This is a genomic window from Ideonella sp. (genome assembly GCF_036277275.1).
Classification (GTDB): Bacteria; Pseudomonadota; Gammaproteobacteria; order Burkholderiales; family Burkholderiaceae_C; genus Ideonella.
Window position 1 is genome coordinate 1 of the sequence record NZ_DASUNH010000053.1, and the last position, 47743, is coordinate 47743.

Below are 47743 nucleotides of genomic sequence, written 5' to 3' on the forward strand. Positions count from 1 at the left end.
CTCCGATGGGTTGATCAACCTTCCGCGGCCCGGCTCTACCGGTTGGCGGACTAGCGACCCGCCTTGCTGTTGAAGTCAACCAGCAAGGGGACACAGAAGGACCTAAATACTCACGGACGGCACTGTAACACCGGTGGTCCCGCGTCGTTGTACGTGGAATTGCAGTGGGCGATGGGCGTTACTTGCATGACAGCAAGCGTGCGATCGGCGCCACACTGGCGAAAGTGAGCAGCCCTTCTTCGCCGACTTCCCGGGTGATCCACCTGCATCTCGACGCCCCGCCGAAGCCGGCTGAAGGGGCGCCGTGCAATGGCTGCGGCCTGTGTTGTGCGGCCGAACCCTGCCCGGTCGGTGTGCTGGTCAGCCGAAAACGCGTAGGCGCTTGTGACGCGTTGCAATGGAGCGACAACGACGGCCGCTACCTCTGCAGCCTGGTCAGCGATCCGATCCGCGTGATGCCTTGGCTGCCGACACCGCTGGCCCCGCTGCTGAGCCGGCTGGCCCGGCGCTGGATCGCCTCGGCCACCGGCTGCGATGCCAGCCTCGTGACCGAATCTGGCTGAACGGCCTCAGGCCGCCACCCGGGCCAGCGCCGAGCGGTACTCGCGCGCCAGTCGCGCGACCAACTGGCCCGCCGGCTGCACCTCTTTGATCGCGCCGATGCCCTGACCGCAGCCCCAGATGTCCTTCCAGGCTTTCTTCGCATCGCCGCCGAAGTTCATCTTCGACGGGTCGCTCTGCGGCAGGTTGTCCGGGTCCAGGCCCGCGGACAGGATCGAGCGCTTCAGGTAGTTGCCGTGCACACCGGTGAACAGGTTCGAGTAGACGATGTCGTCGCTCGAACCTTCGACGATGGCCTGCTTGTAGCCATCGATCGCCCGGGCCTCGTCGGTCGCAATGAAAGCCGAGCCGATGTAGGCGAAGTCCGCCCCCATCGCCCGCGCAGCCAGCACGGCCCCGCCGGTCGACATGGCGCCCGACAAGGCGAGCGGGCCATCGAACCACTCGCGGATCTCCTGGATCAGCGCGAACGGGCTCTTGACGCCCGCGTGGCCGCCGGCACCGGCCGCCACGGCGATCAGGCCATCCGCACCCTTCTCGATCGCCTTCTTCGCGAAGGTGTTGTTGATCACGTCGTGCAGCACCACGCCGCCCCAGCTGTGCACCGCATCGTTGACGTCGGTGCGCGCGCCGAGCGACGTGATGATGATAGGCACCTTGTACTTGGCGCAGACCTGAAGGTCGTGCTCGAGGCGCTCGTTGCTCTTGTGCACGATCTGGTTGATTGCGAACGGTGCCGCCGGCTTGTCGGGGTTGGCCTTGTTGTACGCCGCGAGCGTCTCGGTGATCTCGGCGAGCCACTCGTCCAGTTGCTCGGCCGGGCGCGCGTTCAGCGCCGGCATCGAGCCGACGACACCCGCCTTGCACTGCTCGATCACCAGCTTGGGGTTCGAGATGATGAACAGCGGTGCGCCGATGATCGGCAGCGGCAGGTTCTTCAGGATCGCGGGCATGGACATCAGTAGGCCTCCAGAGCCATGTCGGTGATGCTCGCGGCGCCGTCGACGATGCTGTCGCGCATGCCGGTCGCCTTCGAAAGAATGTGGTCGCCGTAGAAGCGCGCGGTGGCGATCTTGGCCTTCATGAACTCGGTGTCTTCACCCGCCACCAGCTTGGCTTCTGCGGCCAGCAACGCACGGCCCATCTGCCAACCGGCGACCAGGTTGCCAGCCAGCAGCAGGTAGTTCACGCTGCCGGCGAAGACCGCGTTCGGATTGGTCTTGGACTGGGCGACCACGAAGTCGACCACGTCGAGGAAGGCCTGGCGCGCAACACCGAGGCGCTTGGCCATCGCCTGGGCTGCGGCACCGCCTTGCTTCATCAACGCAGCTTCGGTCGTCTCGATCTGGCCGGCAATCGCCTTCGCGACACGGCCGCCATCGCGCGACGTCTTGCGACCGACCAGGTCGTTGGCCTGGATCGCGGTCGTGCCTTCGTAGATCGTCAGGATCTTCGCGTCGCGCAGGTGCTGCGCCGCACCGGTCTCTTCGATGAAGCCCATGCCGCCGTGCACCTGCACGCCCAGCGACGTGACATCCAGGCTCATCTCGGTCGAGTAGCCCTTGATCAGCGGCACCAGGAATTCGTAGACCGCCTGGTTCTGCTGGCGCGTCGCCGCATCCGGGTGGTGGTGGGCGGCATCAAACGCCGCGGCACCGACCAGCGCCATCGCACGGCAGCCTTCGGTGTTGGCGCGCATCGTCATCAGCATGCGACGCACATCGGGGTGGTGGATGATCGGCGCGGCCGTGTTCATCGAGCCGTCGACCGGGCGCGATTGCACGCGTTCGCGGGCATAGGCCACCGCGCGCTGATAGGCACGATCGGCCACCGCCAGCCCTTGCACGCCAACGCCGAAGCGCGCCGCGTTCATCATCACGAACATGTACTCGAGGCCGCGGTTCTCTTCGCCGATCAGGTAGCCGATCGCGCCGCCGTGGTCGCCGTACTGCAGCACCGCGGTCGGGCTGGCCTTGATGCCCATCTTGTGCTCGATGCTGACGCAGTGCACGTCGTTGCGCGCACCGGGAGAGCCGTCGGCGTTCAGCATGAACTTGGGCACGATGAACAGCGAGATGCCCTTCACGCCCTCCGGCGCGCCAACCACGCGGGCCAGCACGAGGTGGACGATGTTCTCGGCCATGTCGTGCTCACCCCAGGTGATGAAGATCTTGGTGCCGAAGATCTTGTAGGTGCCGTCGGGCAGCGGCTCGGCCTTGGTGCGCACCATCGACAGGTCCGAGCCGGCCTGCGGCTCGGTCAGGTTCATGGTGCCGGTCCAGGTGCCGTCGATCAGCTTCGGGATGTAGGTCGCCTTCTGCTCGTCGGACCCTGCCGTCAGCAGCGCCTCGATCGCGCCGTCGGTCAGCAGCGGGCACAGCGCGAAGCTCAGGTTCGCGGCGTTGACCATTTCCTGGCACGCGGCGTGGATCAGCTTGGGCAGGCCTTGGCCGCCGAAGTCGGTCGGGTGGTGCAGGCCCTGCCAGCCACCCTGGCTGAACTGCTGGAACGCCTCCTTGAAGCCCGGGGTCGCGTGGACCACGCCCGCTTTGAACGCCGACGGGTTCACATCACCGTCGACGTTCAACGGCGCGACCACGTCCTCGTTCAGCTTGGCGCATTCTTCGAGCACAGCCTGGGCCGTGTCGAAACCGGCGTCTTCAAAACCCGGCAGCTGGGCCACGGCGTCGATGCCGGCCAGTTCCTTCATCACGAACAGCATGTCCTTGACGGGTGCGCGGTAGGTCACTGCAGTCTCCTGGGGATTCAAGAAAAAGGGCGCACAGCGGCGCCCTTTGAAAAGTCGTGGCACGCGGCCGTCAATGCCGCGCGCCTGTCAGCTTCAGAGGGCCTTGATCAGCTCGGGCACGGCGGTGAACAGATCCGCCTCCAGGCCATAGTCGGCGACGCTGAAGATCGGCGCTTCCGGGTCCTTGTTGATCGCGACGATCACCTTGGAGTCCTTCATGCCGGCCAGGTGCTGGATCGCGCCGGAGATGCCGGCAGCGATGTAAAGCTGTGGCGCCACGATCTTGCCGGTCTGGCCGACCTGCCAGTCGTTCGGGGCGTAGCCCGCGTCGACGGCAGCGCGGCTGGCGCCCAGCGCGGCGCCCAGCTTGTCGGCCAGCGGCGTCAGCACCTCATTGAACTTGTCCGAAGAGCCCAGCGCGCGACCACCGGAGACGATGATCTTGGCGGCGGTCAGCTCGGGGCGGTCGCTCTTCGTGACCTCGCGGCCGACGAAGCTGGACTTGCCGTTGCCGGCCACCGCAGCCACCGATTCCACGGCGGCCGAGCCACCGCTCGCCGCGGCGTCGAAGCCGGTCGTGCGCACGGTGATGATCTTCACCTTGTCGGCGCTTTGCACGGTGGCGATCGCGTTGCCGGCGTAGATCGGGCGCTCGAAGGTGTCGGCGCTGATGACCTTGGTGACGTCGCTGATCTGCGCCACGTCCAGCTTGGCAGCCACGCGCGGGGCCACGTTCTTGCCGTGGGCCGTGGCCGGGAACAGGATGTGGCTGTAGTTGCCGGCGATCGCCAGCACCTGCGCAGCCACGTCTTCGGCCAGTTGCTCGGCCAGGCGCGCGTCGTCGGCGTGCAGCACCTTGGCAACGCCGGCGATCTGCGCGGCAGCCTGGGCGGCACCGGAGGCGTTCGAGCCGGCGACCAGCACATGCACATCACCGCCGCACTGCGAAGCGGCGGTCACGGTGTTCAGCGTGGCGCCCTTCAAGGTGCCGTGTTCATGTTCAGCAATGACGAGGACAGCCATCTCAGATCACCTTCGCTTCGTTCTTCAGCTTTGCCACCAGCGTGGCCACGTCCGGCACCTTCACACCCGCACCGCGCTTGGGCGGCTCGGCGACCTTCAAGGTCTTCAGGCGCGGGGCCACATCGACGCCCAGGTCGGCCGGCTTCACCACTTCGAGCGGCTTCTTCTTGGCCTTCATGATGTTCGGCAGCGTCACGTAGCGCGGCTCGTTCAGGCGCAGGTCGGTGGTCACCACGGCCGGCGTGCTGAGCTTCAGCGTCTCGAGGCCGCCGTCGACTTCACGCGTGACGTTCACGCCGCCGTCGACGATCTCGACCTTCGAGGCGAAGGTGGCTTGCGGCAGGTCGGCCAGCGCGGCCAGCATCTGGCCGGTCTGGTTGCAGTCGTCGTCGATGGCCTGCTTGCCCAGGATCACCAGGCCCGGCTGTTCCTTGTCGACCAGTGCCTTCAGCAGCTTGGCCACGGCCAGCGGCTGCAGTTCGGCATCGGTCTCGACCAGGATGGCGCGGTCGGCGCCGATCGCCATCGCGGTGCGCAGGGTTTCCTGGCACTGGGTGACGCCGCAGGAGACGGCGATCACCTCGGTGACGGCGCCCTTCTCTTTCAGGCGCACAGCCTCTTCGACGGCAATTTCGTCGAAGGGGTTCATGCTCATCTTGACGTTGGCGATGTCCACCCCCGTGCCGTCGGACTTCACGCGAACTTTCACGTTGTAGTCGACGACGCGCTTGACGGCTACCAATACCTTCATGTCGCGTTGCTCCTGTCGGACCGATGGTCTGAATTGACGTTTACGTTAACTGCGGGATTCTAGTGGTTGCACCAATGCCCAAGCGGGGTGAAACCGGCGTGGTGCCCAACGTGCTTGCGTGTGTGACGCAGCACGAAGGATAAATCGAACGGTCGTGCTATTTTAGGTGCATGACCCCAGAAACACCAGTCGTCTGGGCGACAGTTGGCACATCTTGCGCCAACGCCAATGCAACCCGCGCGCGCCGCCGGCCGGGTAGACTGCCCGCCGCCATGACGTCGCCAACCCCCTTGCCCGCCACCCTCCGAGCAGCCAGGGCTGCACGCAACGCCAGCGCAAGCTCATCGCTCATCGGCGTCTTCGATTCGGGCGTCGGCGGCCTGTCGGTCCTGCGTGCGTTGCACCGCCAATTGCCGCAAGCGCCGCTGCTTTACGTGGCCGATGCGGGCCATGCGCCTTATGGCGACCGTGATCCAGCCCATGTGCAGCAACGCTCCGAACGCGTAGTCGATCACCTCGTCGATCAAGGGGCCCGCGTGGTCGTCATCGCCTGCAACACCGCCACGGCTTGGGCCGTGGATGGGGTGCGCACCCGCCATCCTGGCGTGGCCTTCGTTGGTGTCGAGCCGGGCGTCAAACCGGCCGCATTGGCCAGCGCCAGGCGCAGCATCGCGGTGATGGCGACGCCGTCGACGCTGGCCAGCGAACGCTATGCGGACCTCGTGAGGCGCCACGCGCCGGATTGCCAGGTGCATCCCGTGCCCTGCAATGGCTTGGCGGCTGCCATCGAACGCGGCGAAGCCGGCCTGGCCGAGGTCGATCGTCTGCTCGATCTGTATTGCGCTCCGCTGGCCTCGCTGGGCATCGACACCGTGGTGCTGGGCTGCACGCACTACCCCTTCGTGGCCGAACGCATTGCGGCACGCCTCGGGCCCGGCATCCGCCTGCTGGACACCGCAGATGCGGTGGCGCGGCGGGCCGTCGACCTGCTCGCACCGTCGGCTGAGCATGCCGACGCGGCGGCCACCGTCGAATTGCAGACCACCGGCGACCCAGACCTGCTGGCCCGCATGGCCCTCAGCGGGTTGGGTCGCACGTTGCCGGTACAGCGCATTCAGATCTGAAGACGCCGCAGCAACATCGTCGCCGTCACTGAACGTCAGCGTCAGGTGGTGCCCGGAACCGGGTTCGAACCGGTATGCCCCGATGAAAGGGCGGCGGATTTTAAGTCCGCTGCGTCTGCCTGTTTCGCCATCCGGGCGGGCACAAAGATGATACGAGCGATGCGCATCGCGACGCACCGCGTGGGAACCTAACCTGGGTCCTGAACGCATCCGGCGCGTGCGCCCCGGAAACGAAAAAGGGAAGCTGCGAACAGCTTCCCTTCAGGTGTTTGGAGCGGGAAACGAGGCTCGAACTCGCGACCTCAACCTTGGCAAGGTTGCGCTCTACCAACTGAGCTATTCCCGCATGGTGTCATCGGTGCTGGAGGCGCGGCCCGGAGTCGAACCGGGCTAGACGGATTTGCAATCCGTTGCATAACCGCTTTGCTACCGCGCCGCACTCAACCGATGCCGTGCCCTTCACTCGCCATGCCCAGCGTGCCTGATAAAAAAGGGAAGCTGATCAGCTTCCCTTCACGGCATTCTGGAGCGGGAAACGAGGCTCGAACTCGCGACCTCAACCTTGGCAAGGTTGCGCTCTACCAACTGAGCTATTCCCGCATGGCTCCTGACGGAACACTTTCCCTGCTGACGCGCTTGGTGTCGCTCGCTGTGATTCGCTGTCTTTCGACTGCGTCCCCAGCGCAACAGGGAAGCAAAGATTATAGGAGGATTTTTGGGCTTCCCGCAAGTCACTGTGCAGATTTTGCAGAGCGACTTGCGGGCCTGCCGCAACACCTCTCGAGAAACGGCGGGCCGCTCCCCGAGTTTCTTGATCCCCGTGGGGGCGGGCCGGGCACCGCCCGGCCCTGGGGGCCTCAATGAGGCAGGGTATCGGACGCCGCGACCGGTGCGCCGGTGCCCTTCTCCTGCTTTGCAGCAGAAGCGTCGGTCGAGGCGGGCTCGTCATCAGGCAACGGTGCCGGCATTGATTCCAGCGCCACTTCGAGCACCTTGTCGATCCAGCGCACCGGCACGATCTCGAGGTGGCTCTTCACGTTGTCCGGAATGTCCTGCAGGTCCTTCACGTTCTCTTCCGGAATCATCACGAGCTTGATGCCACCACGGTGCGCCGCCAGCAGCTTTTCCTTCAATCCGCCGATGGCCGTCACCTCGCCGCGCAACGTGATTTCACCGGTCATCGCCACATGCGCCTTGACCGGGATGCCGGTCAGTGCAGAGACGAAGGCAGTGGTCATCGCCGCGCCTGCGCTCGGGCCGTCCTTCGGCGTTGCGCCATCGGGCACGTGCACGTGCACGTCACGCTTCTCGAACAGCTCGTCCTTGATGCCCAGGCGGCGTGCGCGGCTGCGCACCACCGTGCGTGCGGCCTCGACCGATTCCTTCATCACGTCGCCCAGCGAACCGGTGCGGATGATGTTGCCCTTGCCCGGCATCGAGGTGGCTTCGATGGTCAGCAGATCACCACCCACCTCCGTCCACGCCAGGCCGACGACCTGGCCGACCTGGTTGGTTTTCTCGGCACGACCGAAGTCGTACTTGCGAACACCCAGGAACTCGTTCAGGTTCTCGTCGGTGACGACGACCTTGCCGTCGTAGGTCTTGAGCTGGATGCCCTTGACCACCTTGCGGCAGATCTTCGAGATCTCACGCTCGAGCGACCGCACACCGGCTTCGCGGGTGTAGTAGCGGATGATTCCGCGGATGGCCGCTTCGGTCACTTCCATCTCGTTGTCGAGCACGCCATTGTTCTTGGCTTGCTTGGGCAACAGGTAGCGCTGCGCGATGTTGAGCTTTTCGTCCTCGGTGTAGCCCGACAGGCGGATCACTTCCATCCGGTCCAGCAGGGCCGGCGGGATGTTCATCGAGTTCGAGGTCGCCACGAACATCACATCGCTCAGGTCGAAATCGACCTCGATGTAGTGGTCGCTGAAGGTGTGGTTCTGCTCGGGGTCGAGCACTTCCAGCAGCGCCGATGACGGATCGCCACGGAAGTCCATGCCCAGCTTGTCGATCTCGTCGAGCAGGAACAGCGGATTGCGCGTACCCACCTTCGACAGGCTCTGCAACACCTTGCCCGGCATCGAGCCGATGTAGGTACGGCGGTGGCCGCGGATCTCGGCCTCGTCACGCACGCCGCCCAGCGCCATGCGGACGAACTTGCGCCCGGTGGCACGCGCGACCGACTGACCGAGCGAGGTCTTGCCCACGCCCGGGGGGCCGACCAGGCACAGGATTGGCGCCTTGACCTTGTCGACGCGTTGCTGCACCGCAAGATACTCGAGGATGCGGTCCTTGACCTTGTCCAGACCGTAGTGGTCTTCGTTCAGCACCACCTCGGCATTGCCCAGGTCATGCTTGATCTTGGTCTTCTTCGACCAAGGCAGGTTGATCAGCGTGTCCAGGTAGTTGCGCACCACCGTGGCTTCGGCCGACATCGGCGACATCAGCTTGAGCTTCTTCAGCTCGCCATCGGCCTTCTTGCGCGCTTCCTTGGGCATGCGCGCGGCCTTGATCTTCTTCTCCAGGTCTTCCAGGTCGGCGCCTTCTTCGCCGTCGCCCAGTTCCTTCTGGATCGCCTTGACCTGCTCGTTCAGGTAGTACTCGCGCTGGCTCTTCTCCATCTGGCGCTTGACGCGGCCACGGATGCGCTTTTCGACCTGCAGGATGTCGACTTCGTGTTCGAGCTGCTCCAGCAGCTTCTCCAGCCGCTTCGCAACATCGAACAGATCCAGCACCGACTGCTTGGCTTCGAGCTTCAGCGGCAGGTGCGCAGCGATCGTGTCGGCCAGGCGGCCCGGATCATCGATGCCGGCGATGGAGGTCAGGATCTCGGGAGGGATCTTCTTGTTGAGCTTGACGTACTGGTCGAACTGCTGCGTCACGGCACGGCGCAGGGCTTCGACCTCGGGCGAGGCTTCGCCACCCGGTTCGATCGGCATCACTTCGGAGACGAAGTGCTCGCCGTTGTCGTTGATGCTCAGCGTCGATGCGCGCTGCACGCCTTCGACCAACACCTTCACGGTGCCATCGGGCAGTTTCAGCATCTGCAGGATGCTGGAAACACAACCGACTTCGAACATGTCGTCCGGGCGCGGCTCATCCTTGCCAGCGGCTTTTTGCGCCACCAACATGATCTGCCGGCCGGCTTCCATCGCGGCTTCAAGCGCTTTGATGGATTTGGGCCGCCCGACGAACAATGGAATCACCATGTGGGGGAAAACCACCACGTCGCGCAGCGGGAGCAGCGGCAGCGTGATCGGTTCGGCGGGGAGAATCGGGTGTCCTGACATGAGAGATGCCTCACTTTCTCGTGCCCACATGGGGCCCGAGCGGTGGATTGCAAGAAGCTGGGTAACTACAAGAAGCCTGGGTCAACAGTGCAGTGCACCCTCTAGCCTGTGGCCAGTCTCGCCAAGCGGTAACGAGAGCCCCTTCGGGCGGCCGTGCGGGGCTCAATCAGGTTAGCCGCCTCTGAGGGAATGAAAACCCGGAAAAGCGGGTCAGGCGCTTGCCTTGGCCTGTTCCCGATAGACCAGGAGGGGCTTGCCGCCCTCGTCGATGATGTGCTCGTCCACCACCACCTTGGCCACGCCATCGAGCGTGGGCAAGTCGAACATGGTGTCGATCAGCGACTGCTCCATGATCGAACGCAGGCCGCGGGCCCCCGTCTTGCGGGCCAGGGCCTTGCGGGCGATGGCCACCAGCGCTGAAGGGCGGATTTCCAGCTCCACGCCGTCCATCGAGAACAGCTTCTGGTACTGCTTGACCAGCGCGTTCTTCGGCTCGACAAGGATCTGGACCAGCGCCTCTTCGGTCAGCTCGCCCAGCGTGGCAACGACCGGCAGACGACCGACCAGCTCAGGAATCAGGCCGAAGCGGACCAGATCTTCCGGCTCGGCGTTGCGGAAGACCTCGGAAACGCGCTTTTCGGACTTGCTGTGCACCGTGGCACCGAAACCGATGCCCGACTTCTCGGTGCGGTTCTGGATGACCTTTTCAAGCCCGTCGAAGGCGCCGCCGCAGATGAACAGGATGTTGGTGGTGTCGATCTGCAGGAAGTCCTGGTTCGGGTGCTTGCGGCCGCCTTGCGGGGGCACCGAAGCCATCGTGCCCTCGACCAGCTTCAGCAGCGCCTGTTGCACGCCCTCGCCCGACACGTCGCGGGTGATGCTGGGGTTGTCTGCCTTGCGCGAGATCTTGTCGATCTCGTCGATGTAGACGATGCCGCGCTGCGCCCGCTCGACGTCGTAGTTGCAGTTCTGCAGCAGCTTCTGGATGATGTTTTCGACGTCTTCACCCACGTAGCCAGCTTCGGTCAGCGTGGTGGCGTCGGCAATCACGAAAGGCACGTTGAGCAGGCGGGCCAGCGTTTGCGCCAGCAGCGTCTTGCCCGAGCCGGTGGGGCCGATGAGCAGGATGTTGCTCTTGGCCAACTCCACTTCGTCTTTGCTGGCACCCAGGTGCTTCAGCCGCTTGTAGTGGTTGTAAACGGCCACCGCCAGCGTGCGCTTGGCCGGGTCCTGGCCGATCACGTACTGGTCGAGGCTGGCCTTGATTTCGCTGGGCACCGGCAAGTCGGACTTGGCCGCCTTGGCGGAGGCACCTTCGGCCGGCACTTCATCACGAATGATGTCGTTGCACAGCTCGATGCACTCGTCGCAAATGAACACGGACGGCCCGGCGATGAGCTTCTTGACCTCATGCTGGCTCTTCCCGCAGAAAGAGCAGTAGAGGACTTTTTCGCCAGAGGCGCCTTTCTTGTCGGGCATGGGAGTGCGGATTAGGGCCTGGGAAGCCTGGGTCAATGATAGAGCAAGCGCCGGCCATGCCGGCGATCAGGAAAACGTGAAGTCAAGCGCTCGGAATGCCGCGCTTTTCGATCACTTGGTCGATCAGGCCATAAGCCCGTGTTTCCTCGGCGCTCATGTAGTAGTCGCGCTCGGTGTCGGCCTGGATCTTTTCCAGTGGCTGGCCGGTGCGTTCTGCCAGGATGCGGTTCAACTGCTCGCGGGTCTTCAGGATCTCGCGGGCGTGGATCTCGATGTCCGTCGCCTGGCCCTGCGCGCCGCCCAGCGGTTGGTGGATCATGATCTTGCTGTTCGGCAACGCGATACGCTTGCCTTTGGCGCCCGCTGCCAGCAGGAAGGCGCCCATGCTGGCGGCCATGCCGATGCACAGCGTCGACACGTCCGGCTTGATGAACTGCATCGTGTCGTAGATCGACAGGCCGGCGCTGACGCTGCCGCCCGGCGAGTTGATGTAGAAGAAGATGTCCTTGTCCGGGTTTTCGCTTTCCAGGAACAGCAGCTGCGCCACCACCAGGTTGGCGCTCTGGTCATTGACGGGGCCAACCAGGAAAACGATGCGGTCTCGCAACAGGCGGGAGTAGATGTCGTACGCCCGCTCGCCGCGGCCCGACTGCTCGATCACCATCGGGACCATGCCCAGGGCTTGTGTGTCCAGTGCGCTCATGACAGATGCCTCGTGCAATTCATTTGTTGTGGGTGTTGGCCTCATTATGAAGCCGACGTCAAGCCGCCTGATCGGGCGAAAAAAAGCCCGGCCTGGGCCGGGCGATTTTCTGGGTGAACGCCAGGGAAGATCAGGCGGTCATCAGCTCATCGAACGGCAGGGCCTTGTCGGTGACCTTGGCCTTCTCCAGGACGAAGTTGGTGACGTTGTTTTCGATCACAACCGCCTCGACTTCGGCCATGCGCTGGCGGTCCGACAGATACCAGCGCACCACCTCGGCCGGCTTCTCGTAGCTCTGCGCCATCTCCTCGATGTGGGCCTGCAGCTGTTCGGGCTTGGCTTGCAGGTTGTTCTGACGCACCAGCTCCGACACCACGAGGCCCAGGCGCACACGGCGCTCGGCTTGCGGGGTGAAGATTTCGGCCGGAATCGGCGCCGTTTCGGCATCCTTCACGCCACGCTGCTTCAAGTCGGCACGGGCGCCTTCGGTCAGGCGGCCCACTTCGGCTTCGATCAGGGCCTTGGGCAGGTCCAGCTCGGCGGTCTTGACCAGCGCGTCCATCACGGCCGCCTTGTTGCGGGCCAGCACGCGGAACTTGACCTCGCGCTCCAGGTTCTTTTTCACGTCGGCGCGCAGCGCCTCGACCGTGCCGCCAGCGATACCCAGCGACTTGGCGAAGGCCTCGTCGACGGTGGGCAGATTTTGGGCCTCGATCTTCTTCATCGTGACCATGAAGTCGGCCTCCTTGCCGGCCACGTCCTGGCCGTGGTAATCGGCCGGGAACTGCAGCGGGAAGGTCTTTGATTCGCCGACCTTCATGCCGCGAACGGCCGAGTCGAACTGCTCGAGCATCTGGCCTTCGCCGATCAGGAACTGGAAGCCTTCGGCCTTGCCGCCAGCAAACGGCTCGCCGTCGATCTTGCCTTCGAAGTCGATCGTCACGCGGTCGCCGACCTCGGCGCCTTCGGCGGCCGGGCGCTGGGCAAAGGTACGGCGCTGCTTGCGCAGGATTTCGACCGTCTTGTCAATCGCCGCTTCGTCGACCTCGGCCGACACGCGCTCGACTTCAGCCGCGCTCAGGTCGCCCAGCTTCACCTCGGGATAAACCTCGAAGGTCGCGTCGAAGGCCATCACGCCTTCGGGCGCCTGGTCCTTCTGGGTGATGTTGGGCACACCGGCCACGCGCAGTTGCGCTTCGTTGGCGGCTTGCGTGAAGGCCTGGCCCAGCTTGTCGTTCATCACCTCGTACTGCACCGAGTAGCCGTAGCGCTGGGCCACGACCGACATCGGCACCTTGCCCGGACGGAAACCGTCGGCCTTGACGGTGCGGGCCAGCTTCTTCAGCCGAGACTCGACTTCCGAATTGATCTCGGTGGCCGCCAGCGTCAGGGTGATGCGGCGTTCGAGCTTCTCGAGGGTTTCAACGTTGACTGACATGGTGCGAACTCTGGTTGCGTTGCGTGTCTGGTGCGCGGGGCCGGACTCGAACCGGCACGCCCGTGAAGGCGTCAGGACCTAAACCTGGTGCGTCTACCAATTTCGCCACCCGCGCGGGAAAAGCCAGTGAGCCGACCGGCCGGCGCGCCCGCCAGCCGGCTTTGTCGACCCAGCCTTCTTGAAAAAGCTTCTGGCGCTCGCCGCCCGAAGCGCATTTGCGCCGCAGGCCGCTCGCGCCAGGCGAACCGGTAAACCGCGTATTCTACTGGGCTCCGGTACGGCTCTGAATCGCCGAACCGTACTGAGCTTTACCTATTTCCGCGGATCTACGTCGTCTCGCGCCGTACGCGGAACCAGGCCGCGTACATCGCCGGCAAGGCCAGCAGCGTCAGCACCGTGGCCACGATCAGGCCGCCCATGATGGCCACCGCCATCGGGCCCCAGAACACGCTGCGCGACAGCGGGATCATCGCCAGCACCGCCGCCGCGGCCGTCAGCACGATCGGCCGGAAGCGTCGCACCGCCGATTCGACGATCGCGGTCCAGGTCGGTACGCCACGCCCGCGGTCCTGCTCGATCTGGTCGATCAGGATCACCGAGTTGCGCATGATCATGCCGGCCAGCGCAATGAAGCCCAGCAGCGCGACGAAGCCGAACGGACGGTTCAGCAGCAGCAGTGCACCCGCCACGCCAGCAATGCCCAGCGGCGCGGTCAGCACCACCAGCACCGTGCGCGAGAAGCTGTGCAACTGCAGCATCAGCAGGGTGAACATGATGAAGATCATCAGCGGCACGCCGGCAGCGATCGAGCCCTGCCCCTTCGAGCTTTCGGCCACGGCGCCGGCGATCTCGATGTCCATGCCCTCGGGCATGCGCTCGCGCAGCTTGGCCATCTCTGGCCAGACTTCCTTCGTCACCGTGGCGCCCTGCACGCCGTCGACCACGTCGCCCTGCACCGTCGCCGCGTACTTGCGGCCTTCGCGCCACAGCACGCCGGGCTCCCAGCCGAAGCCGATCTGCGCGATCTGCGCCAGCGGGATGCTGCGGCCGGTGGTCGTCGGGATGTAGGCGTTGCCGATGTCGGTGATGGCATTGCGCTCGTCGGCCGGCTGGCGCAAGACGATGTCGATCAGCCGGTCGCCTTCGCGGAACTGGCCGATGGTGCTGCCCGACAGCATCACCCGCGATGCCTGGGCGATCGACTGGCTGGTCACGCCGAGGGCGCGGGCCTTGTCCTGGTCGATCTCGAGCCGCAGCGATTTGATGCGTTCGTTCCAGTTGTCGTTGACACCGCGCATGCTCGGGTTCTTGCGCAGTACCTCTTTGGCCTCGTCAGCCCACTGGCGCACTTTCTCCATGTCCGAGCCGACGACGCGGAACTGCACCGGGTAAGGCACCGGCGGGCCATTGGGCAGCAGCTTGCTGCGGCCGCGCACCTCGGGGAACTCGTTGGCCAGGATCTCGGGCAACTTCTTGCGCAGCACTTCGCGGTCTTCCAGCGTCTTGGGCAGCACGATGTACTGGCTGACGTTGGCCTGCGGGAAGATCTGGTCCAGCGGCAGGTAGAAGCGCGGCACGCCGCTGCCCACCCAGCCGGTCACGCTCTCGACGCCCGGCTCCTTGGCGATGCGCTTCTCGAAGCGGCGCGCGACCTCATCGGTGGCCTGGATCGTCGTGCCTTCGGGCAGCCACAGGTCGACCAGCAGCTCGGGTCGGCTCGAATCGGGGAAGAACTGCTGCTGCACCTTGCCCATGCCTGCGATGCCCAGCGCGAAGATGGCCAGGGTCACGCCTATCGTCGCCCAGCGGTGCTCGACGCACCAGTCCACCACCTTGCGAAAGCGGCTGTAGAACGGCGTGTCGAACAGCTCGTGCGCCTCGCCCTGGTGCGTCTTCTTGGTCTTCAGCAACCAGGCGCCCAGCAGCGGCACGAAGTACACCGACACCACCCACGAGATCACCAGCGCGGCGGAGGTGACGGCAAAGATCGCGAAGGTGTATTCGCCCACCGCCGACTTGGCCAGGCCGATCGGCAGGAAGCCGGCGGCGGTGATCAAGGTGCCGGTCAGCATCGGCATCGAGGTCGCGTCGTAGGCGAAGGTGGCCGCGGTGCGCTTGTCGTAGCCTTCCTCGAGCTTGCGCACCATCATCTCGACCGCGATGATCGCGTCGTCGACCAGCAGGCCGAGCGCGATGATCAGCGAGCCGAGCGAGATCTTGTGCAGGCCGACGCCCCAATAGAACATCGTCACGAAGGTGATCGCCAGCACCAGCGGAATCGTGATGCCCACCACCAGACCCGGCCACACGTCGACGCGCAACGGCCGCAGGTGCAGGCCCAGGCTCAGGAAGCTGACCGCCAGCACGATCACCACGGCTTCGATCAGCACCCCGACGAACTCGTTGACCGAGCGCGACACGGATTTCGGCTGATCCTGCACTTGCTGCAGCTCCACGCCCAGCGGCAGCTTGGCCTTGATCTCGGCGGTCTTGGCATTCAGCGCCTTGCCGAGCTCGATGATGTCACCGCCCTTGGCCATGGACACGCCCATGGCCAGCACCTGCTGGCCTTGATGGCGCACCATCACCGATGGCGGGTCGACGTACTCGCGGCGGATGTCGGCGATGTCGGCCAGACGCAGCGAGCTGGCCACCCCGGTGGACGCGTTCACCGCGCGGATGGGCAATTGGCGCAGGTCTTCCACCGAAGTGAAAGCACCCGCCACGCGCACCTGCAGGTTCTGGCTGGTGGCGTTCAGCGTGCCCGCGCCCTCGACCGCGTTTTGCGCGTTGAGCTGGGCGATCACCTGGTTCATGTCGAGGCCGAGCTGGGCCAGGCGTTTCTGCGAAATCTCGACGAACAGCTTCTCGGCCTGCACGCCGAAGAGTTCAACCTTGGCGACGTTTGGCACCCGCAGCAGCTGCGAGCGCACGTCCTCGGCGTAGCGGCGCAGTTCTTCGGTGCTGAACCCGTCGGCCGACAGCGCGTAGATCGAGCCGTACACATCGCCGAATTCGTCGTTGAAGAACGGGCCGATCACGCCGGACGGCAACGTGCCGCGCATGTCACCAACCTTCTTGCGCACCTGGTACCAGACGTCGGTCACCTCTTTCGGCGGCGACGAGTCCTTCAACTGCAGGATGGTCAGCGACTCACCCGGCTTGGTGTAGCTGCGGATGACGTCGGAGTGCGGCACCTCCTGCAGGGTGCGTTCGATCTTGTCGGTCACCTGCTCGGCCATCTGCTGGGCCGAGGCGCCGGGCCAGAAGACCTGCACGACCATCGCACGGAAGGTGAACGGCGGGTCTTCGTCCTGCCCGAGCTGGAAGTAGGCCGCCAGGCCCAGCACCATCAGCACCACCATCAGGTAGCGGGTCAGCGGCGCATGGTCCAGCGCCCAGCGCGAGATGTTGAATCGCGAACCTTGGGAATCGCTCATGCTCTTGTTCTCGTTGTTCGACGTGGGGCGGTTCGGGTTCAGTTCGAGGCAACCGGCGCCGGCATCGACGCCGAGGCCGGGATGACCTTGGGCGCGGCGGACGCCACTTCGACGAAGGGCTTGACCTTCAAACCGGCCGTCAGCATGTGGGTGCCGGCCACCACCACCTCGTCACCCGGCTTCACGCCTTGCCGGATCACCACGGTGTTGCCGTCGGCCCCGGCGACGACCACCGGCTGGCTGCGCACGGCCATCTGGCCGCGGTCCAGCAACCAGACCACCGTCTGGCCCTTGGCTTCGGCCACGGCTGTCAGCGGCAGGCGGATCACGCCCGCCACGGCCTGGCCTGCGACACGCACGCTGGCCGTCTGGCCCAGGCGCACGGCCGCCTTGCCCAGATCCGCCTTGACGAGGAAGGTGCGGGTCACCGGGTCGGCCGCAGCAGCGATCTCACGCACCGTGGCCTTGACGGAATCACCCGTACCCCAGGGCTGCAGCGTGATGGCATCGACCTTGCCGAGCAGTTGCCGCACCGCCCCGACACGGTCTTCCGGCACTGAGAACACCGCGTCGCGCGGGCCGTCGTGCGCCAGCCGAACCACCGGCGTGCCGGCGCCGACCACCTGGCCCGGCTCGGCTTCGACCGCGGTCACCACGCCGGCCGCGTCGGCCACCAGCGAGGCATAGCCAGCCTGGTTGCCTTGCACCGAGGCTTGCGCCTTGGCCTGGTCCAGCTGCGCGCGGGCCGTCTTCATGGCGGTTTCGCGGCGCTCCAGTTCGGCGGCGCCGATGAAGCCCTGGTCGCGCAGCTCCTTGAAGCGCTTGTAGTCAGCGCTGGCCTGATCGAGGTTGGTCTGGGCAGCGGCCAACGCAGCGCGCGCGGCGTCCTGGCCCAGGCGCAGGTCCTGCCCGTCCAGTTGCGCCAGCAACTGGCCGGCACGCACCGAATCGCCCAGGTTCACCGACCGGCTCTGCAGCTTGCCACCTACCCGGAAACCCAGACGGGACTCGGTGCGGGCGCGGATCTCGGCCGCATACTCGTGCGCGGCCACCGTTTCGCTGCCGCTGACAGTGATGGTGCGCACGGCGCGCACCGGCTCGGGCGGGGCTTCTTTTTTGGCACAACCCGCCAGGCCCAGCGCGGACAGACTGATGAGGGTGGCGACGAACAGCGGCTTGTTCATGGCAGGAACTCGGTGAAGACAGCGGCCGAGCACGGCGAGCTGATGTGGATGTAACGGTCACACTACTGACTGACCGGTCAGTAATATAGGGTCTGCACGGATCGCCGTCAACGCTTTCCCGCATCAAACCCGCCCCAAGCGTGCAAAGGCACAATCCGCGCCCTGTGAGCGTCGAGCACTACGAGAACTTCCCGGTCGCATCCTGGCTGTGCCCGCGGCCGCTGCGTGCCCCGATCACCGCGATCTACTGGTTCGCCCGCGTGGCCGACGACATGGCCGACGAGGGCGACGCACCCGTAGCCCAGCGCCAGGCCGACCTGGCCGCCTATCGGGCGGAGCTCGCCCGCGTGGCAAGCGGGCAGGTGCCCGCCCCCCGCTGGGCGGCCGTTTTCACACCGCTGTCGCAGGCCATTCGCGACCATGCGCTGCCACTCCACCTGCTCGACGACCTGCTGGACGCCTTCATTCAAGACACCGGCAACCCCCTTTACCCCGACCGCACCGCGCTGCTCGACTACTGCCGCCGCTCGGCCAACCCGATCGGCCGCTTGCTGCTGCACCTGTACGGTATCCGCGAAGAATCGGCGCTGGCCCGCAGCGACGCCGTCTGCAGCGCGTTGCAGCTGATCAACTTCTGGCAGGACCTGAGCGTGGACCTGCCACGCGGCCGCTGCTATTTGCCGCTGGCCGATGCCGCCCGCCACGGCCTTCGCGCCGACGCCGTCCAGGCCGGGCCTGCGGGCCAGGCCGAAAAAACCCTGGTCCGCGACTTGTGCGGTTGGGCCCAACAGTTGATGCTCGAAGGCGCACCGCTGACGCGACAGATTACGGGCCGCGCTGGCTGGGAACTTCGGCTCGTCGTGCAAGGCGGGCTGCGCATTCTTGAGAAAATCGCCGCCATGGATTTCGCCACCTTGTCGCAACGCCCGGCCTTGGGTCGCCGGGACGCGCCCCGCCTGCTCTGGCGCGCGATCGTGCACTCGCCTGGAGTCGCGCGTTGACCGTCCCCGCCGCTCACACGCCCGCGCAGTACGTCCAGGAGAAGGCCGCCGGCAGCGGCTCGTCCTTCTACTACGCGTTCATGTTCCTGCCGCCGCCGCGGCGGGCCGCGATCACCGCGTTCTACGCCTTCTGCCGCGAGGTCGACGACGTGGTCGACGAGGTGCACGACCCGCACGTCGCGCGGACCAAGCTGGCCTGGTGGCGCAATGAGGTGGCGCAAGCCTTTGCCGGCAAACCCACGCACCCGGTGATGCAGGCCCTGATGCCGCTGGCCGCCGACTACGCGATCGAGATGCGCCAACTCCACGCGGTCATCGAAGGCTGCGAGATGGACCTGACGCAGAACCGCTACCTCGACTTCCCGGCGCTGGCCACCTACTGCCACCTGGTGGCCGGCGTCGTCGGCGAAGTGGCCTGCAACATCTTCGGCCGCACGCAAGACTCGACCGTCGCTTATGCCCACAAGCTGGGCCTGGCGATGCAGCTGACCAACATCATCCGCGACGTCGGTGAAGACGCCCGCCGCGGGCGCATCTATCTGCCGATCAACGAACTGCAGCAGTTCGACGTGAAGGCGCACGAGCTGCTCAAGCGCGAAACGCCCTGGGGCTACAGCGACCGCTTCCAGGCGCTGATGCGCTTTCAGGCCGAGCGTGCCCATGGCCTGTACGACGAAGCCATGGCCTTGTTGTCCGACGCCGACCGCTCGACCCAGAAGCCGGGGCTGATGATGGCCAACATCTACCGCACGCTGCTGCGCGAAATCGAGAAGAGCCAGTTCCAGGTGCTGCACCAACGCACGTCGCTGACGCCGCTGCGCAAGCTCTGGATCGCGGCGCGCACGCATGTCCTGAGTCGGTGACTGCGCCCGCTGCTTCGCGTCGGGTTGCCGTCGTCGGCGGTGGTTGGGCCGGACTGGCCGCGGCGGTTCGCGCCTGCAGCCTCGGCCACCAGGTCAGCTTGTTCGAGATGGCACCGCAACTCGGCGGCCGCGCCCGTTCGGTGACCCGCGACGGGCTGACATTGGACAACGGCCAGCACATCCTGATCGGCGCTTACCGCGACACGCTGGCGCTGATGCGACAGGTCGGCGTGGACCCGGCCGCCGTGTTGCACCGCCAACCCCTGACGCTGCGTTACCCCGATGGCAGCGGCCTGCGCCTGCCCCCTGGCCCCGCCCTGCCCGCCTTCGCGCGTGGGGTGCTCGGATGGCGCGACCTGCCCTGGCGTGATCGGTTTGGCCTGCTGATACTGGCCGCACGCTGGCGCCTGCAAGGGTTTCGCTGCCCGCCGTCGATGACGGTGGCCGAACTGGCACGCCAGTGCCCGCCGCAGGCCTATCGCGAGCTGATCGAGCCGCTCTGTGTGGCGGCGCTGAACACGCCAGCCGAGCAGGCCAGCGCCCAGGTGCTGCTCACGGTCCTGCGCGATGCACTGTTCGGTGCTCCCGGCGCGGCGGATCTGCTGCTGCCGCGCGCGCCGCTCGATGCATTGCTGCCCACCGCAGCCTTGGAGTGGCTGCAAGCTCACGGCGCGCGGGTTGCCTTGAGCCGGCGTGTGATGTCGATCGCCGTCACCGATGAGGCGGTCACCATCGATGGCGAAGCCTTCGACCATGCGATCGTCGCCACACCGCCGGGTGAAGCTGCCCGCCTCCTGGCCAAGCTTGCGCCCGAATGGAGCCGGGGCGCCGCCGCTTTCAGCTACCAGCCCATCATCACGGCCTGGCTTCGCGCACCCCAGGCACGGTGGTCGCAGCCGATGATGGCGTTGCGGGCCGATGGTCTTCGGCCTGCACAGTTCGGCTTCGACCTGGGCGCGCTGGGCGGCCCCGAGCACACCTATGCCATGGTGGTCAGCGGCGCCGCAGCCTGGGTGGACGCTGGCACGGAGGCCACGCGCGCCGCTCTGATGAATCAATGGGAAGAAGCATTTCCGGCCGTTGAACACGGCGCGGTCGAATGGTTGACCAGCCGCACCGAAAAGCGCGCGACCTTCGCCTGCAAGCCCTTGCTCCAGCGCGCCCCGGCACGGGTGCACAGGCGCGTCACGGTCGCCGGCGACCATGTGCAAGGCCCCTACCCGGCCACGCTGGAAGGTGCGGTGCGTTCAGGGCTGGCCGCGGTGCAGGAATAGCCCTGCCAGGGCCACCCAATGCGCTCCTGAAGCAGCGATCACCGCGGCGCGCATGGCACACGCCAAGCCATGGAAACGATTTCGGATAGACGCGCCTATTTTCGCCATGCAAAATCGGGTCCTCGGAAGGATGCCAAACAATGACTCGAAAAGACAGCTCGTCCCCCAGCATTCAGGTGCTTGCGCGGGCCTTTGGCCTGCTCGACGTGCTGGCGTCACACCAGGATCCCGTTTCGCTCAAGGAGCTGAGCGAAACCACCGGGCTGCACCCTTCTACCGCCCACCGCATCCTCAACGACCTGGCCGCCGGCCGCTTCGTCGATCGCCCCGAAGCCGGCAGCTACCGGCTTGGCATGCGCCTGCTGGAGCTGGGCAACCTCGTCAAGGCCAGGTTGGACGTGCGCGACGCCGCGCTGGGCCCGATGCGCGACCTGCACAAGCTCACCCATCAGCCGGTCAACCTGTCGGTGCGCCAGGGCGACGAGATCGTCTACATCGAACGAACCTACAGCGAACGTTCAGGCATGCAGGTGGTGCGCGCCGTTGGCGGCCGCGCCCCGCTGCACCTGACCTCGGTCGGCAAGCTTTTCCTGGCCTACGACGACCCGCAACGCGTGCGCGCTTATGCCACCCGCACCGGCTTGGCCGGTCACACGCGCAACAGCCTGACGGACCTGCCCGCACTGGAGCGTGAACTGGCCGGAGTGCGCCGCCACGCGATCGCGCGCGACAACGAGGAGCTGGAGCTGGGGGTCCGCTGCATGGCAGCCGGGATCTTCGACGACCAGGGCAAACTGGTCGCCGGCTTGTCGATCTCGGCCCCCGCCGACCGGCTGGAAGAGTCGTGGCTGGACCGCGTCAAGTCGACCGCGGCGCAGATATCTTCAGCGCTCGGCCATCGAGGCTGAGCGCTTTCAATGCCGGCTCTCTCAGCCGGCACTGGCTTCGTGCGCCACCACGGCAGGCGCCACTTCCGGGGTGGCGGCGGTCGGCAGCGAAGGGCTGGTGATCAGCCACTTGCGGATGCGCTCGGCGTCGCCGATACGCGAATACTTGCCGGCTGAATCCAGCAGCACCAGGATCAGCTTGCGACCAGCCAGTTGCGCCTGCATCACCAGGCACTGCCCGGCTTCGCTGATGTAGCCAGTCTTCTGCAGGCCGATGTCCCAGCTGGGGTTCAGCACGAGGCGGTTGGTCGTGTGGTACTGCAGCTGGCGCGATCCCACGGCCACCTGATATTCAGGAGAAGTGGAGAGCTCGCGCAGCAGTGGCACCTGGTGTGCCGTCTTCACCAGCATCGCCAAGTCACGTGCGCTCGACTGGTTCCGGCTCGACAAGCCGGTGGGCTCGACATAACGGGTGTCGTTCATGCCCAGCAGCTTGGCCTTGGCATTCATCGCCGCCACGAAAGCCGTCAAACCGCCTGGGTAGTGGCGGCCCAGCGCGTTGGCGGCCCGGTTCTCTGACGACATCAGCGCCAGGTGCAACATTTCGCCGCGGGTCAATTGGGTGCCCGGGCGCAGTCGCGACGAGCTGCCCTTTTCGGTGTCGACATCCTCTTCGGTGATGGTCAACAGCTCGTCCATCGGCAGGTTGGCCTCGCTGATCAGCAAGCCGGTCATCAGCTTGGTGATCGACGCGATGGGCAGCACTGCCTTGGAGTTCTTGTTCAGCAACACCTCGTTGGTGTCTTGATCCAGCACGAAAGCCACGCTGGATTTCAGATCCAGCGGATCGTCTGTGGCGTGCAAGCCGGCCAATTGACCAAAGGAACGGCGTGGCGGCTCTGCGGCGCGGACCACCGAGCGGCGCGAGGCGACCGAGCGCGTGCTGCGCGCCGCAACCGAGGCTTTGGCACGCGTGCTGGTACGGGCGGCCGGCGCCTTCTTCGCCGCAGCAGCGGCTTGCGCGGTGGTGGTGCCCGGGCGACGCGCCTTCGCATCAGCGGTCGAGCCGAAAACGGCCAGCCCCATGGCCAAAGTCACCATGCCCAACCATTGCCGCGAAATTCTGAACTTGAGCATTCTGTCGTGTGTCTTGAAAGCCACCGCTGTGCTGGCGCTGAGTCTATTAGAAACAAAAAAGACATGCAAGATCAAAAACTTGCATGTCTTTCCTCAAGTGCGCCGTTGGGGCCACTCGACTCAGAAGCGAGGCGAGTCTAGCGCGGGTTCGGCACCGAATTGCTCCGGTTTAGCCCTGCGCAGCGACCCTTTCGTTCTTGGCATGCAGCTTGTTCAGCGCCGCGAGGTAGGCCTTGGCGGAGGCAACGACGATGTCCGGATCGCTGCCCACGCCGTTGACCACCCTGCCACCATGCTGCAGCCGAATGGTCACCTCGCCCTGGGATTCTGTGCTGCCGGACGTGATGGCATTCACGGAATACAGCAACATCTCGGCGCCAGATTGAGCTTTCGACTCGATCGCCTTGAGGCTGGCGTCCACCGGGCCGTTGCCATCGCTTTCGGCCACGTGCTCTTCCTCGCCCATGGCGAAAGCCACGCGGGCGTGCGGGCGCTCGCCTGTTTCCGAGCGCTGCGACAGCGCGACAAAACGGTAGTGCTCATGGTCATGAGCAACGCTTTCGTCGCTGACCAGCGCGATGATGTCCTCGTCGAAGATCTCGCTCTTTCGATCGGCCAGGTCCTTGAAGCGGGTGAAGGCAGCATTGATGTCAGCCTCCGACTCCATCGCCACGCCCAGTTCCTGCAGGCGCTGCTTGAAGGCATTGCGGCCCGACAGCTTGCCCAGCACGATCTTGTTGGCCGACCAGCCCACGTCTTCGGCCCGCATGATCTCGTAGGTGTCGCGCGCCTTCAGCACGCCGTCCTGGTGGATGCCGCTGGCGTGGGCAAAGGCGTTGGCGCCGACCACCGCCTTGTTCGGCTGCACGACGAAGCCGGTGGTCTGGCTGACCATGCGCGATGCCGGCACGATCTGAGTGGTGTCGATGCCGATCTCGAGGCCGAAGTAGTCGCGGCGCGTCTTGACCGCCATCACGACCTCTTCGAGCGAGCAGTTGCCGGCACGCTCGCCCAGGCCGTTGATCGTGCATTCGACCTGGCGCGCGCCGCCGAGCTTCACGCCGGCCAGTGAGTTGGCCACCGCCATGCCCAGGTCGTTGTGGCAGTGCACGGACCAGATCGCCTTGTCCGAATTGGGAATGCGCTCGCGCAGGTGGCGGATGAAGTTGCCGTACAGCTCGGGGATCGCGTAGCCCACCGTATCGGGAATGTTGATCGTCGTCGCGCCTTCGTCGATCACCGCCTCCAGCACGCGGCAGAGGAAGTCGGGATCCGAGCGGTAGCCGTCTTCGGGCGAAAACTCGATGTCGCCGCAGAGGTTGCGCGCGAACCGCACGGCCAGTTTGGCCTGCTCGAAAACCTGGTCCGGCGTCATGCGCAGCTTCTTCTCCATGTGCAGCGCACTGGTGGCGATGAAGGTGTGGATGCGGCCGCTGGCGGCACCTGCCAGCGCCTCGGCCGAGCGCGAGATATCTCGATCGTTGGCGCGCGCCAGCGAGCAGACGGTGGAGTCCTTGATCGCCGCCGCGATGGCTTTCACGGCCTCGAAATCACCGTTCGACGAGGCAGCGAAACCGGCCTCGATCACGTCGACACGCAGTCGCTCCAACTGGCGCGCTATACGCAGCTTCTCGTCCTTGGTCATCGAGGCGCCGGGCGATTGCTCGCCGTCGCGCAAGGTGGTGTCGAAGATGATGAGCTTGTCAGCCATGGCGGTCTCGAAGGGTGGTGGACAAAACAAAAACGGCCCGCTGCTTACGCATTGCGGGCCGTTGATCGGGGGGGGAATTTACAGAGGACGGACGTGGTCGATCAGCGAGCCCAGAGAGCTCCTAGTAGCAGCGTGGCAATGGTGATCGACGGACGGGTCATGTTGATTCAATATAACACGCGAATGCGGCGGTGCAACAAGGAAAACTCAGTGCAGACCGCGCTCGTCGGGCTCATCGGTCGAGGTGGCGATCACACTGACCGGCTTGCCCTTGACCTTGCGGTAGACGTAGACGCCGTAACCCGAGATGCCGTAGGCGCAGAACAGGCCGAACAACACGATCGGCGGGTGGATCGTGATCAGCGCAATGCCGAGCGCGATCGCAACGATCACGATAAAGGGCACCGTGCGCTTGAAGCTGACGTCCTTGAAGCTGTAGAAAGGCGCGTTGGTCACCATCGTCAGCCCGGCATACAGCGTCAGGAAGAACGCGCCCCACGGCAGGCCGGTGTACTGGGCGGGGCCTTGGTAACCGGCGTCGTCCATCACCCAGATGAAACCGATCACCAGCGCCGCCGCGGCGGGGCTGGGCAAGCCCTGGAAGAAGCGCTTGTCGACCACCGCGATATTGGTGTTGAACCGGGCCAGGCGCAGCGCGGCGCAGGCGCAGTAGACGAAGGCGGCGATCCAGCCGGCCTTGCCCAGGCTGTTCAGCACCCATTCGTAGACGATCAACGCCGGCGCGGCACCGAAGCTGACCATGTCGGACAGGCTGTCCATCTGCTCGCCGAACGCGCTTTGGGTGTTGGTCATGCGCGCCACCCGGCCGTCCAGGCTGTCGAGCAACGCCGCGGTGAAGATGCCGTACGCCGCCTGCTCGAAGCGGCCATTCATCGCCATGACGATCGCGTAGAAGCCACCGAACAGGGCCGCCAGCGTGAACAGATTGGGCAGGATGTAGATGCCACGGCGGCGCAGACGGCGCGGCTCGTGGAACTCGATGTCATCGTCATTCGGCGCGACTGCGACGATGTCAGCTGGCGTGAGGTCCGGTTCGGGCATGGGCGGGGAGGATAACGCAGGCGTGTCGCCGGAAGTAAGCAGGCCGCCCGAAGGCGGCCCCTTGAACATCAAGCGGCAGGCCCGCTCGAATGCGCGATCAATTGCGGCTCTTGTCGACCAGCTTGTTGGCCTTGATCCACGGCATCATCGCGCGCAGCTTCTCACCCACCACCTCGATCTGGTGCTCTTCGGTCAGGCGGCGGCGCGAGATCAGCGTCGGCGCACCGGCGCGGTTCTCGAGAATGAAGCTCTTGGCGTACTCGCCGGTCTGGATATCCTTCAGGCACTGCTGCATGGCCTTCTTGGTCTCGGCCGTCACGACCTTCGGGCCGGTGACGTACTCGCCGTATTCGGCGTTGTTCGAGATCGAGTAGTTCATGTTGGCGATGCCGCCTTCATAGATCAGGTCGACGATCAGCTTCAGCTCGTGCAGGCACTCGAAATACGCCATCTCCGGCGCGTAACCGGCTTCCACCAGCGTTTCGAAGCCGGCCTTGATCAGCTCGACGGTGCCGCCGCACAGCACGGCCTGCTCGCCGAACAGATCGGTCTCGGTTTCTTCGCGGAAGTTGGTCTCGATGATGCCGGCCTTGCCGCCGCCGTTGGCCGCTGCATAGCTCAGCGCCAGGTCACGCGCCTTGCCGCTCTTGTCGGCGTGCACGGCAATCAGGTGTGGCACGCCGCCGCCCTGGGTGTAGGTGTTGCGCACCGTGTGGCCCGGGGCTTTGGGGGCGACCATCCAGACGTCCAGGTCGGCGCGCGGCTGCACCTGGCCGTAGTGCACGTTGAAGCCATGGGCGAAGGCCAGCGAGGCGCCATCGCGGATGTTCGGCTCGACCTCTTTCTTGTAGACCTCAGCGATCTGCTCGTCCGGCAACAGGATCATGACCACGTCGGCGCTCTTCACCGCTTCGGCCACCTCGGCGACCTTCAGGCCAGCCTTCTCGACCTTGGCCCACGACGCGCCGCCGCGGCGCAGGCCCACGGTGACCTTGACCCCGCTGTCGTTCAGGTTTTGCGCGTGGGCGTGGCCTTGCGAGCCGTAGCCGATGATGGTGACGTTCTTGCCTTTGATGAGGCTGAGATCGGCGTCCTTGTCGTAGTAGACCTTCATGGTTCTCTCCAGGTGAAATCGGTACAAGTGCTGCTGCGGATCCGGCTATGCCGGTCCGCTGGCGGCGCCCCTTGAGGGAGAGCGCCGCCAGGCGCTTTCGGGGTGGTTGTCAGACTCGCAGGATGCGCTCGCCGCGGCCGATGCCGCTGGTGCCGGTGCGCACGGTTTCGAGGATGGCGGCGCGGTCGATGCCCTCGATGAACGCGTCGAGCTTGCCGGCGTCGCCGGTCAGCTCCACCGTGTAGCTCTTCTCGGTCACATCGATGATGCGGCCGCGGAAGATGTCGGCCATGCGCTTCATCTCTTCGCGCTCCTTGCCGACCGCACGGACCTTGATCAGCATCAGCTCACGCTCGGTGAACTGACCCTCGGTGAGGTCGACGACCTTGACCACGTCGACCAGGCGGTTCAGGTGCTTGGTGATCTGCTCAATCACCTCGTCCGAACCGGTCGTGACGATGGTCATGCGCGACAGCGACGGGTCTTCCGTCGGTGCGACCGTCAGGCTTTCGATGTTGTAGCCGCGGGCCGAAAACAAGGCGACCACGCGTGACAAGGCGCCGGGCTCGTTCTCGAGCAGCACGGCGATGATGTGTTTCATGAGCTTTCTCCTGGCGCGCTCTTCACGGCCGGCGGCGGTAACCGCCGGCGCTTGGCCACGCCGTTAGAAACAGGAACAACGAATGGTCTGAGGCTGTGCCGGTGATTCGGCCGCTGTCGCCCGCGTGGCGGTAACCACGCACGCAGCGGCGGCCTTCACGCCGTCACAGGTCCTCGGACCCCAGCAGCATCTCGGAGATGCCCTTACCCGCCTTGACCATCGGCCAGACGTTCTCCGTCGGGTCGGTGCGCACGTCGAGGAAGACGGTACGGTCCTTCAGGCGGATCAGCTCTTTGAGCGCCGGCTCCACCTCGGACGGTTTCTCGATCTTGATGCCGACGTGGCCGTAGGCCTCGGCCAGCTTGACGAAGTCGGGCAGCGCGTCCATGTAGCTGTGCGAGTAGCGGCCCTGGTAATCCAGCTCCTGCCACTGCCGCACCATGCCCAGGTAGCGGTTGTTCAGCGAAACGATCTTGACCGGCGTCTTGTACTGCTGGCAGGTCGAGAGCTCCTGGATACACATCTGGATCGAGCCCTCGCCGGTGATGCAGAACACATCACTGTCCGGCTTGGCGAGCTTGATGCCCATCGCGTACGGCAGGCCCACACCCATCGTGCCCAGACCGCCGGAGTTGATCCAGCGGCGCGGCTCGGAAAATCCGAAGTACTGCGCGGCCCACATCTGGTGCTGGCCGACGTCGGACGTGATGTAGGTGTCGCGTCCACGCGTCAGCTGCCACAGCGTCTCGATCACGTGCTGCGGCTTGATGACGTCGTCGCTCTTGCGGTAGGCGAGGCATTCCTTCTTGCGCCAGTCGTTGATCTGCGACCACCAGGCGTTGACGGCTTCCTTGTCCGGCTTGGCGGTCGACTCCTTCAGGTGCGCGATCAGCTCCTGCAGCACGTCTTTCACGTCGCCGACGATCGGGATGTCGACCTTCACGCGCTTGGAGATCGACGACGGGTCGATGTCGATGTGGACGATCTTGCGCTCGACCGAGGCGAAGTGCTTCGGGTTGCCGATCACCCGGTCGTCGAAGCGCGCACCGACGGCCAGCAGCACATCGCAGTGCTGCATCGTCATGTTGGCTTCGTAGGTGCCGTGCATGCCCAGCATGCCCAGGAACTTGGGGTCGCTTGACGAGATCGCGCCCAGACCCATCAGCGTGTTCGTGCAGGGGTAGCCGAGGATCTCGGCCAGCTCACGCAGCTCGGCCGAGGCATTGCCCAGGATCACACCGCCACCGGTGTAGATGTAAGGCCGCTTGGCGCCTAGCAACAGCTGCGCTGCCTTACGGATCTGGCCACCGTGGCCCTTCTTGACCGGGTTGTACGAGCGCATCTCGACGCGCTCGGGATAGTGGAACGGCGCCGTTTTCAGCGACACGTCCTTCGGGACATCGACCACCACCGGGCCAGGCCGGCCGGTGCGGGCGATGTGGAAAGCCTTCTTGATCGTCGTGGCCAGGTCGCGCACGTCCTTGACCAGGAAGTTGTGCTTGACGATCGGGCGTGTGATGCCGACGGTGTCGCATTCCTGGAACGCGTCCAGACCGATCGCCGGCGTCGGAACTTGGCCCGTGATGATCACCATCGGGATCGAGTCCATGTAGGCCGTTGCAATGCCGGTCACGGCATTCGTGACACCTGGTCCGGAGGTGACCAGCGCGACGCCGACCTCACCGGTGGCACGCGCGTAGCCGTCCGCCGCGTGGATGGCCGCCTGTTCGTGGCGGACCAGCACGTGCTGGATGCTGTCTTGCTTGTACAGCGCGTCGTAGATGTAGAGCACCGCGCCGCCTGGGTAGCCCCAGAGGTACTTCACGCTTTCAGCCTGAAGACAGCGGACGAGGATTTCAGAGCCGTTCGGCTCAGCGGAGGGGGAGGAAGAATGCGGTTGTGCCGAAGCGGCACGCTTGACTTCCGCGGCAGACATGTCCATTTCGAACCTTTGTGAATTTCTCTGACGAAAAACCATCGGTGAACCTCCTCGCGCCCTCGTGAGGCGGACTTGGAACCTGCGCGATCAACATTGCCGTGACCCTTGGTCGGGGCGGCCTGAACGACGAGTTCGCAAATTGTGCGAAGCAGCATTATTGCATCGTCTGACAGCTTCGCGGAGCCTCTTGCACGTCGAATGACATAATCGCCGCCGATTTCGAGGGGCTGCGGCTCCCTTGCGCCTTGGCCACCGACAAAGAACTCACCGACTTCCTCAAGAGCGTTGAAAAGCGCGCGTTCAAGCGCACGGCCTACGCCGTGCGCGACGATGACGCGGCGCTGGACATCGTCCAGGACTCGATGATCCGGCTGGCCGAGAAATATGCCGACCGGCCGGCGGCCGAGCTGCCCCTGGTGTTCCAGCGCATCCTGTCGAACGCGACGATGGACTGGTTCCGGCGCCAAAAAGTGCGCAACGCCGTCATGACCAACCTGTCGGACTTCGACGGTGGCGACGAAGATTCCGATTTCGACCTGCTCGAATTACTCGCTACCGTCGAGGGCTCGCTCGGTGCCGAAAGCGCCGCAGAGACGGTCGGACGGGAACAGATATTGCTTTTGATAGAGAAAGAGATTGCCCTGCTGCCCGGCCGTCAACGCGAAGCCTTCCTGCTTCGTTACTGGGAAGAACTGGATGTTGCAGAAACCGCCACGGTCATGGGTTGCTCGGAAGGCAGCGTGAAAACGCATTGCTCTCGGGCTGTTCATGCGCTGGCGAAATCGCTCAGAGCCAAGGGAATCGCGCCATGAACACCGCCAACCATTCGGCCGCCGACGCCGAGCGCCTTGAGGCGCGCTTCGGCCTGCGCATCGGGGCGCTGCTCAACGAGCAGGCCCAACGCACCCCGCACGATGTGTCCGAACGCCTTCGCGTCGCCCGCGAGCAGGCGCTGGCGCGCGCGCGCGCCGCCCGCCCGGTTTCGGCCAGCGCGACAGCGCCGGCCGAGGTGGTGGTCGGCAAAGGCCGCAGCGCCACGCTGGGCCGTCAGCCCGGCTGGTTGTTCCGTTTTGCCTCGGTGATGCCGCTGGTGGTGCTGGTGGCTGGCTTGATCGCGATCGACGAGTGGCACGACCGTGAGCAGATCGAGGCGGCGGCCGACGTCGACGTGGCCTTGTTGGCCGACGAACTGCCGCCGGACGCCTACAGCGATGCCGGTTTTGTCGAATTCCTCAAGCAAGACGACGACCCCCAATAAACCCGCTGACGTGAGCTTGCGCCGCTTTCTTCCCCTTGACCGCTCGACAGCCGCCCTGGCCCTGCTGGTGGGTTTGGCGCTGCCTGTGCTCGCAGCGCCGCCGGCCGTCGCCACTGGGCCAACCTGGTCGCAGCTGGCACCGGCTCAGCAAAAGGCGCTGACGCCCTTGCGCGGCGATTGGGACAACCTGGATGCCGCCCGCAAGCAGAAATGGCTGGAAGTCGCATCGCGCTTCGGCACCATGCCGCCACAACAACAAGAGCGGGTGCGCGAACGGATGACCGAATGGGCGCGCCTGTCGCCGTCCCAGCGCACCGAGGCCCGCATCAACTACCAACAATCGAAGCAGGTGGCACCGCAGGATCGGCAAGCTCGCTGGGAGGCCTACCAAGCCCTGACGCCAGAAGAGCGTGCTGCGCTGGCCGCTCGCGCCAAGCCCAGCCCGGTCAAGAGCCAGCCGCGCAGTCCGTCGGCGTCGTTGCGCAATGCGCCGGTGGACGCCCAAGCACCCAAATCCAATATCGTTGCGCCGACGCGAGGCAACACCCAGCCTCCCAAGCCGGTGGCACCCACGATCGTGCAGGGCAGTCGCGGGGCGACGACGTCATTGGTGACCGCCACGCCTCGACCGCCGCTGCACCAGCGGCCCGGCCAGCCCAAGATTGCAGCAACGCCGAAACAGGTCGACAAGACCACCTTGCTGCCCAAACCGGGCGCTGCGTTGCCGCGACCGGTCAAGTCGTCGCGCGTGTCGCCGGCGCCTTCAGGTGCGACTCCTCAGTCGGCTGGCGCCGCGTCGTCGGCGCAGTGAGCGCGACGCCCACCACCGCGAGCGACGCCCCGTCGCCCGCTGTCAACACGACAGCGCCGGCGCTGTCGCGCCGCATGGCCGCCTTCGTCTATGAAGGCGTGCTGCTGTTCGGCGTCGTCATGATCGCGGGTTATCTGTATTCATCGCTCACACAGATGCACCATGCGCTGAAAGGCACCCTGGGATTGCAGGCCTTTCTCTTCATCGTGCTCGGCATCTACTTCACCTGGTTCTGGTCGCGCGGCGGCCAGACCGTGGCGATGAAGGCCTGGCACATCAAGCTGCTCGACGCGCATGGCCGCCCCGTGTCGCAAGCGCGCGCCGCGATGCGCTACCTGCTGTGCTGGCTCTGGTTCGCGCCCGCGTTGCTGGCGGCCCACCTGTCCGGTCTGAAGAGCGGTGCCAGCATCTTCGGCATCCTCTTTGCCGGCGTGGCTGCCTATGCCGCCCTCACCCGCCTGAACCCGCAACGCCAGTTCTGGCACGACGTGGTCTGCGGCACGCGCCTGGTCGATGCCCGGTCGGTGAAAACGACTGCCGCCTGACGCAGGCCCGGGCCTTGGGGGCCTGTCAGAATCGGGCCCGATGAGCACAGCCCCTCCCACCATTTCTTCCGAGCCCAAGACCCTGAGCGGCCTGAGCCGCCTGCGCCAAGCCTGGATCAACTCGATGCGCGGCTTGCGCATGGCCTACCAAGGCGAGCGTGCGTTTCGCCAGGAAGCCGCACTCGCCGTCGTGCTGGTGCCACTGTCGTTCTGGGTCGGCCGCAGCTGGGTCGAAGTGGCGCTGCTTGCCGGCTGCATCTGGCTGTTGATGATCGTCGAGCTGTTGAACTCGGCGATCGAGGCCGCGATCGACCGCATCGGGCCCGAGCGCCATGTGCTGTCAGGCCGGGCCAAGGACGTGGCCAGCGCGGCCGTGTGGATGGCGTTGATGATGTGCGTGGGTATTTGGGGCGCGGCCTTGTGGGCCCGCTTTGCCGCATGAAGAAGCTCAGCATCTGCGTCTACTGCGGCTCCCGCTTCGGCAACTCACCGGCCTTTCTGGCTGCTGCTCAAGCCTTGGGTCGTGAAATTGGCCAACGCGGTTGGCGCATGGTCTATGGCGGCGGCAACGTCGGCCTGATGGGCGCGACGGCCGACGCGGCGATGGCCGCCGGCGCCGAGGCCGTCGGCGTGATCCCTGAACGCCTGGTCAACCGCGAGGTCGGCCACCGCGGCCTGACCGAGCTGCATGTCGTGCAGACGATGCATGAGCGCAAAAAACTGATGGCAGAACTGGCCGATGTGTTCATCGCGCTGCCGGGCGGCATCGGCACCTTCGAAGAGCTGTTCGAAGTCTGGACCTGGCGCCACCTCGGCTACCACGACCAACCGATCGGCCTGCTCAACGTCGAAGGCTTCTACGACCCGCTGCTGGCCTTCATGGCCCACACCCAGCAAGCCGGCTTCGTCGACCAGCACCAGCAATCGATGCTGGCGGTGCATGCCGATCCTGTGGCTCTGCTGAATCAACTGGCCGCAGAGGCGACCCGCGCGACGCAACCCGAAGACTTCAGCCGGATCTGATGCCGCTGTCAGCGAGGCGCGCACAACACCGCCCCTTCAAATTGCCAAGTGGCGGCGGATCCGGCTGGCGGACCGCCGCGCTTAATGCACCATCAAAAACCTGGGATCAAACGCTCCCACCTAGTCCACGAGTGGTAACCAGAGCCGAAACACGCTGCCCCGGGGCTCATTCGGCGCCCAGCTGACCTGGCCGCCGTGGCGCAGCATGATCTGGTGGACCACATAGAGCCCGAGCCCGTGGCCTGGCAGCCCGTGGTTGCCGCGGGCGCCACGTTCGAACAGTCGCTCGCGCACATCTTGCGCGACACCGGGCCCTTCGTCGCGCACCTCGAACACCAGCCCCAACGGCTCGTCGCTGTCGCTGACCTGCAGCATCACCGGGGAATCGGGCGGTGAATAGGCCAAGGCGTTGGCCAGCAGGTTGCGCAGGGCCAGCCGCATCAGGCCGATGTCCATCGCCGCGGTGCGCGCATGCGACGAGCGTTCGCGGTGCACACGCGCGCGCTGGCGCGGATCCAGGTCGCCCAGGCTCAGCTCGATCAGCATGTCGACGTCGGCGTCGCGAGGCGCGAGCGGCTGCTGGCTGGCCAGCACAGTGGTGGCTGCCAGCGTATTGTCAATCGCACCGACGATGTGGCCGATGACCTTTTGCGCTCGCTGCAGGCGCTCCTGCACCTCGCCACGGTCGGCCAGGGCATCGGCATGCAGTGCGGCGTCGGCGCTTTGCAGGGCGGCCGACGCGTTGTTCAGCGGCTGGCGTACCTCATGCGCCAGCACGCGCACGAACTCTTCGCGCTCGGCCAGGCGCTCGGCCAGCGCAGCGGCGCGCGCCTCGGCGGCGCCGCGCTGGATCTGCTCTTGCTGCAGGGCCCGCGCCTGGGCCTCGCGGCGAATACGGGCACTCTCGAGCGCCAGGCCGACATAGCCAACATTGCCGAAGATCCCGGCCACCAGGCCGCCGGCCATCACCAGCACCAGGTCCAGCGTGGGCGCCAGGGTCGGCGCCAGATGCGACCCGCGTGAATAGCCCAGCAGACCGACCGCCAGGCGCAGCAGGTAGGTCAACGCGAAGAAGACATAGGACACCGTGATCAGCTCGGCGCCGCGCCCGTTGGGTTGCCTGCCGACTTCGCGCGCCAGCAGGGCGAGCCAGCCCGCTGCCGAGGCCATCATCAGGCTGATCACCGGCCGTCGCCAGGCGGGATCGATGGCGCCGGACAGCATGATCGAGAGTATGGCCAGCGTGGTGACCAGCATCACCAAGCGCCAGCGGTGGCTGCGGCCACTCTCGCGGAACAACGCGCAAATCCGCAGACCCAGCCCGAACAGGCCCACAGCCACCGGCACCAGCGTGGTCCAGAACACCGGGATCGCGCCGCGCATCGAGAACAGCAGGTAGGTGGTGCCGATGATCACGCCGCCGCCGCACCACAGCCCGATCGCGGCCGCGTCGTGGTGCGGACGCAGGATCATCCAGACCAGCCCCGACATCAGCAGGTAGACCACGCCCAGCAGGTACAGCGCGGTGTGCGTGTCCAGCGGGACCAGGGGCATGACGAGCGATTCGGGCAAGGGGACGACGCCGCAGCGGCGAGAAGCCAATGGCAGGGGCATTCTGGTGCAGCGCCGGCCCGCCGCCTTCGGGTGAGCCCACATGTCGCGGACGGCAACGACGCGTTAAGCTTTCGAACATGAACTTGTTGCTCGCTGAAGACGACGCGATCCTGTCGGATGCCCTCTCCGCCCAGCTGCGTGAGGCCGGTTTCGAAGTCGAGCACGCCCCCAACGGCGCGGTGGCCGAATACCTGCTGCTGAAGCAACCGTTCGACCTCGCCATCCTCGACCTCGGGCTGCCGCTGGTCGATGGGCTGACGGTGCTCAAGCGCGTACGCGCCGCCAAGCCGGCGCTGCCGGTGCTGGTATTGACGGCACTCGACAGCCTGGACGACCGGGTGGCGGGCTTGAACGCCGGCGCCGACGACTACCTGACCAAGCCCTTCGACTTTCCCGAGCTGGAGGCGCGCCTGCGCGCACTGCTGCGCCGCACGCGCCCGCTGGGCAACTCGGCCGAGCTGGGACACCTCAGCTTCGACCGCGACACCCGCCGCGCCGCTGTGCGCGGTGAGGCGTTGGACCTGAGCCCGCGCGAGTGGATGCTGCTGGACCTGCTGCTGTCGCAGCGCGACAAGGTCGTCACCAAGGACCAGATCCAACAGGCATGGGCGCTGGACCGCACCGAGGTCGCCAGCGGCACCAACTCGATCGAGGTCTACATCCACCGCCTGCGCCGCAAGCTGGAGCAATCGGCGCTGGCAATCCGCACCGTGCGCGGGCTGGGCTACCTGCTCGAGGCCGAGGCCGACCAAGCGTCCTGACAGCGACTTGCAGGACGGGACACCAAGTGCTCAGCTGGTTGACGTGGTGGCGTCGAGCCACCGCCCCACCCGAAAGGGCCACCAACCTGTCCGGTAAACCGTCTGCCGGCGGTCAGTCGCTGCACCGCCAGCTGCTGATCTGGTTGCTGGTCCCGCAGCTGGTGCTGTGGATCGGCGGCGCCTTCGTCACCTACAACCTGGCTGCGCGCTACGCGAATGCGGCCGTCGACGCCACCCTGTCGCAAGCCACGCGCTCGCTGGCGCGCCAGGTCAAGCCGATCGGCAACGGGCTTTTCATCGATTTCCCGCGGGCGGCGCAAGACATTCTCGAAGCCGACCCGAACGACCGCGTGCTCTACACGGTCAGCTCGCCGCCCGGCGAGTTCATCCTCGGCAACCGCAACCTGCCGCCGCCACGCGACATCCCGGCCCAGCCCGCGCTGGGCGAGCCCTACTTCTACAACGGCGAGATCGCGGCGGCCAGCGGAAGCGGCAACGAGCGCTTGCGCGTGGCGGCGCTGTACCTCAGCTACGGCGACGAGTCCGAACCGATGCAGACGATGCTGGTGCAGGTGGCCCGCAACAGCGCCAACCGCGAGGAACTGGCGCGTCGCATCCTCGTCGACACGGTGCTGCCGCTGTCAGCGCTGATCGTGCTGATGACGATGATCGTCTGGGCCGGCATCCGCGCCGGGCTGGCGCCGCTGGCCCGCTTGCGCAGCCTGGTCGAAGGCAAGGCTGCCAACGACCTGACGGCGATCGAGCTGCACGCCGCGCCGAGCGAGGTGCGCGCGCTGGCCAAGGCCATCAACGACCTGCTCGGCGCCGTGCAACACAACGTGGTCTCGCAGAAGCGCTTCATCAGCGACGCGGCCCATCAACTGCGCACACCGTTGGCCGGCTTGAAGAGCCAGACAGAGCTGGCGTTGAAGGACGCACAAGATCCGGCGCTGCATGCCCGGCTGCAGCGCGTGCACGAAAGCGCGACCCGCAGCGCCCACCTGGTCAATCAGCTGCTCACGCTGGCCCGCGCCGAGCCCGAATCCGCCACCGTGCAGGCGCGTACCCGGGTCGACCTGGCCCGCCTGGCACGCGTACTGACGGCCGAGCTGGTGCCCCGTGCGCGCCAGGCCGGCATCGACTTGGGTTATGAGCCGAGCAACGAAGACGCAGAAGGTGATGAGGCCGCCGAGCCCGCGGTCGAGGTTCTGGGCATCCCGTTGCTGCTGCGCGAGGCGCTGGCCAATGTGTTGGACAACGCCCTGCGCTACGCCGGCCGCGGCAGCGAGGTCACCGTGCGGGTGGCGGCGGAGAACCAGCAGGCGCTCATCGAGGTCAGCGACACCGGCCCCGGCATTCCGGCGGCGCTGCACGCCGACGTGTTCGAGCGTTTCGTGCGCGGCACGCACGAAGGCAACGGTTGCGGGCTGGGCCTGGCCATCGTCAAGGAGATCGTCGAGCGGCATGCCGGCCACGTGGAGCTGGCCGACACGGCGCCGCACGGGCTGACGCTGCGCATCCTGCTGCCCCTGGCCGAACGGCCATTGCGGGAGGGTTTGACCCGGGCCGGCTGAGCTTGCTGGTCAGTCGCCACAGGCTGGTGCCGCTGCCCAGCCGCCGTGGACCAAGCCGGCGATCACTGTTTGCGCGTACTCGGCGCACCGCAGGTCATCGGGCTTGCTCTCGACCTGTTGCACCAGCCACTGCAACACCTGCCTGCTGCCCGACATGCGTTGCAGCTGCGCGTCCAGATCGGCGATCTTTCCGTTCAGATGAAACAGCAAGTGGTCTCGGCGCCACTGGCTGGGCTCGTCGGCCGGCAGCAAGGCCTTGATTTCATCGAGCGTGAAGCCGGCCCGCTGGGCGTTGGTGATCAGGTTCAGCAGCATCGCTGCGTCCGCTGAATATTCGCGGTAGCCATTGGCGCGACGCGCCGAGCGGATCAAGCCCTTGGCTTCGTAATACCGGATGCACGAGCAGCTCAACCGCGTCGCCTTGGACAGTTCACCGATTCTCATTTGGTAACACCGCAGTGGATTGACCTTCAAGCCAACTTCAACCTTATGGTCCGAGTGCGGCTCACACCTGTCCAAGCCACGCGTCTGTCATCCCCATCTCACTCACCTCTCCCAGTGATTCGCAACGCGCCGCTCAAACCGGACACACCGGAGCGCGCCGTAACACCCCTTTGCAAAACACCCGAATCGCCCCATCAACACGACGAGGTTTGACCCATGCCTGTTCGAAGTTTTGCTGCATTGCTGCTCACTGCCGCTGCGGCCATGAGCGCGCCGCTGGTTCGGGCCGCCGATCCCATGCCCCACCCTGCTCGCCCGGCCTGGATCGAAGCGCTGGCGCCTGGTCAATGGCAAGAGCTGCCGAACACCAAGATCCGTTCGGTGCTGCCTTCGCCACCGCAAATGGGTCATGCGCCCAACATCGTCCATGCCTGGAATGGCGGCACGGTCGACACCGTCAAGGGACGACTGCTGGTGTGGGGCGGCGGGCACAGCGACTACTGGGGCAACGAGCTCTATGCGCTGGACGTCGGCACCAGGAGGATGAAGCGCATCACCGACCCGAGCCCGCACACCGCGGAAGCCGACTGCCACTCGGCGCTGGCCGACGGCACGCCGACCTCGCGCCACACCTATGGCGGCATGGCCTACATCACGCATGCCAAGCGGCTGTTCGCGGTCAATGGCTCGCTCGCTCCTTGTGGCTACCAGGAGCCGGCGACCTGGACCTACAACTTCCCGCAGAAGAAGTGGAAGCTGATGATCCCGGACTTCGCGCTGGACGGCTTCGGCACGATGGCTGTCTATGACGCGGCGACGAAGCAGGTCTTCGTCAAGGACAACGCCGACTTCTACGCCTACACGCTCGAGACGAACAAGTACCGCAAGCTCAACACCGCCGAGCAGTTCGTCGATTACCACCTGTCGGCCGCGATCGACAGCAAGCGCCGCAAGTTCGTGATGATCGGCGACGGCGTGCAGATCATCGACCTGGCGACGAACAAGATGACGACGATGGCGACCACCGGCGCGCCTGGCTTCGTCACCTCGCAGCAATCGCCCGGCATCGCCTACGACCCGGTGGCCGACCGCATCGTCGCGTGGCACGGCGGCAGCAAGGTCTATGCGTTGGACATGGACAGCGCCGCCTGGACGCAGGTCGCCACCAACGCCGGCCCCGGCGTGCCGGCGCCCGTGCAAGGCACGTTCGGCCGCTGGGGCTATGTGCCGCAGTACGGCGTCTTCGCACTGGTCAACGACATCGACCAGAACGCCTGGATCTTCAAGCTGCACTGAGAGGCCCTCAATGACTCTGCTTTCGATTCGCCGCTTCGCCGCCGCTGCCATGCTGGCCGTGCTGGCGTTGCCCACGCTGGCCGCCACCACCACCACGCTGCAACTGACCAGCGCCACCGGCGGCACCAAGCTGCCGTTCACGATCGGCCAGGCCTTGCGCCAAGGCGACGTGCCGGCATCGCAGGTGCTGGTCGCCGACCTGCCGGGCTTTCAGTTCGTCGTGAAGAACCGCTGGCCGGACGGCAGTGCCAAGTTCGCCGTGCTGTCGGGCCGCGCCACGCTGTCGCCTCAGGTGCCGAAGACCGTCACACTGAGCACTGCGCCCGACGACGGCGCCAGCAAGGCCATCGGCCCGGCCAGCCTGGCCAAGGCCGGCCTCACCGCCAGCGTGCAGTTCGGCAGTTATGGTGCCGCCACCTGGGGCGTGGACGACTGGGGCTCGCCCGAACGCACGGTCGTCAGCGGCCCGCAGATGTCGTCGTTCACCTACCGCCGACCGATCGGCAGCGACAAGCACCTGGTGGCCTGGCTCGAGGTGCGCAGCTACAAGGGCGGCCAGATCGAGGTGCTGCCGTGGGTCGAGAACGGCTACCTGAACGTGCCCAAGCCTGGCGCCCGATCGGGCAACGTCAGCTTCACGCTGGGCACGACGACGCGTTTCAACCAGGGCCTGACGCTGCTGAACCACCAACGCGCGGTACTGGCCAGTGGCAGCACGTTGACCCACTGGTTCGGCACGGCCGACCCGCAGATCACGCCGCGCCACGATGCCGCCTACCTGATGTCGACGCGGTTGGTGCCGAACTACCGCGGCGCCACCGTCAAGAGCAGCCCGCTGTACGAGCGCCTGAGCACCAGCTACACGCCGCTGATGCAGGCGGACTTTCCACCGGTGATGGGGGCCACCGGCTACCACCCGTCGATCGGCCTGTTGCCCGAGTGGGACGTGGCCTACCTGACGACGCTCGGCGATCCGCGGGCGTACAAGGCCGTCCTCGTCAACACCTTCGCCGCCGGCCGCTACGGCGTGCACTACCGCGACGAGACCACCCACCGCCCGCTGAAGTTCTCGGCTTACCCGCACCTGGTGATGAGCGAAGGCTCGGGCGTGCTGTTCATCGGCGGCTCCAGCAACGGCAGCTACACGCCCACGCCCACCGGCGCCAGCCCGCCGGCCTACGACTCGCCGCACCACCCGTCCGTCGGGGCGATGGCCTACCTGGTGAGCGGCTGGCACTACGCGCTCGAAGAGTCGCAGTTCGTGGCCACCGGCAACTTCCTGAAGAACTCCGACACCACGCGCCAGACGACCAAAGGTGTCTTCGAAAGCAACGCCGGCGCCAACACCACCCGGGGCGCCGCCTGGGCCCTGCGCACGCTGGCCCTGGCCGCGGCGCTGACGCCCGACAAGGACCCGCTGCGTGCCGAACTGGTCGCCAGCGTCGACGCCAACATCGACCATTACCACGCGCGTTATGTCGCGACCGCCAACAACCCGCTGGGCCAGGTCGAACCCTATGAGCACTACACCAACACCGACCCTTGGGAAGCCGCGTCGTGGATGGACGACTTCTTCACCGGCACCGTCGGCTACCTGAGCGAGCTGCGCGTGAACAGCCCGTCGCGCCAGACGAGATTGGAGGCCTTTCGCGCCCACAAGTACAAGGCCATCGTCGGGCGCCTGGGCGGCAGTGGCGCCGGTGCGTTCTCGTACCGCTACGCCGCGCAGTACACCGTGCCCTTTGCCAAGACCAACGATGCCGACTGGTCAGACGGCAGCGGCCCCTGGTATGCGAGCTGGGGCGCCGTCGCGCGCGAGATGGGGCTGCCCACCAGCGGCGACCTCGGCGAGCCGCTCGAAAGCGGCTACCCGACGGAGCCGACCGCGTATTGGGGCAACCTGATGCCGGCGATCTCGTACGCCGTCGACCACGGCGCCCCGGGCGCGGCGGAAGGCTGGAACCGCATCATTCATGCGTCCAACTTCCCGGTGCAGGCCACCGGCTACAACGACGATCCGGTCTGGGGCGTCAAACCGCGCAGCACGCCATGAGGCCAGTGCTCGTGCTGGCCGCACTGTGGCTCGGCGCCTCGGCGGCCTGGCCCGGCGAACTGCTCTTCCGCAGTGACTTGGAGGACGAGTCCGAAGCCTGCTGGGCCCAACCGCCGCAGGCGGGCTGCCATGGCTGGACTGGCATTCACGGCATGGTGCCGTCGAGCGAGCGCCCACGATCCGGCGAGCAGGCGCTGAAGGTCAGCTTCGAGCGCAACGAAGACGTGGGCAGTGCGACACGCGAGATCGAGGCACGCCATGTCGTCGTCGGTTTCCACGACTTCTACGCCCGCGGCTTCGATTTCGCCGCAGGAATGAAGATCCTGCGCCTGAGCGCCTTCGACGCTGCGAGCCAGCGCAACGCCTTCGACATCGTGCTCGAGTCACGCGCCTCGGCGCCCGACAGCAACTACTGCGGGCTGACCGACACCACCTACCTGTCGATCGCCTACAACGGCGGACCGGTCGACTGGGGCATCATCGATGCGCCCTTCGTGTTCCGGCGCGGGCGCTGGTACGCCATCCGCACCGAGGTGCGGCTGAACCAGCCAGGCCAGTCCGACGGGCTGGTGCGGGTCTGGGTCAACGGCCAGAAGCTGATCGAGCGGACCGGCATGAACCTGGTGGGGACTCTGCCCAATCCGATCAACCGCATCGGCTTCGGCGGCTGGTATTCGAACTCGGCCGCTGGGCGCAACCCGTGCCCGGATCCGGCCTCACCCTCGATCCACTTCGTCGACGACGTCTTCATCCGCCGCCGCTGACGGCGCTTGCTCCGGCGCACCAGGGTTGGGCACAGCGCATGGCCCGTCGCGTCGGCGCAACATTGTGGTGAGACCCTTGCACCAACTAAGGAAAGTACCTATCAATGAAACATTAATGTGTCTTTAATAATCGCGCCACTCGCAAGGTACATGAACGCTAGATGAACATCGAGCGCCTGCGCCACACATCCCCGCGAGTCACCGGTTGTTCGATTCAGGAGACACCTTGATGAAAGAGAAGCTTCCCTTCACCCCCGCCGCGATCGCGCTGGCCCTCGGCCTCGGCGCCAGCGGCGCGCACGCGCTGGACTACACCGGCTACTTCCGAGCCGGCCCGGGCCTCACCTCCGAAGACGCCTCACGCGCCTGCTACGGCCTGAACGGCGGTACCAAGGGCATGAAGTACCGCCTCGGCAACGAGTGCGACTTCTACGGCGAGTTCCAGCTCGCCCAAGGCTTCTCGAAGGAAGGCATCGACACCAAGGCAGTGTTGATGGTCAACCACTACACCGGCGCCACCGACAACAGCAGCGAAGGCCTGAAGATCGAGCAGATGTGGGCCGAGGCCAAGGGCTTCGACATCGCGCCGAACGCCACCTTCTGGATCGGCAAGGAGCGGGGCCGCCGCGGCGACGTGCACATCGTCGACACCTTCTTCGTCGAGATGATGGGCGTGGGCGCCGGCATGAAGGGCCTGCCCGCCGGCACCGGCAAGTTCGGCGTCGCGTTCTACAAGACCGACTCCGACGCTGCGCACCCGGGCAACCGCTTCAACGCGGAGTGGGTCGACGTCGCGGCCAATGCCAACGGCAAGATCAACCTGTTCGCCACGATCACCAAGGGTGACTTCGAAGACGGCAAGAGCGGCGCCGGCCTGACGCTGCGTCACGACCAGACCGACCTGTTCGGCATGGCCGGCCTGAACAACGTGCTGTTCGTGCAAGCCACGCAAGGCTCGGCCGCGCTGAACATGAACTTCGGCGACCTGACCGCGGGCTCCAAGGCCAAGGGCTGGCGCATTGTTGAAAGCGTGAACTGGCAGCGCGGCGTGTTCGGCGGCCAGGCGATGCTGCTGGGCGCCAGCGAGACCGATGGCGCCGGCGTGCGCACCACGTCGCTGTCGGCCGGCGGCCGCATGTCTTACGCCTTCACGAAGAACTTCAAGCTGGTCACCGAAGCAGGCTATTCGCAGTACAAGACCGAAGGTTCGCCCACCGCGAAGCTGGCCAAGCTGACGATCGCCCCGACGCTGGCCACCGGCCCCGAGTTCTGGAGCCGCCCCGAGTTCCGCCTGTACGTCACCACCGCCAAGTGGAACGCCCCCGCCGGCAACGTGACCGGCCAAGCCGCGTTCGCTGACAAGACGAACGGCACCAGCTATGGTGCTCAAGTCGAATGGTGGTTCTGAAATAGAGCCCCCACGCCCCCTTCCGGGGGCTGCCCCCCGAGGGGGCTCGCGCAGCGGACCGGCAAAGCCGGATCCGCGCACGCCACTTGAAGGTGGCGGCCCCTGCGGGGCGCCACGATAGATTCAATCCGCAAGGAGACATAGGAATGATGAAGACCACGATCACCGCACTGGCACTGGCTGCCAGCGCTGCTGTTGCCCACGCTGGCGAAATCGAAGTGCTGCACTGGTGGACGTCGGGTGGCGAGGCCAAGGCGGCCACCGCGCTGAAGCTGTCGTTGCAGAAGAGCGGCCACCGTTGGCGCGATTTCGCGGTCGCCGGCGGCGGCGGCGATTCGGCGATGACGGTGCTGAAGTCGCGCGTGGTGTCGGGCAACGCCCCGTCGGCCGCGCAGATCAAGGGCCCGTCGATCCAGGAGTGGGCACGTGAAGGCGTGCTGGCCAACATCGACGATGTGGCCAAGGCCGAGAAGTGGAACGACCTGCTGCCGCCGGTCGTTGCCGACATCATGAAGTACAAGGGCAGCTACGTCGCGGTGCCGGTCAACGTGCACCGCATCAACTGGCTGTGGACCAACCCGGCGGTGTTCGCCAAGGCCGGCGCCAAGGTGCCGACCAACTGGGACGAGTTCTTCACCGCCGCCGAAGCGCTGAAGAAGGCCGGCGTGGTGCCGGTGGCCCACGGTGGCCAGAACTGGCAAGACTTCACCACCTTCGAAGTGGTCGCGCTCGGCGTCGGCGGGGCAGACTTCTACAAGAAGGCCCTGGTGCAGCTGGACCAAGGCACGCTGAAGAGCCCGACGATGGAGAAGGTGCTGACGACCTTCAAGCGCGTCAAGGACTACACCGACAAGAACGCCCCGGGTCGCGACTGGAACCTGGCCACCGCGATGGTGATCAAGGGCGAAGCCGGCATGCAGATCATGGGTGACTGGGCGAAGGGCGAGTTCCTGGCCGCCGGCAAGGTGCCGGGCAAGGACTTCGGCTGCAGCCCGGCCCCCGGCACGGCCAAGGCCTACAGCTTCAACATCGACTCGTTCGCTCTGTTCCAGCTGAAGGACGAAGGCAAGATCGGCGCGCAGAAGGAACTGGCCAAGCAGATCATGGCGCCTGAGTTCCAGGAGGTGTTCAACCTCAACAAGGGCTCGATTCCCGTGCGCCTGGGCATGTCGATGGACCGCTTCGACGAATGCGCCAAGGTCTCGGCCAAGGACTTCGTCGACACCGCCAAGTCTGGCGCGCTGCTGCCCTCGATCGCCCACGGCATGGCGGTTCCGTCTGCCGCGGAAGGCGCGATCAAGGACGCGGTCAGCCAGTTCTGGAACACCGACAAGATGACGGCCCAGGAAGCGATGGAGAAGATCGCCTCGGCTGCCAAGACGAAGTGATCCTGTTGCGCTGATCTCCGTCGATCCCCCCGCGCCGGCAGCTTTGGCGCGGGGCCGATCCTCAAGCCGCTGACACACACACAGCGGACTTTTCCACCCCGCGCCGACTTTGGTGCGGGGCTTTTTCCCCGAACCTGGCACGCGTCGCTCCCCTATGTCCGCCCCGTCCGCACTGCGAACGCCCTGGCTGCCCAAACTGGTGGTCGCGCCCTCGTTCGCGCTGTCGTTCTTCTTCATCTATGGGTTGATCGCCTGGAACGGCTATTTGTCGTTGTCGGTCTCGCGATTGCTGCCCAACTACGAATTCGCCGGCCTCGCGCAATACGTGACGCTGTGGGAGAGCGAGCGCTGGTGGGTCGCACTGAAGAACCTCGGCATCTTCGGTGGCCTGTTCATCGGCGGTGGCATGGCACTGGGCCTGTTGCTGGCGATCCTGCTCGACCAGAAGATCCGCGTCGAAGGCGTGCTGCGCACGATCTACCTGTACCCGATGGCGCTGAGCTTCATCGTCACCGGCACCGCCTGGAAGTGGATCCTGAACCCTGGCCTCGGCATCGAGCACCTGATGCGCCAGTGGGGCTTCGAGAACTTCGAGTTCGGCTGGCTGGTCGACCCCGACAAAGCCATCTACTGCATCGTCATCGCCGGCATCTGGCAGAGCGCCGGCTTCGTGATGGCGCTGTTCCTGGCCGGCCTGCGCGGCATCGACGAATCGATCGTCAAGGCAGCCCAGGTCGACGGCGCCAGCCTGCCGCGCATCTACTGGCGCATCCTGATCCCGTCGCTGCGCCCGGTGTTCTTCTCGACGCTGATGGTGGTGAGCCACCTCGCGATCAAGAGCTTCGACCTGGTGATGGCGCTGACCGCCGGCGGCCCCGGCTACGCCACCGACCTGCCCGCCACCTTCATGTACACGATGGCCTTCAGCCGCGGCCAGATCGGCCTGGGCGCCGCCAGCGCCACGATCATGCTGGCGACCGTCGCCGCGATCGTCGTGCCTTACCTGTATTCCGAGTTGAGGACCAAGAAGTGAGTACTGCATGGCCGCTCCAAAAGTGCTCGCTCCCCCTCGGGGGGACGGGCCGCAGGACCAAGGGGGCCCAATGACCGGCGCACGTTTGACATGGCACCGCCTCGCGCTGTTCGGTGCGCTGGGCCTGTTCGCCATCTTCTTCCTCACGCCGCTCTATGTGATGGTCGTGACCTCGCTGAAGAGCATGGACGAGATCCGCAACGGCACGCTGCTGTCGCTGCCGATGGACCCGAACTTCGCCGCCTGGGCCAAGGCCTGGTCCGAAGCCTGCACCGGCACCGACTGTGGCGGCCTGAAGCCCTTCTTCATGAACTCGGTGATGATGGTCGTGCCAGCGGTGGCCACGTCCACGCTGATCGGTGCGCTCAACGGCTACGTGCTGAGCAAGTGGCGCTTTCGCGGCAGCGAAGTGATGTTCGCGATGATCCTGTTCGGCGTCTTCATGCCGATGCAGGTGGTGCTGCTGCCGATGAGCCAGGTGCTGGGCTGGCTGGGCCTGGCCAGCTCGGTGTGGGGCCTGATCCTGGTCCACGTGATCGCGGGCATCCCGAGCACCACCCTCTTCTTCCGCAACTACTACGTCGGCCTGCCGGATGAACTGGTGAAGGCAGCGATGCTGGACGGTGCCAACTTCTGGCAGATCTTCGTGCGCATCGTGCTGCCGCTGTCGACGCCGATCATGGTCGTCACGCTGATCTGGCAGTTCACCAACATCTGGAACGATTTCCTCTACGGCGTGGTGTTCTCGGGCGCTGATTCGAAGCCGATCACGGTGGGCCTGAACAACCTGGCCAACACCTCGAGCTCGGTCAAGGAATACAACGTCGACATGGCCGCCGCGATGATCGCCGCGCTGCCGACACTGCTGGTCTACGTGCTGGCCGGCAAGTACTTCGTGCGTGGCCTGACGGCCGGCGCGGTCAAGGGCTGAGCGGACCACCGCCATGGCCATCAACCGTCGCCACTTCAGTCTGGCCGCCGCTGCGGCGCTGACCACTGCCTCGGCAGCGGCCGCGCCGTCCAGCGAATGGACCGCGCTGCAAATCGTGCCGCTGTCTGGTGTCAATGGTGGCGTCGGCTGGCACCTGAGCGTCGGCGCGCAGGTCGCGTTCGCCGAGGCCAATGCCGGTGGGCCGCCACACGGCAAACCGCTGCGGCTGGTGACGCTGGACGAAGAGCCTGGTCACATCACCGACCAGGTGCGTGCTCGCCTGCGCAGCGACAACCCGGTCGCGCTGCTGTCCTGGCACGGCCGGCGCAGCGTGGGCGAGCTGGCGCGCGCGCGGCTGCTCGAAGAAACCGGCTTGCCGATGCTGGGCGTGATGTCCGGCAGCCTGACCGCCCCCGGTTTCGGCTCACCGTGGCTGTTCGCCACCCGCGGCAGCGTGTCCGACGAGATCGACCAGGTCTTCCGCCACGCCGAGACGACGTTCGCCCGCCGCATTGCGCTGCTGACCGGCAACGACGAGGACGGCCAGGAGATCACCGCCATCGCGCGCATGCGTGCGCCGCTGCTGGGTGTGACGCTGGCGCACGTGCAGCAGCACCTGGCGGAGACGGCCGAAGTGGCCGACGCGGTGGCCGCCATCGTGCGTGTGCCGCACGACGCGGTGGTGCTGGCCACCAACACGGCGGCGGTGGCCTACTTCTCCAAGCTGTATGTGGCCGCGGGCGGCCGCGGGCGGCTGATCGTGCTGTCGTCGGCCGAGGCCACGCACCTGTCGTCGGTGGTCGGCCCGGAGACCGCACGCGGCCTGCTCGTCTCGCAGCTGGTGCCGCACCCGCGTGACCCCAAGCTGCGCCTGATGCGCGAGTTCACGGGCGCCTACAAGCGCTTCGGCCCCGCCGGCATCGCGCCGACGCTGGCGATGACCGAGTCCTATATCGCCGCCCGCGTGCTGGTCGACGCGCTGCAGCGCGGCGGCGCCAGCGCCAACGGCCCGGCCGTGCAGCAGGCGCTGGCTGGCGCGCCCAAGGCTTTCGAACTCGCCGGCCTGCCGTTGAGCCTGAAACGGCAAGGCCCGCAGTACCACAACATGTCGGTGATCGGCCCCAACGGCCAGCTGCTTTTCTGAACTGATTTCACCTGGAGTCCTTCCCCCATGGGAGCCCTGTCCATCCGCAATGTGCGCAAGACCTTCGGCACTGTCGAGATCCTCAAAGGGATCGACATCGAGATCGAAGCTGGCGAGTTCCTGATCCTGGTCGGCGCCTCGGGCTGCGGCAAGTCGACCCTGCTGAACATGATTGCCGGGCTCGATGTGCCGACCAACGGCAGCATCCACATCGGCGACCGCGACGTGACCCACGCCCCCAGCCGCGACCGCGACATCGCGATGGTGTTCCAGAGCTACGCGCTGTACCCGAACATGAACGTCGCGCAGAACATCGCCTTCGGCCTGGAGATGCGCAAGGTGCCCAAGCCCGAGCGCGATGC

General features: G+C 65.9%; 41 protein-coding genes and 5 tRNA genes. 23 read left to right on the top strand and 23 right to left on the bottom strand.

All coding sequences use genetic code 11. The annotated features are described in order from the left end of the window. The first annotated feature begins 224 nt into the window (after window positions 1-224). Complete coding sequence (locus VFY73_RS10090; protein ID WP_329718234.1) at window positions 225-563, top strand: hypothetical protein; 339 nt, start codon at window positions 225-227, stop codon at window positions 561-563. 6 nt (window positions 564-569) lie between these two features. Here VFY73_RS10090 and VFY73_RS10095 read toward each other — a convergent pair whose 3' ends face one another. From VFY73_RS10095 to VFY73_RS10110, 4 genes are all read right to left on the bottom strand, one after another. Beyond that, window positions 570-1520, bottom strand: coding sequence for a nitronate monooxygenase family protein (locus tag VFY73_RS10095; RefSeq protein ID WP_329718236.1), 951 nt, complete (start codon window positions 1518-1520; stop codon window positions 570-572). Then, the gene (locus VFY73_RS10100) at window positions 1520-3310 is read right to left on the bottom strand and encodes an acyl-CoA dehydrogenase (RefSeq protein ID WP_329718238.1); all 1791 of its coding nucleotides are present in this window, start codon (window positions 3308-3310) and stop codon (window positions 1520-1522) included. The genes VFY73_RS10095 and VFY73_RS10100 overlap by 1 nt, the downstream gene beginning before the upstream one ends. 93 nt (window positions 3311-3403) lie before the next feature. Further along, complete coding sequence (locus tag VFY73_RS10105; protein WP_329718240.1) at window positions 3404-4333, bottom strand: electron transfer flavoprotein subunit alpha/FixB family protein; 930 nt, start codon at window positions 4331-4333, stop codon at window positions 3404-3406. 1 nt (window position 4334) lies between these two features. Beyond that, window positions 4335-5084, bottom strand: coding sequence for an electron transfer flavoprotein subunit beta/FixA family protein (locus VFY73_RS10110; protein ID WP_329718241.1), 750 nt, complete (start codon window positions 5082-5084; stop codon window positions 4335-4337). Window positions 5085-5356: 272 nt separating this feature from the next. Here VFY73_RS10110 and murI point away from each other — a divergent pair, with 272 nt between their 5' ends. After that, window positions 5357-6208 (top strand): glutamate racemase, encoded by an 852-nt coding sequence (gene murI / locus VFY73_RS10115; protein WP_329718243.1) that lies wholly within the window; start codon window positions 5357-5359, stop codon window positions 6206-6208. A gap of 46 nt (window positions 6209-6254) precedes the next feature. On the opposite strand, the gene VFY73_RS10120 is transcribed toward murI, so the two are convergent. From VFY73_RS10120 to VFY73_RS10170, 11 genes are all read right to left on the bottom strand, one after another. Further along, window positions 6255-6345 (bottom strand) — tRNA-Leu (locus tag VFY73_RS10120). Between the two features lie 133 nt (window positions 6346-6478). Continuing rightward, window positions 6479-6554, bottom strand: a tRNA-Gly gene (locus VFY73_RS10125). A gap of 16 nt (window positions 6555-6570) precedes the next feature. After that, a tRNA-Cys gene (locus VFY73_RS10130) sits at window positions 6571-6644 on the bottom strand. Between the two features lie 88 nt (window positions 6645-6732). Further along, a tRNA-Gly gene (locus tag VFY73_RS10135) sits at window positions 6733-6808 on the bottom strand. 257 nt (window positions 6809-7065) lie between these two features. After that, window positions 7066-9501 (bottom strand): endopeptidase La, encoded by a 2436-nt coding sequence (gene lon, locus VFY73_RS10140; RefSeq protein ID WP_329718245.1) that lies wholly within the window; start codon window positions 9499-9501, stop codon window positions 7066-7068. A gap of 210 nt (window positions 9502-9711) precedes the next feature. Next, on the bottom strand, window positions 9712-10980 hold the full coding sequence (gene clpX, locus VFY73_RS10145) for an ATP-dependent Clp protease ATP-binding subunit ClpX (RefSeq protein WP_329718247.1): 1269 nt from the start codon (window positions 10978-10980) through the stop codon (window positions 9712-9714). 82 nt (window positions 10981-11062) lie between these two features. Beyond that, window positions 11063-11683 carry an ATP-dependent Clp endopeptidase proteolytic subunit ClpP gene (clpP, locus tag VFY73_RS10150; protein ID WP_329718249.1) on the bottom strand — a complete coding sequence of 207 codons (621 nt, stop codon included), beginning with the start codon at window positions 11681-11683 and terminating at the stop codon, window positions 11063-11065. A gap of 130 nt (window positions 11684-11813) precedes the next feature. Continuing rightward, a complete protein-coding gene (gene tig / locus VFY73_RS10155) occupies window positions 11814-13121 on the bottom strand; it encodes a trigger factor (protein ID WP_329718251.1) in 1308 nt (435 codons plus the stop codon). Between the two features lie 28 nt (window positions 13122-13149). Beyond that, window positions 13150-13236: transfer RNA gene (locus tag VFY73_RS10160), tRNA-Leu, on the bottom strand. Window positions 13237-13447: 211 nt separating this feature from the next. Then, window positions 13448-16561 (bottom strand): efflux RND transporter permease subunit, encoded by a 3114-nt coding sequence (locus tag VFY73_RS10165; RefSeq protein ID WP_329718253.1) that lies wholly within the window; start codon window positions 16559-16561, stop codon window positions 13448-13450. A 38-nt stretch (window positions 16562-16599) separates the two neighbouring features. Next, window positions 16600-17745 carry an efflux RND transporter periplasmic adaptor subunit gene (locus VFY73_RS10170; protein ID WP_329718255.1) on the bottom strand — a complete coding sequence of 382 codons (1146 nt, stop codon included), beginning with the start codon at window positions 17743-17745 and terminating at the stop codon, window positions 16600-16602. A gap of 164 nt (window positions 17746-17909) precedes the next feature. On the opposite strand from VFY73_RS10170, the gene hpnC reads away from it, so the two are divergent. The 4 genes from hpnC to VFY73_RS10190 all read left to right on the top strand — a co-directional run bounded on the left by hpnC (window position 17910) and on the right by VFY73_RS10190 (window position 21791). Then, complete coding sequence (hpnC, locus tag VFY73_RS10175) at window positions 17910-18746, top strand: squalene synthase HpnC (RefSeq protein WP_329718257.1); 837 nt, start codon at window positions 17910-17912, stop codon at window positions 18744-18746. Continuing rightward, entirely contained in the window at window positions 18743-19609 is an 867-nt protein-coding gene (gene hpnD, locus VFY73_RS10180) for a presqualene diphosphate synthase HpnD (protein ID WP_329718259.1), read from the top strand. The genes hpnC and hpnD overlap by 4 nt, the downstream gene beginning before the upstream one ends. Next, on the top strand, window positions 19606-20883 hold the full coding sequence (gene hpnE, locus VFY73_RS10185; RefSeq protein ID WP_329718261.1) for a hydroxysqualene dehydroxylase HpnE: 1278 nt from the start codon (window positions 19606-19608) through the stop codon (window positions 20881-20883). The genes hpnD and hpnE overlap by 4 nt, the downstream gene beginning before the upstream one ends. 140 nt (window positions 20884-21023) lie before the next feature. After that, window positions 21024-21791 (top strand): IclR family transcriptional regulator, encoded by a 768-nt coding sequence (locus tag VFY73_RS10190; protein WP_329718263.1) that lies wholly within the window; start codon window positions 21024-21026, stop codon window positions 21789-21791. Between the two features lie 21 nt (window positions 21792-21812). On the opposite strand, the gene pbpG is transcribed toward VFY73_RS10190, so the two are convergent. The 6 genes from pbpG to VFY73_RS10220 form a co-directional block, all read right to left on the bottom strand. Further along, window positions 21813-22907: a D-alanyl-D-alanine endopeptidase gene (gene pbpG / locus VFY73_RS10195; RefSeq protein WP_414654441.1), complete on the bottom strand. Its 1095-nt coding sequence runs from the start codon at window positions 22905-22907 to the stop codon at window positions 21813-21815. A 169-nt stretch (window positions 22908-23076) separates the two neighbouring features. Further along, complete coding sequence (locus VFY73_RS10200; protein ID WP_329718265.1) at window positions 23077-24618, bottom strand: 2-isopropylmalate synthase; 1542 nt, start codon at window positions 24616-24618, stop codon at window positions 23077-23079. Between the two features lie 207 nt (window positions 24619-24825). Continuing rightward, window positions 24826-25680, bottom strand: coding sequence for a CDP-diacylglycerol--serine O-phosphatidyltransferase (gene pssA / locus VFY73_RS10205; RefSeq protein WP_329718267.1), 855 nt, complete (start codon window positions 25678-25680; stop codon window positions 24826-24828). Window positions 25681-25777: 97 nt separating this feature from the next. Next, window positions 25778-26794: a ketol-acid reductoisomerase gene (gene ilvC, locus VFY73_RS10210; RefSeq protein WP_329718269.1), complete on the bottom strand. Its 1017-nt coding sequence runs from the start codon at window positions 26792-26794 to the stop codon at window positions 25778-25780. A 109-nt stretch (window positions 26795-26903) separates the two neighbouring features. Further along, entirely contained in the window at window positions 26904-27395 is a 492-nt protein-coding gene (gene ilvN / locus VFY73_RS10215; protein ID WP_329718270.1) for an acetolactate synthase small subunit, read from the bottom strand. 163 nt (window positions 27396-27558) lie between these two features. After that, entirely contained in the window at window positions 27559-29337 is a 1779-nt protein-coding gene (locus tag VFY73_RS10220) for an acetolactate synthase 3 catalytic subunit (protein ID WP_329718272.1), read from the bottom strand. Window positions 29338-29579: 242 nt separating this feature from the next. Here VFY73_RS10220 and VFY73_RS10225 point away from each other — a divergent pair, with 242 nt between their 5' ends. From VFY73_RS10225 to VFY73_RS10250, 6 genes are read left to right on the top strand one after another with little or no spacing between them, the layout of a single operon-like run. After that, the gene (locus VFY73_RS10225; protein WP_329718274.1) at window positions 29580-30146 is read left to right on the top strand and encodes an RNA polymerase sigma factor; all 567 of its coding nucleotides are present in this window, start codon (window positions 29580-29582) and stop codon (window positions 30144-30146) included. Then, window positions 30143-30592, top strand: coding sequence for a DUF3619 family protein (locus VFY73_RS10230; RefSeq protein WP_329718276.1), 450 nt, complete (start codon window positions 30143-30145; stop codon window positions 30590-30592). Before VFY73_RS10225 ends, VFY73_RS10230 begins: the two co-directional genes overlap by 4 nt. A gap of 10 nt (window positions 30593-30602) precedes the next feature. Then, window positions 30603-31403 carry a DUF3106 domain-containing protein gene (locus tag VFY73_RS10235; RefSeq protein WP_329718278.1) on the top strand — a complete coding sequence of 267 codons (801 nt, stop codon included), beginning with the start codon at window positions 30603-30605 and terminating at the stop codon, window positions 31401-31403. Continuing rightward, window positions 31400-31948, top strand: a complete 549-nt coding sequence (locus VFY73_RS10240) for an RDD family protein (RefSeq protein ID WP_329718280.1) — start codon at window positions 31400-31402, stop codon at window positions 31946-31948. The genes VFY73_RS10235 and VFY73_RS10240 overlap by 4 nt, the downstream gene beginning before the upstream one ends. A 40-nt stretch (window positions 31949-31988) precedes the next feature. Further along, the gene (locus VFY73_RS10245) at window positions 31989-32390 is read left to right on the top strand and encodes a diacylglycerol kinase (RefSeq protein WP_329718282.1); all 402 of its coding nucleotides are present in this window, start codon (window positions 31989-31991) and stop codon (window positions 32388-32390) included. Further along, the gene (locus tag VFY73_RS10250) at window positions 32387-32971 is read left to right on the top strand and encodes a TIGR00730 family Rossman fold protein (RefSeq protein ID WP_329718284.1); all 585 of its coding nucleotides are present in this window, start codon (window positions 32387-32389) and stop codon (window positions 32969-32971) included. Before VFY73_RS10245 ends, VFY73_RS10250 begins: the two co-directional genes overlap by 4 nt. Before the next feature lie 120 nt (window positions 32972-33091). Here VFY73_RS10250 and VFY73_RS10255 read toward each other — a convergent pair whose 3' ends face one another. Further along, on the bottom strand, window positions 33092-34525 hold the full coding sequence (locus VFY73_RS10255; protein ID WP_329718286.1) for a HAMP domain-containing sensor histidine kinase: 1434 nt from the start codon (window positions 34523-34525) through the stop codon (window positions 33092-33094). 137 nt (window positions 34526-34662) lie between these two features. Here VFY73_RS10255 and VFY73_RS10260 point away from each other — a divergent pair, with 137 nt between their 5' ends. Continuing rightward, window positions 34663-35346: a response regulator transcription factor gene (locus VFY73_RS10260; protein ID WP_329718288.1), complete on the top strand. Its 684-nt coding sequence runs from the start codon at window positions 34663-34665 to the stop codon at window positions 35344-35346. Window positions 35347-35372: 26 nt separating this feature from the next. Continuing rightward, a complete protein-coding gene (locus tag VFY73_RS10265) occupies window positions 35373-36920 on the top strand; it encodes a sensor histidine kinase (protein ID WP_329718290.1) in 1548 nt (515 codons plus the stop codon). Window positions 36921-36929: 9 nt separating this feature from the next. On the opposite strand, the gene VFY73_RS10270 is transcribed toward VFY73_RS10265, so the two are convergent. After that, on the bottom strand, window positions 36930-37364 hold the full coding sequence (locus tag VFY73_RS10270; protein WP_329718292.1) for a MerR family transcriptional regulator: 435 nt from the start codon (window positions 37362-37364) through the stop codon (window positions 36930-36932). Between the two features lie 216 nt (window positions 37365-37580). On the opposite strand from VFY73_RS10270, the gene VFY73_RS10275 reads away from it, so the two are divergent. The 9 genes from VFY73_RS10275 to VFY73_RS10315 form a co-directional block, all read left to right on the top strand. Then, on the top strand, window positions 37581-38660 hold the full coding sequence (locus VFY73_RS10275) for a hypothetical protein (protein WP_329718294.1): 1080 nt from the start codon (window positions 37581-37583) through the stop codon (window positions 38658-38660). A gap of 10 nt (window positions 38661-38670) precedes the next feature. After that, complete coding sequence (locus VFY73_RS10280; RefSeq protein ID WP_329718296.1) at window positions 38671-40713, top strand: hypothetical protein; 2043 nt, start codon at window positions 38671-38673, stop codon at window positions 40711-40713. Beyond that, window positions 40710-41477 carry a polysaccharide lyase gene (locus tag VFY73_RS10285; protein WP_329718298.1) on the top strand — a complete coding sequence of 256 codons (768 nt, stop codon included), beginning with the start codon at window positions 40710-40712 and terminating at the stop codon, window positions 41475-41477. Before VFY73_RS10280 ends, VFY73_RS10285 begins: the two co-directional genes overlap by 4 nt. A 229-nt stretch (window positions 41478-41706) precedes the next feature. Further along, window positions 41707-42885 carry a carbohydrate porin gene (locus VFY73_RS10290; RefSeq protein WP_329718300.1) on the top strand — a complete coding sequence of 393 codons (1179 nt, stop codon included), beginning with the start codon at window positions 41707-41709 and terminating at the stop codon, window positions 42883-42885. 146 nt (window positions 42886-43031) lie between these two features. After that, a complete protein-coding gene (locus VFY73_RS10295; protein ID WP_329718302.1) occupies window positions 43032-44273 on the top strand; it encodes an ABC transporter substrate-binding protein in 1242 nt (413 codons plus the stop codon). Between the two features lie 154 nt (window positions 44274-44427). Continuing rightward, window positions 44428-45306: a sugar ABC transporter permease gene (locus VFY73_RS10300; protein ID WP_329718304.1), complete on the top strand. Its 879-nt coding sequence runs from the start codon at window positions 44428-44430 to the stop codon at window positions 45304-45306. 70 nt (window positions 45307-45376) lie between these two features. Further along, window positions 45377-46237 carry a carbohydrate ABC transporter permease gene (locus VFY73_RS10305; RefSeq protein WP_329718306.1) on the top strand — a complete coding sequence of 287 codons (861 nt, stop codon included), beginning with the start codon at window positions 45377-45379 and terminating at the stop codon, window positions 46235-46237. Between the two features lie 13 nt (window positions 46238-46250). Beyond that, window positions 46251-47381, top strand: coding sequence for an ABC transporter substrate-binding protein (locus tag VFY73_RS10310; RefSeq protein ID WP_329718308.1), 1131 nt, complete (start codon window positions 46251-46253; stop codon window positions 47379-47381). Window positions 47382-47408: 27 nt separating this feature from the next. Continuing rightward, window positions 47409-47743: ABC transporter ATP-binding protein (locus VFY73_RS10315; protein WP_329718310.1), on the top strand; the 335-nt coding region annotated here is incomplete at its 3' end.

Excerpts from the sequence above, each read along its gene's own strand:
- VFY73_RS10105 (WP_329718240.1), bottom strand. The coding sequence starts at position 4,333 with ATGGCTGTCCTCGTCATTGCTGAACATGAACACGGCACCTTGAAGGGC.
- VFY73_RS10165 (WP_329718253.1), bottom strand. The coding sequence starts at position 16,561 with ATGAGCGATTCCCAAGGTTCGCGATTCAACATCTCGCGCTGGGCGCTG.
- VFY73_RS10230 (WP_329718276.1), top strand. The coding sequence starts at position 30,143 with ATGAACACCGCCAACCATTCGGCCGCCGACGCCGAGCGCCTTGAGGCG.
- VFY73_RS10220 (WP_329718272.1), bottom strand. The coding sequence starts at position 29,337 with ATGGACATGTCTGCCGCGGAAGTCAAGCGTGCCGCTTCGGCACAACCG.
- VFY73_RS10290 (WP_329718300.1), top strand. The coding sequence starts at position 41,707 with ATGAAAGAGAAGCTTCCCTTCACCCCCGCCGCGATCGCGCTGGCCCTC.
- VFY73_RS10245 (WP_329718282.1), top strand. The coding sequence starts at position 31,989 with ATGAGCACAGCCCCTCCCACCATTTCTTCCGAGCCCAAGACCCTGAGC.
- tig (WP_329718251.1), bottom strand. The coding sequence starts at position 13,121 with ATGTCAGTCAACGTTGAAACCCTCGAGAAGCTCGAACGCCGCATCACC.
- clpX (WP_329718247.1), bottom strand. The coding sequence starts at position 10,980 with ATGCCCGACAAGAAAGGCGCCTCTGGCGAAAAAGTCCTCTACTGCTCT.
- pbpG (WP_414654441.1), bottom strand. The coding sequence starts at position 22,907 with ATGCTCAAGTTCAGAATTTCGCGGCAATGGTTGGGCATGGTGACTTTG.
- VFY73_RS10280 (WP_329718296.1), top strand. The coding sequence starts at position 38,671 with ATGACTCTGCTTTCGATTCGCCGCTTCGCCGCCGCTGCCATGCTGGCC.
- VFY73_RS10270 (WP_329718292.1), bottom strand. The coding sequence starts at position 37,364 with ATGAGAATCGGTGAACTGTCCAAGGCGACGCGGTTGAGCTGCTCGTGC.
- pssA (WP_329718267.1), bottom strand. The coding sequence starts at position 25,680 with ATGCCCGAACCGGACCTCACGCCAGCTGACATCGTCGCAGTCGCGCCG.
- VFY73_RS10260 (WP_329718288.1), top strand. The coding sequence starts at position 34,663 with ATGAACTTGTTGCTCGCTGAAGACGACGCGATCCTGTCGGATGCCCTC.
- VFY73_RS10310 (WP_329718308.1), top strand. The coding sequence starts at position 46,251 with ATGGCCATCAACCGTCGCCACTTCAGTCTGGCCGCCGCTGCGGCGCTG.
- VFY73_RS10295 (WP_329718302.1), top strand. The coding sequence starts at position 43,032 with ATGATGAAGACCACGATCACCGCACTGGCACTGGCTGCCAGCGCTGCT.
- murI (WP_329718243.1), top strand. The coding sequence starts at position 5,357 with ATGACGTCGCCAACCCCCTTGCCCGCCACCCTCCGAGCAGCCAGGGCT.
- VFY73_RS10305 (WP_329718306.1), top strand. The coding sequence starts at position 45,377 with ATGACCGGCGCACGTTTGACATGGCACCGCCTCGCGCTGTTCGGTGCG.
- VFY73_RS10170 (WP_329718255.1), bottom strand. The coding sequence starts at position 17,745 with ATGAACAAGCCGCTGTTCGTCGCCACCCTCATCAGTCTGTCCGCGCTG.
- VFY73_RS10250 (WP_329718284.1), top strand. The coding sequence starts at position 32,387 with ATGAAGAAGCTCAGCATCTGCGTCTACTGCGGCTCCCGCTTCGGCAAC.
- VFY73_RS10300 (WP_329718304.1), top strand. The coding sequence starts at position 44,428 with ATGTCCGCCCCGTCCGCACTGCGAACGCCCTGGCTGCCCAAACTGGTG.
- VFY73_RS10190 (WP_329718263.1), top strand. The coding sequence starts at position 21,024 with ATGACTCGAAAAGACAGCTCGTCCCCCAGCATTCAGGTGCTTGCGCGG.
- VFY73_RS10255 (WP_329718286.1), bottom strand. The coding sequence starts at position 34,525 with ATGCCCCTGGTCCCGCTGGACACGCACACCGCGCTGTACCTGCTGGGC.
- VFY73_RS10110 (WP_329718241.1), bottom strand. The coding sequence starts at position 5,084 with ATGAAGGTATTGGTAGCCGTCAAGCGCGTCGTCGACTACAACGTGAAA.
- lon (WP_329718245.1), bottom strand. The coding sequence starts at position 9,501 with ATGTCAGGACACCCGATTCTCCCCGCCGAACCGATCACGCTGCCGCTG.
- VFY73_RS10200 (WP_329718265.1), bottom strand. The coding sequence starts at position 24,618 with ATGGCTGACAAGCTCATCATCTTCGACACCACCTTGCGCGACGGCGAG.
- ilvC (WP_329718269.1), bottom strand. The coding sequence starts at position 26,794 with ATGAAGGTCTACTACGACAAGGACGCCGATCTCAGCCTCATCAAAGGC.
- VFY73_RS10285 (WP_329718298.1), top strand. The coding sequence starts at position 40,710 with ATGAGGCCAGTGCTCGTGCTGGCCGCACTGTGGCTCGGCGCCTCGGCG.
- ilvN (WP_329718270.1), bottom strand. The coding sequence starts at position 27,395 with ATGAAACACATCATCGCCGTGCTGCTCGAGAACGAGCCCGGCGCCTTG.
- clpP (WP_329718249.1), bottom strand. The coding sequence starts at position 11,683 with ATGAGCGCACTGGACACACAAGCCCTGGGCATGGTCCCGATGGTGATC.
- VFY73_RS10275 (WP_329718294.1), top strand. The coding sequence starts at position 37,581 with ATGCCTGTTCGAAGTTTTGCTGCATTGCTGCTCACTGCCGCTGCGGCC.
- VFY73_RS10095 (WP_329718236.1), bottom strand. The coding sequence starts at position 1,520 with ATGTCCATGCCCGCGATCCTGAAGAACCTGCCGCTGCCGATCATCGGC.